Genomic DNA, 57,671 nt, shown 5'->3' with positions numbered 1-57,671 from the left:
GAATTGCCACTGGATAAGGTTGTTCTAGGCACAGACGTTTTTTCTATTTTAATTGCAACAATACAGTTTTTTATTTTTAGCATTTCTAAATAAATAACGGTTTTTCATTGGATTAAACATCCAAATAAACACTTTAACCCCTTTTCATCCAATTATTCTAACTATTTTTAGTAAAATTGCCCATGATTGTTGCAGAAGTTTTACACAGTTAAAATTAAGGTTTCAATTTTGCTGTTTAAGGGGAATCGGTAATATTAATGAAAAATAACTCATGCCTGTTTCATGCTATTCTTACTTTATTCAATAGCGAAAGCTTTTTGAAAGGAGTAGGTTTATTTGAAGAAAAGATGGTTATTACCGATTTTCGCATCGTTTATGTTCTTCACAGGTGTGGGTGTGCATGATGCAAAAGCGGCAACGATAACAGATTTAACAAGTACAGCAAAAGCATATATAGGCGTTCCTTATCAATATGGAGGAACAGATATCAAGACAGGTGTAGACTGTTCAGCATATACACAAATTGTTTTTTCTAAGTTAGGGATTTCACTACAACGTACATCTACAGCTCAATATCAGCAAGGTACTTCGATTGCTAAAAATCAGTTGAAGACTGGGGATCTTGTATTTTTTAATACTTCGGGAAGCGGTGTTTCCCATGTTGGCATATACATAGGTGACAACAATTTTATTTCAGCTACTACAAGCTCTGGGGTAAAAATCGATAAAATTAATGATCCTTATTACTGGGGATCTCGTTACGTAGGGGCAAAACGCATTGCAAACTTCACTGAACATGATTTGGGAGAAGTAAAAGGCACTGAAGTTGACTTTAGCGTATATGCATCGCGTGGTGAAGTAGCGCTTAAACTAGCAAATCAATTACATTTAGATACTAGTAATACCAAGTCAAGTTTTCCAGATGTAAGCCCATCGTCTAAATATGCAGGTGCTGCGGAAGCACTAAAAAAACTCGGCGTTTTTACGGGTGATGTAAACGGAAAATTCAATGCAGGTTCTCCGATAACACGTGGTCAATTATCGAAAGTTTTAGTGGAAGCATTCCATTTAAAACAACAAGGAACACCGTTACAATTTGTTGATGTTCCAAGTTCGCATTGGGCTTACAATTATGTAGCCATTCTTTCTTCCAATAAAATTACGATTGGTAAAGGGAATAATATGTTCGGCGTGGAAGACAATGTCACACTCGTTCAATTAGATACCTTCCTCCAACGATTAGCTCAATAACTTCAAGTAAAGGTGTTTCATCTATGGATGAGATGCCTTTTTGCGTTCTTTTATTTGCAGGCACTATCATTTCATACTCCCCCACACTTCCAAGCGCTAGTGTATAAAAAAAAGCCAGTACAATTGTACTGACTTAAAAAATTTGCTGCATTTAGATAAATGCGATGATGGCTAAGATTTTCATAAAACAATAAGGCATCACTTGACCCAAAAATGGCGGCAAGTATGCGAATAGTTGCTACCGTAAAGTATTGTTGATAGTTCGTTCTCGGGGATGCGATGGCAAAATAGCATTGTAAAGGTCTATAGATGCGGGATGCTTGTATGCTCCATCTTTCCCAATCTCCTCAACTAGCTGACCGTGCTGCATCACGAGGATTCGGTCTGACATAAAACGTGTTGCTTGTAAGTCATGAGAGATGAAAATATAAGCAAGTTGCCTGTCTTTTCGAAGTGTTTGAAGTAATTGCATAATATGCTTCTGTAAGATCATATCAAGACTACTAATGGCTTCATCTAAGACAATCAATTTTGGATTTAATGCAAGTGCTCTTGCGATGTTGACACGTTGCTGTTGCCCGCCACTAAGTTGTGAAGGATAGTTGTGAGCAATTGAACGTTCTAACTCCACGCAGTCTAGTAATTCCTTTACTTTATGTTGTCTATCTGTTTTACTGAAACGTTCGAAATTAAGGAGAGGTTCTTCTATTATCTCAAAAATCGTCTGCTCCGGATTAAATGAATGATAGCTATTTTGAAAGACTGCCTGTAAATCTCTACGAATTATTTTTTTGTGCTTACTTGTTGCTTCGTAAAGATTAATACCTTGAAATAGAACCTCACCTTTTGTTGGTCGTTCAATTCCTAAAATAATGCGGCCTAATGTACTTTTGCCTGAACCACTTTGACCGACGATTCCTAAACATTCACCCTCTTGAAGCGAAAATGTCACCTCTTGTAATATAGGGGCTTTCCGTCCTCGTTTGAACATGAATGGTTTGTGACCATACTGCATCTCTATATTGTTCACTTCTAGTAGCGTCATATTGTTCACCTCTAAAACATAATTCTCGATTGTAAAAGTTTTTTAGTATAGGGATGCTGAGGTGCATCAAAAAAATTATAGACATCCGTGTGCTCAATTATTTCTCCTTGATACATCACGGCCACATCGTCAGCTAGTTCAGCAATAACACCAATATCGTGCGTTACAAGAATAATAGCGGCTTCCGTTTCCGAGCGAATACGATCAAATAGTGTTAATACTTGTTTTTGATTGACTGTGTCAAGGGCTGTCGTTGGCTCATCTGCAATATAGACAGAAGCTTGTATCGCCAATGACAAAGCAATCATCATTCGTTGTAACATTCCGCCACTTAATTGGAAAGGATAATAGTGTAAAAGCTGTTGTGGATTAGGTAAATTGACTTTATCCATAGCATCAAGGGCAATCTGTCTCATTTCTTTTTTAGTCATGACAAAGTGAGCTTTTAATGATTCTTGAAAATGGCTTTCGATTGTTTGAATACGATCAAAAGCGATAGACGGATTTTGCATAATCATAGACAGATGCCTTCCACGATACGTTCGCAATTTATTGGCTGATACATTCAATAAATTTTCTTGTTGGTAGATAATTTGGCCTTGCGTAATTTGCGCCGAAGCCGGTAATGATTGCATGATGGCGTGGCAAAGCATTGTCTTTCCACTACCACTTTCCCCTATAATCCCTAAGACACGCCCTTTATAGGCTGTCAAATTAATAGAGCTTATTATATTTTTCTCACCGATTTTTACCGTTAAGTCTTGCACTTCTAAAACTTTCTCCATAAATCCCCCTTTATTGGTCAAGCTTCTTGAAACTACTTGCCAAATAATTCAATAATAGCACGACAAAGACGATAGCAAGTCCAGGATAAAGCATTAATTCAGAATGTTGACGGATATATTGTTTTCCTTCACTCACCATCATTCCCCATTCAGGGATGGGGGCCTGCACGCCAAGCCCAATAAAAGAAAAACCTGCGATTTCTAAAATAACCTTTCCTATATCTAATACGACAATTGTTACGATAGGTGGCAGTAAATTGGGGATATAATGGCGTTTGATTAATTTGATTCCTGAAGTACCACTGATTTTTGCTGCTTGAATAAAACCTTTTTCATTCATCCCAATAAACAAACTTCTTATCAATCTTGAATAATAAATAAATTGCGTAAAAACAAGTGCGATTAACACATTTTTTAAGCTAGGCCCTAATAAACCTAAAAGTCCAAATGCAAGGACAAGTGTAGGAAAAGCTAATAAAATATCACATATTCGAATAAATACATAATCTGTCATCCCTCTTTTTAGCGCAACAAAAGCACCTAGTAAGATTGCTAAAAGAATGGCTACTAGTTGAATAACGAGCGCAGATCCTAAAGAATAGCGAATACCTAAAAGCAATCGTGAGAAAACACATCTTCCTAAATGATCTGTACCTAATGGATAGTCCCAGGTTGGACCTAAAAATTTCTTTGATATATCGACCGCTAAAGGGTCATGGGGCATTAAAATGGGCGCAAACAGTCCCAACAAACCAATGATCAGCAGTATCGTAAGACTAAATAATCTTTTAACATTTGCACGTTCATTACGTAATAGACTCACTTCAATCTCTCCTGTCCTTCATCATCAGATGAGGATCCAATAGACGATGCAATACATCTGTGCATAAATTTGCAAGTACATAGATGACAGCAATAATCAATACATAGCATTGTACAACTGGGTAATCCCTGTTAATAATGGATTCTATTAAATACCTTCCAAGTCCAGGCCAACTAAAAACCTGCTCCACAATTACTGCACCACCTAGTAAATTACCAAGTGTCATACCTAATACAGTAGTCAACGGAATAACAGCATTTCTTAAAACATGACGGACGAGAATCACTGAGTTTTTTAATCCCCTTAGCTGTGCATATTGAACATAATGCTGTTGTAATTCTTCAATGATGGTTGTTCGGATAAATTGAACGAATAGTCCAATTGTTGGTAAAGCTAGTGCGAGTGCGGGTAAAGCTAGATGAGCTAGTGTGCCCTTTCCATTTGTCGGGAAAATCCCTAATTTCAAACTAAATACATATAGTAGTAAAAAACCTAACCAAAATGTTGGAATCGAAACACTCATGATCGTCAATAGTCTAATGATTTTATCGATGATGGAATGCTTATACAAGGCACTTATGATCCCTAATGGCATACTTATTCCTAAAATCAACACAAATGCAGCAACAGCTAATTCGATGGTTGCTGGTAATTTTGCGAATAGCTCATGTGCTACTGGTAATTTACTAACAAAAGATGTCCCAAAATTTAAATGCAAAACGCCTTTTAACCATAGCAAATATTGAATAAGAAAAGGTTTGTCTGTTCCAAGTTCTTCTCGCAATGCTTGAATGGCTTCCGCTGTTGGCGCAACCCTTGCCAATCTAAGAATGACCTCCGCAGGCTCTACTGGAACGAAACGAATAAATACAAAAGTCAGGATGGATACGCCCAATAATACAAAAGGCAATGTCAAAATTCTTTTTAAACAAAACATCCATGTTGATTCATACATGCTGTCACTTCCCAATCAATCCTATGATAAAGAGAGAGCTGTCTTTGATTGACATACTCTCTCTTTTACAGTTATTTTTCTTTTTCCATTTGTGCATAGGGAATATCATATTCAGATGCTCGTGGTGCAAAATCTTTCATATATGGCTGATAAATCACGCTATTTGTTTCGTAAGATATAGGAAAGAATAGTGCTTGGTCATGGAACATTGTTAAAATATCCGTATAAAGTTGCACGCGCTCTTTTTCATCTGTACCTACTAATAATTGATGAATTTTAGTATCGATTTCTTTGGCAGTTGGTAAGCCTAATTTCGCTTCATAGACACCATTAGCGTTTGGTGTAGCTGATTCATTAGCAAAGCTATGTGGATCTGTTGGTGGTCCATTTGTACGCCAGAAATTAATATCAACCTGATTATCCATTAATTTTTGCAGACCTACCATCACATCTGCGCCTTCTAAATTCAACTGTACCCCTATTTTTGCTAGTTCACCTTGCATTAGTTCCGCCATTGGCTTTTGAATTGCATCTGTAGCAATGTAGATTAAATCTAATGTTAGTGGCTGTCCGTTTTTAGAGCGAATTTTTTCACCCTTCTGGAGCTTCCATCCCGCTTCATCTAACAATTGTTGCGCTTTTTTTGGATTATATAAAATTGGCGCTAAATCAATATTGGCATAAGGAATAGCATCCCAAAATAGTGTATTGGCAACTTTTTCTGTACCATGTGTAATACTATCAACCATTTGTTCTTTATTGATTGCATATTGAATCGCTTGGCGAACCTTCAATTCTGCTAAAGGGCCAGACTGTGTATTGAACAGTAGCGCTTTTGTAGACAAAGGTTCAGACGTAGCGGTTTTATATTTTCCACTATCTTTTAAATACGTATAGTTATCTAAACTAATAATGCCTCGACCATATATTAAATCTAATTCTTCGTTTTCAAAGGCCAATGAAATCGATTCTGAATCAGGGATGATTTTTACTTTTATTTGTTCTACAAGAGGTTTTTCCCCCCAGTAGTTGTCGTTGCGACTGAATAGAGCGTATTCATCCTTTTTGTAATCTGTTAAAACCCATGGGCCTGTCCCAATTGGCGCTTTCATTGCATCTTGGGTCGCATCACCTTCTGGGAATCCATTATCCCCTAAAAAACGGAAAGGTCTTACAAAGGCAAGTTCGTTTAAAACAGGATAATACGGTTCATCTAATTGCAAACGAATTGTATAATCGTCTACTTTCACTACCTCTTTAATATGGTTAACCATACCCATCCACGAATGCAAATCACGATTTGCTAAAACAGCATCAAAGTTGCGTATTACATTATCTGCATTAAAAGCTGTTCCATCTGAATACTTGACATCTTTTCTCAAATGGAAAACATAAGAGGTTTTATCCTTTGAGATGTCCCAACTTTCTGCTAGTTTCGGCGTAATTGTTCCATCATCATTATAGTCAACCAATGATTCATAGACCATTGCTTGTGCTGTCATTTGATTTGGTAAATATGTATGGGGATTTAATGAACCTACATCTAATGGCCACCCAATCGTTATCATTTTTTCGTCTGTCTGTTTTTTCGATGCTGTCTCTCCCTTTTCATTGCTTGTACAGCCAGTGAGTAAACTGAACATCAAAATAAGCGTGAAAGGTAGTAAATACTTTGTCAATCTCATTTTCTGTCTCCTTCTTTGTTTGTGGTGCACTAAATGAATCTAAAGATTGAAAGAAGGCATAAAAAAACCTTATTCCAAAAGAATAAGGACAGAATAACTACTATAAGTAAGCCTCTATCCATCTCCCTATCTTTCGTAGATCATCAATGAATCTCTTTACAAGCAGGCATTCTGGCTCATGAATCATAATTTTGTTTCACCTTCCCAAGTAATTTCTCAGTGGTTATCGAAACAAAACTCCTCATTTACAGCTGCGGGACAGCATGGGATTTACACCCATTTTCCTTTTAATTGAATGAAAGCTTATTTCACTCAAACTTGTAATGGTTGCTATGAAATTAGTATTAAACATATCATGCTCTAATGTTCGCGTCAATTTTATATTCTGAATATAATAAAAACCTACTAGTAATGGCTAACACAATAAGGCCAGGTTCTTAACCTTTGCCTGTTTTACTTCATATGTCAGCTTTCTTTAATGAAAACAACGTATAGATCGTATCAATTTCATGGGATTTTTCCAAAACCCACAAGGTTTTGGTTAAAATCCGCTGCAATCCCTCTAGCCCAAGATATTGGATTTGCACGCCAATAAACTCTGTAAATCCTAAATATCCCGGATTTACATGCGCCCGGTCGAAAATTAATGAACCCGTGACCCTAGCGTCCGCCGGGGAGTTAGTATAGAAATGGTTTAGATTTTCAATGATGGCTGCATCCGAACCGTACTCAAATAGACCACCCTCCGATGAACAGAGTTGAATCCAGTCGGAACGTTCTAAACTCATCTTTAATAATGCCTCTTGTTGACTCCAGTCATAATGAATAATATTGAGGGCAATGTCCAGGTCATGAAAGCGTTCCCCGGGTTGCTTCAAAGCATCGATGCATCGCTTGGCAAAATTGGGGCCATAAGTATCGATATCTAAAATATTGATTTCAATCTTGCGTTCCTTAAGTAATTCTGGGTCCGATTCTTGAATGAGAATTAGGGTGTTGATACTGTCGGTAGCGGCCCCTCCAGCGATATTAAAGAAACAAAGGTTCCGTTCAGGGAATTGCTTAAGCTGGGCTAGCAAAATTTCCGACTGGCACCGACAAAGATCCCTTAGCCTGATCCGGAGTCCCATGAACGAAGTTTGCTTCACTGCCCACTTATCCCGGAAACCTAATTTTATCCCTCTAGTTAAATCGGGGCCAAGTTTATACAGCAAAGTACGCATGCCACTAAGATAGGAATTGTCAACATTCGACATTTTCACAAAGATGTTGCGGATAAAGCCAGGCATCTTTTTTAATGATTCAATGCTCCTGGCTGACTTAAGACAGCTCAAATGATACGCCTGTTCATCAATACTTGCGTTGAAAAGGGGATGTGTAATATCCAAAATCGGCAATTGAATTTCATTCTCGAAAACCGCATAAAGAATTCGCTTATTTTCATTTGCATTGTCCACTTTATCACCACTTAATTTATCAATTTTCTGCAAAAAACCAAGAAACAAATAACGCAATAATACTTTTTCACCTAATGAACTCTGTCTTTTTGTTTAGATATTCGTGAAATAAATATTAATATTAAAGAACGTACCCGCTTATTGCTCTAATAAATAAAATATCGGTAGTACTATCAATCCTAGTAGAAAAAGCACTGGAATCACGGAAACAATTAATGCAAAAATTCTTAACTTCCCCTTTTGGCTAAAAAATGCAGTTAGAAATGAAGCTATTATTAAAGAAATAACCACAATGTCTCCAATTTCTGAGGTTCCGTTCACTTCAATTGGTGTAATATAGGCGAAAATAATGAACAAAGTAAATAATAGCAATGAAATAATACTTAAATATTTTCTTAAGGCCATTACCTCACCTCCTGCATTTTTTTACAATTGACTATTTATATATTCTTGTTTCACTAATCTGCTCCTATAGCTAGCAACAACCTTATCGAAAACAACCTTTTAATCTTTCTTTTTATACTAAAGCACCAACTTTTATTACTTAATCCCATACAGACCAAGCAGCCTCAATATGATTACCTGATGGGTCAGTAAAAACAAAGTATTTAGCATTTTCTCCACGCCAAATAATTTCACTAACTTCTACGCCACTATTCTTTAAAGTGGTATGTGTATATTCTAGGTCTGGACAATTCAACGTAAACGTTTGATACAGACGACCATCCCGTAAAAAATTTGCTGTTGTAAGATCCTTTGTTTCTACAAGGAGTAATACAACATAGCCTTCTGGCGGTGTTAATACCGCTACAAACCCAATATCATCTTGAAACTTTGGTGTTTTAAGCTTAAATCCAAGCTTTTTTTGGTACCATTCAATTGTTTCATCGATATTATTAGTTGGTAAATAGAGATAGCCTATTTTACTGAACAACGACTTTTGCACTTGAGTACCTTCCAATTCCCTCACTCCTGATTAAAAATTTTAGGTTATTTAATAGTATTCTACAAAATCCAATATATCCCTTTTGCCATTTAGAAATGTTCGACAAATGTTTTTACTAACGACGCAAAATATTTGATTAAGGTTTGGAAATAACACACCTAAAAAGCGCTTGGGAAAATGGAAAGAATTGCCTTCCATTAACTAAAGATACATTTGAAGTCGATGAACAGCAATAATTATTAATAAAACAAGCGATTGAATTAGCAAATCCACCAGCATTAAAATGGAATAAAAATGCTCAATTAATAGATGCAATAAATATTGATTTAGAAAAGCCTAGGAAATCAATAGGAAGTAACGGCAAAAGAAAGCATTGGAATATTTTATTTGGAGTCCAGAAACGAATAAAGCTTTTTAAGTAACCATTCATGACGGAAAAATAGATTATACAAATGATGTAACGAAAAGAGTTTATACAAATAAAAGATATTAAAGATGATTCACCTGGATTGCTTCAAAAAGCTCTAAAAATCGGGGGTATTTATCTAGGTGAAAATTGGGCTAAAGGGTATAATTTTATGCTTAGAAAAGATAGACAGAGAAATGTTACTATTCTATTCGTAATAGGATGGAATAGTGACCAAACAAAAATGAAAGAAAAGGGCTTTAATGCTGCCACAGGAGAATACATTAAGCCTAATGGCTACGAGGGATTTAGTTTAATATAGAGGAGCATAAGCAATCTTTTTTAAATTGTACAAACAAAGCCAACTTCTTAACGTACAGGAAATTGGCTTTCGTTTTATCGAAACGGTAACTCACATTAATAAAATATGGATGGTTCCCAAATAATGATTGAATGGACATCTTGTGCTTCGCAATTATCAGCTAGTTGCTTGGTTAATGTTTTCACCATATTCAGTAAGTCCAGCCGGAAACTCCATTTACGAATGGTTAGTTTATACATTCACTACTTAATTTGATAAATTCATCCACATCATTCATGCATAATTCTATTCCTTTTTTCCAAAAAGCTTCCGAAGTGATATCTTCACCTAAATGTTTCATCACTAAATCCTCTGTGCACATACTTCCTGAATCACGGAGCAAATCTAAATAACAGCTTTCAAATTCTTTACCTTTTTCTTTTGCCTTAGCAAATAAGCTCAATGCAAACAAATATCCAAATGAATAAGGAAAATTATAAAAAGGAGATTGTGTCATATAATAATGTGGTGTCCATATCCATGAATGCAGTGAAGGATTATCGAGAGAACCATCATAGCCTTCATCTATTGCTTCTTGCATCATTTCGTTTAAGCGTGATGATGAAACAATGCCTTCTTTACGTTCTTCATAAAATTTCTTTTCAAATAAAAACCGAGAATGAATATTCATGAAATTCATGACACTACGCTTTAATTTCTCATCAAGCAAAAATAATTTTTCATTAGTAGATGTAGCTTTTTGCATTGCCGCATCTAATATAATCATCTCTGAAAACGTTGAAGCAGTTTCAGCAATGCACATTGGATATTGTTTATTTACGCCATTAATAGATTTCATTGCATCGTTATGGAAGGCATGTCCTAATTCATGGGCAAGTGTTAATACATTTGTAATTGTACCGCCAAATGTCATGAAAATTCTTGATTCTTTCGAAAGTGGAAAGCCTGAACAAAATGCTACAGCAGACTTATTTGCACGATCTTCAGCTTCTATCCAGCCTTCACTAAATGCCTTTTTAGAGAAATTTTCTAATTCTGTTCCGAATGCACTAAAATGCTCCAAAATAAAATTAACAGCTTCTTCGTATTCAAATTTTTGTTTTTTTGTTGTCATAGGTGCCCAAAAGTTAAATGATTGCATCTTTTTATAGCCATTTATTTTTGCTTTTTGATTTAAGTAGTCAGTGAAGGGTTTTTTAAATTTATTAACGACAGACCACATCGCATGAAGTGTCTCCTCCTTCATACGATTTTTAATTAAAGAATCTTGTATTACATTATCAAAGCCACACTTCTTGTAAACTTGTAATCGAAAGCCTGCAATATGATTTAAAATTTTCGCAAATAGTTCTGCATTGTCTTTCCACGTATCTTCTAAAGCATAATGGGATTCTTTACGAACGTCTTCATTAGGATGTGAACGTAAGTTGATAGCTTGACCGACGGATAAATTTTTTTGTTCTCCATTTATTTGAACTTTAATCGTAAAATTATTTATAAAAGAATTATAAAATTGCCCCCAAGCATGATAGCCATCTACCATGAGGTCTGAAACTAAATGTTGTTCTCTATCTGAAAGGGTTGTCTCACCATCTTTACGCCATTCATTCAGTATAAACTTAAAGTTTGCTAAAACATCAGTATTTAGTAGACCCTGCCACAAATGGTAATCAATTTTTACCAGAGTATTTTTCACTTTTTTCAATGCCGATTCAAAACGAGTATTTATTGTCGTAATGATCCCTTGCAGAATAATAGCCTCCTGATCTTTTGGACTTTGCGCAAGAAGGCAAGTTATAAAAGAATTTGCTTGAGATATATTCGTTCGAATATCTCCTATGTATTCAACTAAAACTGCAATATTAATTGATTCGTTTATTTTTTGAGGAACATTAAAGGAATTTGCTTTTTCTTCGAAATCAGAAATTTCTTGTTCTAAATAACTTATATGTTCTTGTAATTGTGATGATTTACTGCCACCTTGAAACAGACTATCTAAGTTCCATACTTGCCTATACTTTGTTTCGCCCAATCATTTCTCCCCCTTAAATTTTAACTTTTCAGCAATAATCAAACGTACATTCCCATCTTATCACATCATGGAACATTAGTGAGTATTATTCGCGCAATTGTTTAACTATTGTTAATTTACTAATACAATCAAAAATATAACTAAATTAACGTAAAGTTGCCCTTTTTGGCATAGTTAAAGTATAAAGAAGAACGGAAAATTTGAAATTAGGTATGCGCGTGTTAATACGCAAGACAGTCGTTATCGCTTCAATTTGCTGTAATTGTCGAAGTACTTTGCGTTTAATTGAAAACGTGGAAAATTTTGAAGCAAAAGATATTCATATTGTATTTCTACAAAATAAAATTGACAGAACTACAATATAAGAAGTTTTTTTAAATTTATATTCAAGGAGTAGATAAATATCGCAGTTCCTTTTAACAACTATTCATATTATAGATTGTAGAAAGGAGGTAATAACTATGTCTGAATATTGCGGTAGCGGTAGTGGTTATGGTACTGGTTCAGCATTTGCGCTAATCGTTGTACTATTCATTCTATTGATTATTGTCGGCACTAGCTTCATCGGATTCTATTAATACCCAATACCGCCATCTATCCCATGATTTTTAGGATAATATAAAGTTATCCTTTCCCTTCGAACATTTAAAAAGGGTCATTATCCTCCGGTGACCCTTTTTATATTTTTAAAAGAAAAGTATATGATTCAGTCGCATTTGGAGAATGCACAAGTGCTGAAGAAATCGCATGCTACTTCATATATGTAAATATGTCCATGACACGTAGGATACCGAATACCTTTCTTCGTACCAATCTACATACAAAAAAATAACATGAGACCCCTACCTCAAAATAGATGGACGAGCCCTATGTTATTCTCTGTAGGGAAATTTTTATTCCAATAATTACAACTATACTCTTCTGCATCTGTATCATTTAGTTAATGATCTAGTTCTAAAGGCAAAAAAGCATATTCTCCATTTCTAATCATCGCACATTTACGAACAGGAATAGGTTGTTTGAAAATTGGCCCATCTAATACTGTAGTATGGAACTCTCCACCTTCTCCGCAAGGGTCAATACCCCGAGCTTCAAGCTCCTTTATGTATTCATAGGTTAACGTCCGCCCTAAATCTTCCTCGCGCATACCTAAAGATAAATTAACAGTTACAATGATTGTAACAAATCCTAGGTTTATGAACTCTTCAACGGCTTCACGATGATCCATCTCCCATAAAGGCATGCCTAGTTTTAATCCAGCATTCTTCGTAACCTTGTCATGCCAGCAACCATGTTCAGGCATATCTAAGTCTCCTGTTACTAACACTTCAGCCCCTTGATTTTTAGCTTTTTCTAAAAGGCGCATAAATACCATTTCGTATTCTGTCCAGCTTGCTGCTGCAGTATAAACAGGTAAACCTATAGATTTCGCTTGTGCATGTATAAGTTCCGGAGGCATTCCATGTGATCTTGATCGTTCACCTTCTTCCTCCAACATGACGATTAATCCAAGTGCTTCTCCATCCTTCATTGCTTTATATAAGGCTAAGACACTATCCTTTCCTCCACTAAAAGAAGCGATGAATTTCTGCCCTCGAGTATTATTTTTCCAATCCATTAATTCTGCCATCCATATCTTTCCCCTTTAATTGCTAATGATTTTTAGAAGCTCATCTTCAGCATATCATAAAAACTCATTTGCAATTTTATGATTGCAAATGAGTCTATATGAAGTAACTTTCGTTCATCTATTTGTTTTGCTCTAGGCATTGGTAAATGGCCATCATATCTCGTTTATTCAACTCGCGAATACGGTTAAAAATTGGAATATGTGCAACAGCCTCTGTTCGTAAGCTTTCTTCCACAACGTCACTTACTTTGCCCGTTAACCATGTTTGCACGTCTACACCATCGATAATTTCCTTTCGACCTTCATTATTGATACCACTTGCAGAGCAACTAACACATGGTACGGATAATTTATAGACGCCATCATGGAGATTATCTTCTGATATGACTTTCTTCCCATTACAAAATGGACATTTATGACTTGCTTTAATTTTATTCATCTGTGTCACAATTTTTTTGTAGCCAAATGCTTCATAGACGTATGTTAGTTTTTTGTATTTTCCATTAGTGAAATACTTATCTATAATAGTTTCTCTCGTCTCGTCAATGTTGGCAAAATCACAAATTGTTATTAAATTTTTGCTGCTGATTGCATCGATATTGTCTTTAATTTTGTCCCAAAACGGTAAAACATTATTTAGAACAATTTCATAACCAGCAAAGCTTGCTAGCTCTAATTCCAGCATTTTTAACGATACTTGTGTTTCTCTAGGAAGTAAGGAGACATCTTCCGTAAGAATCATATCGCCGCCTACAATTGCTTTTAGTTTTTCAAGCTCTGGTAAGTTCCCAACAGTTTTTATGACCTGTTCAATAGGTTGATGTATTATCTCGCGAATATCAGTGTCTCCAAACGTTAGTTTTTTCTTATGGTTTAGCACCGCTCCCCGACAAATTGGACAGGCCATCATTTCTTTGGATTCTTTCATTTGTTCTTTAATGATTGATTTCGAAATAACGATATAACGCCCAAGGATAAAATTAAAACCTTCCCATTTTTTTGAGGACTTACTAGCTTTATCATAAAATGATTTTTCCCAATAACCATAGAGGAACGTATGTCTTTCTTCCTCTGTCATTTCATTGTAGCTTTTACTAATATCTTGACCCAGTTCATTCTTGATCTCATCAAAGAGGAATTGTAATTTCGGATATTGATAATATTTTAATACTTCCATCACGTCTGGATGTAATAAGCCATCCCAGAATGGCACTGTTTTATCTTGTATGACGATATCAAAATCAAATTTTTCAATTTGCAGTCGTCCAGAACAGCTAGGACAATGGTTTTCTTGACTAAAGAAATCGAAGCTTCTCGTATCTTTATTCGTCGGATGGGCAGCCACGATATGGTTAATTAATCCACCGATTTCATATAAAAAACTATACTGACTATATAAGTGTCTTTCTAGATCGATGGCGACGACTGGTGCGATTGTTGCTGATTCATACTCACCATAAATTAAACGGGCCATTGATGACAAACTTTTTAAAATACCGCCTTTATAAATGTTTTCGGCATTTTTAAAATAGCTAATATGATTGTCTTCTAAGTAATGGATGCCACTTTTTGAAGCAAGTGTTGAAGAGATATGCAATAAAGCATCACTATCTGTACGGTTAAGTTGACTAAAATAATCATCATGGCCGACAACATCAAGGTGTCGAACAGGCTCCTGCTGTCTTTTTCCAAAATCAACGATAAAATCAGAGCTCTCAATCATATAAGCATTATGTTCAATCATCATGATAGAAACAGATTCGTCTTTGAGAATGTCCCTAACACTATCAATAAATTGGTTTAAAATATTTTGTGATAAACCTTTTGAAGGCTCGTCAAAAATAAATAGCGTATGGGGGTTTCTTGCGTTCGAAAATAGCTCAGACACTAAATGAACACATTGAAATTCCCCTGTCGATAAAGATTGTGTTTTTCTTTCTAATGTTAAATAACCGAGACCCAGCTTAATTAATAAACTTAAGCGTTTATGAGCAATGTCTTCATGTGGAAGCTCCTCAATAATGTCCTCAATGGAACGTTGGAAAATATCGTCAATGTCATCACTGTATCTCGTCATTTTCTTTTTAATATCAAGGAACGTTGCAACTGTTGAACGGCTTGTAATTGATTGGTTACGGTCTTGTCCTACCATGACTAATTTATCTTTTGGATATCGTTTTAGGAAGTCCTTAGAGATACACTCATTGACGAGGGTTGATTTCCCACAGCCAGATTCACCTGTAACGGTTACGAGTCTATTTTTTGGAATCTGAATGTTAGCCATTTCAATATTACGACAGTAAAGATCATGAAATTGATAATAGTCAGTAGGCATTGCCTGATTTCGTTCCCAATAGACTGGTTCTGGACGTGGTGAAACTTCGACAATTTTACCGCCGTATTTCCCACTGCCAGGTCCAAAGAACAGCTGCTCATCCGCTGTATCTAGCACTGTATCAGAATGATCAATAAGCCAAATTTGGTTTTTATAGCCCAATTGTTTAATTTGCTGTAAAATTTTCAACAGTGTTTGATGATCAAGACCAACAGAAATTTCATCAATAATAATGACCGTATTTTCACTAGCAGCCATAAATTCTGCCAAGTAAAGTCGAGTTAATTCCCCTCCAGACAAGGTACCCATGACCCGATTTAACGTTAAATAGCCAATATTCATTTGGATAATATTTGTAAGAATACGTTGTCTTTCCTCGCTAATCGCCAATTCCGCTGATAGGGAATAAATCGCTTCTATACTTAAATTGTTTATATCGGAAATACTATGTGGTTGATTCCATAATTCAAACTTATATTGCTCAACTTCAGGATTATAGCGCTTACCCTTACACTTTTTACATTCGACATTTTTAGTCGTACCACGCCCTTTACAAGCAGGACACCAACCCAGTGCATTATTAAAGGAAAAAACCTCTGGAGAAAGATCAAACTTATCTGCCAGTTTTTCACGTATCTCTTTAAAAACACCTGTATGAGTACCAACTGTCGAACGTGGATTAGTAGAAATGGATGATTTTCCGAGAAAAAGGACTAAAGGCATTTCTTCCATCTTGATGGCACTGAAATTCGTTTCCATAATAGTAGGAAACAAATACTGATATTCTGCCTTTGGCAATAAAGAAACTAGACGCTTCTTAGATTCTTCACCAATTGTTTGGCAAAATGTAGTTTTACCAGAGCCTGATAATCCAGCAATTCCTAATGATTGATCTTCCGACAAGTTGACATCTAAGCGGTTTATATTGTTAGCAATTAATTGATTTATTTTCATCGGATATTCTCTCCATTCCATTTAGTATTGTCATGTTAGCACAACTTCAACTGCATTTGTTATGTTTATGACATCCAATCAATTATGCCTCGGCATAATTGCGTCCGGAATCGGCTTTGTGCAAGCACAAAGTACTCCTTTCCGATTCCGTGACATCCGCCGGAGGCTTTAACTTCTTTCAGCAAAGGCTGAAAGAAGTTAAAAAAATGACGCTTTCTATGTTCCGAAAGCGTCCGATTGTTGAAGAACAGTTTATTTTATTCATTTCTTATTTGATACCTGCTTTTGATTTAGAAAAGCAAGTATCATAATGGAGAAATAGTTTACAGTTCTGCTAACACTTTTTCGAGCTGATTACCATTGTTAATCCAAGCGTATTTTGCTCCTTCGATTGCTCCTTGACGAGCTTTTGTTGCTTCACTGAATCCGCTTTGATCAAGATGTAAATGTGTAGTGCCATCTGAACCTTCCGTCAACGTCCATGTCACAGTAGTTGTTTCTCCGGCACTTGCCCAAGTATAAGATAATGTATGAGGTTCTTCTACTTTGAGCACCTCACAATTGACAATTCCATCCCACCATTCATTTGGCTCAGCTCGGAATTGGAATTTATGTCCTACGACTGGTTTAAAGTCATTTTTCCAGATCCATTTTGCAAGAGTGTCTGAATCCGTTAATGCATTCCAAACTTTCTCGATTGAACTTGTAAATTGATAATCTAAAGATACATCTGCTTTCATTTTTCTTCCTCCAATAAAAGATTTAATCTAGCCATTCTTTCTTTCCAGAAAACTTCGTAATACGATAGCCAATCTTGAATTTCTTGCAATGGTTTGGCATTCAATCGATATCTCGTTTCTCTACCAACCCTTCGAGCAATTACGAGATCGGCATCTTTAAGGATCGCCAAATGCTTAGAAACTGCTGTACGCCCCATTTGAAATTGCGACGTTAATTCGTGAAGAGGTAATTCTTCCGCATCTGCCAGCAAGCGTATTAATTGACGTCTTGTTGGGTCAGCAATAGCAGCATAAACATCACGGTCTTGAGTCTTGTCGCTCAAAATCTCCTCTCCCTTTTAAATTGGACACTAAATGGTGTCTTAATTATACGACACCATTTAGTGTCCAGTCAATTTTTATTTTGGGATAGTTGCATTCGTTTTATTCCCTAATCATTAATACAAATAATTTGCTGAGCTTCTCGTCCATCGCGTACTTGTATTCAGGATGCTTTTTTAAAAAAATCTAATGTATTAAATTCAAATCTTAAAAATAAGCTTAGACATATTAGTACTTCTTATGCCCTGTTCAAACTACCTCTACTTAAAAAAGAAAGTATCCACTTTGACGTCCGCATTTATGGACATGAAAGTAGATACTTCTTTTCCTTTATTATAGCCTTTATTCCATTTGGTTTTATTTTCGCCATGTCACTTCTAGTTTGCCTGCTACATTTCCGGAAGAGTGCTACAAGAAGTATAATCAATTGTTAATTTTTCGTCTTGATATGTAAAAGCTTTTTTTATACATTCATGTTGATAAAATAAACCTTAAAGAATTTGCAAATAAAACCTACCAGTACAGAGGTTGCTGAGTATCCCAGATGATCCAGCGGTACGATTCACGTATTGAACTTGTGCTAATCTCATACGGACTTGGCTCTGTACTTGTTAAATCAAGTATATGTAGCATTCCATTGTATGTACCGACAAGCAATATTGTCTCATCAGAGTTTAATGCCATGCCACTGATTGTCCCAGATACGAAGTAACGCCAAAGTTCATTTCCCTCCAAATCAATCATTCGTAAATATCCATATGCGTCACCCAAAATGTTGCCCCCTTGCACTGCAACACCGGCATATACACGCATACTTTCATCTATTGAAAGGGGCTCTTCATTATTGTCCGGTTTAAGATCATGGAGTGAAATACCAAGTGTACATCCATTATAAAAATGACATGCATTGAACCAAACATGCTCATTATCGGCACTGAACAAGCTGTAATGCGGATAACTCGACATCGGGTCAAACGAATGCATAACATACTTTTCCATATCTAATAACATATGATCGCTATCTTGACTTCCATAAGCCAGCCATCTGCTGCTTCGCGAAACAGCTCCATGTGGCATCGCTAAACTTGCTGTGAAGTCATCCTCTTCCTCTGCCCACTCCCTTATATTTTCTACTGACGGGTGCAACAAGAGGGCATCTGTTTCCTCAATCAAATAAATGCCATCATGCGATACCACCAACAACTTCGTGCCATCAGCGAATGGAATGACATCTGCGCTTCGATAGCTTTCTGGCTGCAAGGTCTCAATATCAGGGTATTTTTCGTGCAATTGGTCGATGATTGTCGCCCATTTGTATGTAGCCAGCAAAGTGCCGTTCAACTCTCGATCGGGCTCGCGTACGATACGAACTCCTTGCTCATCCATCAAAGCAATGTTGCGCCCATCCGCAGAACAACTTGCTGCTTGTATGTGCTCGATACGGTTTGCTTCCTGTTTATCCATCACATAGACAGTGCGTGAAAAATCTTCATTTTGCGCTGCAACAAGTAATGCACCATCATGGAGAAATGCAATTGGATAAACAGCTCGCATCAGTTGGCTATGTGTTTCCTGAAATGGCCAAGAAGCAGCTGGAAACTGTTCACGGAGCGTTTTCTGTTCTTTTGTTCTATTCGCCTGTTTAATAAACTGGTAAACTTGCGAAGCTAATTGTCCGCGTGAATCTTCAATTGGCTCCTCTCCTGGTGCCTCCCAGTTAGTTTCTAATCCTCTGCGCACGTAGGCATTAATTTCACTTGCATAACGTAACCCCTCTTCTCGCCATTTCTGGGATAATTGTAAAGTATCATTTGTCATTGTATTAGTCTCCTTATTTGTTAACTGACCTTATCACTGTTTTACGGTTTCCTCAAGCATCCAAACCGAACCCAACTATCCGCACTACTGGACCCTAGTACTAAGGAGCATAAGCTTTCATTTTCTGTTCACCACTGCTCTACGTTCCTTGTTGAAATCAATAAAACGAAAATCGATTTGTAGCAAGTACTCCATGTCCCCATCTATAAAATTGATTTGTACTAAAAAAAGCTTAGTGGCTATACTTTTTCATTTTTAAGACATTCCATTGTGAATCGGAAATAGGGATTGCCTTCGAACTTGCTTTCAAAGTTGTTCAATAATTGAACGATTTTTCATAAATTGTTGTGGAAACTGTAATGTCTAGATTCAAGTTAAGTCTATTATAGAACAAACATTCTCATTCAAGCTAGTCTAAAATACAAAAAGAGATGTCTGAAAAGCTTTTTTGAGACATCTCTTTTATAACGAGGATAGTGACAATCTAATGCCGACGCTTCGCTTTCACGCAAAAAGCTTCTTCACCTGCGATACTCGTCGTAGAAACATCTAATTGTAACTAATTTTCCTGTAGCGAAAGGATGATGAAAGTTACAATGGTTCTTGGCGAATAGCAAGAAGTTGTATGACGAGCCATTCACGTGCAAATAACATTTGTCGATGATATGACCACCTTCATCAATAAAGTAAAAAAAACAGCCTATCGTTCAGACGAAATCGAAACAGTTAGAACGAAACAATAAGAGTTAGAAAAGCTGTCAGATAATGGATTAGAAATATAGACATATTTCCAATAAATTGAATACTTGTGTTTGAAAGCAAATTTGACAACTATTTAATACGCCTGAGCAAACCAAACTGTATGCTTTGCGCCATTTCCGCAACAAATACAAGTAGATTTCGTAGTTGGTGGATTAAACGGAATGTTACGAGAAGTATATTTTGTCTCTTCTTTCACTTTTTCCTCGCATGCATCATCTCCGCACCATCCAGCAAGAATCCACCCAGAAATAGCTCCATTTTCTTTGGAAGTGTTAATATGCTGCTGTAAATCCTGCAGTGTATCGATATTTGTATGAGCGTTTTCATCACGGAATTTACGTGCTTTATCGAATAAACGAGTTTGCATTGTTGTTAATTCTGCCTCAATTGCTGCAACAATGTCATTCAGGTCAATGGATTGCTTGTCATCTTCATCTCGCGCTTTTAACAATGCCTGGTTGTTCTCTAAATCACGTGGCCCTAATTCAATTCGAATTGGTACACCTTTTAATTCCCATTCATTAAATTTGTAGCCTGGTGATTGGTCCGAATCATCTAGACGTACTCGAATTCCGTTCTTTTTAAGAGCTGCAAAAATGTCATCAAGTTTATCTATAATTTGGGGGTTCTTTTTCCATGGACCTACAGGAATTAAGACAACTTGAGTTGGTGCGATTCGTGGCGGTAAAATAAGCCCCTGCTCATCACCATGAACCATAATTACTGAACCTATTAAACGTGTGGAAGTGCCCCAAGATGTTGTGTGTACGTATTCATGCTGATTAGCTTTGTTTAAATATTTAATATCAAAGGCTTCAGCGAACTTTGTCCCTAAATAGTGAGAGGTTCCAGCTTGTACGGCCTTCCCATTTTTCATCATTGCTTCAATAGAAAATGTATCGACCGCCCCTGCAAAACGTTCTGAAGGTGTTTTTTGTCCATCATAGACAGGAATGGCCAGTAAACCCTCTACTACTTCCTTATAGATCGTTAACATTTGCATTGTTTCTTGACGTGCATCTTCTTCATCAATATGGGCTGTATGCCCCTCTTGCCACAAAAATTCAGATGTCCGAATGAACGGAAGGGTTTTTTTCTCCCAACGAAAAACATTTGCCCATTGATTAATTAAGACCGGCAAATCACGGTAGCTTTTGATCCAATTCGAATAGAGATGTCCAATCATCGTTTCAGAAGTTGGACGAAGTGCTAAACGTTCTTCTAATTTTTCCCCTGCTGCTTCTGTTACCCAAGGAAGCTCAGGTGAGAAACCTTCGATATGATCTTTTTCTTTTTGGAAGAAGGATTCAGGGATTAACATCGGGAAATAAGCGTTACGATGACCTGTCTCTTTAAAACGACGGTCCATTTCTTGCTGAATATATTCCCAAATTTCATAGCCGTCTGGTTTGAATGCGATACAGCCACGTACTGGTGTATAATCCATTAAATCTGCCTTTTGGATTGTCTCAATGTACCATTTTGAAAAATCATTTTGTTGTGTTGTCATATTCTCTCCTCCATTTCTGCAACTTTTCCCACTAAAAAATAAAAAGCACAAAGCTGTCCTACAAATAAGGACGTCTTTGTGCAGACTAAACGTGGTACCACCTTGAATTTAGTTTTAAGAAAACCTTAAAACCCTCTAACGTTTTGTAACGAAAACGACTCGGTTATGTTTGCATAACATCTCCGTGGTAGGGTTCAGATAAGAAGCGGTGATATAGCTCTCAGCAATTGCTATATTCTCTGTTTCACTATTCTTACTTACTTGGCCACATCAACAATTTATATTTTATATAACTTTAGCAAAACAGTTCAATAATTTCAAATATTAAAACGATTATTTTTCGGGAAATATCAGATAATTTACTTTATTTAAAGACAAAATTACTACTAGCAAGCATAATTACATAGTATTTTGTAGCAATTGATTTCTCCGTTAATTGCGATTATAGCCGAAAGGGATGGTTTGGAACTTTCGTTTAAAGCTCCTTTCAATTTCGATTGCTTCTAACGCTGTTATATCTTTTGGTAACACTTTTAAAACTGTATATTGGAATTTTAAATTTGCTGTTTTATTTTTCGCAAGTAACTGCTTAAATGCTTCATTGCCTCCATGGATCGTTGTGGCATAATCAGACCACCGTCCAAGTAAACCATTTTTATTGTATGAGGATCCGATATAAATTTTACCGTTAGAACAATCTGTAATTGCGTAAATCGCGTTGATTGAGCTTAAGGCAATGTGCCAATCAGCATATGTTTGAGGTTCATCGATGATTTGTTTTAATTCATTAAATGTTAATAGGACGTTTTCGTATCCAGGAAAGTCAAATTGACTCGTATTCACAAGCTGTGTAATGATTTTCTCATTTGTTCCTTTTTGATACCATCTTACAGCGGCTCTACCCCATTCTATAAATAATTTACTTTCATATGCACGTAAAGGATCATTTGAAATTTTAAATAAAGGATGCATGATATCATCTTTATAAGGCTCTAGCAAAAATGGCGAACAGTTTGAGGAAACATTTGGTTGCTCTCCATGCCTTACTTCATACGATGTTAAGTATTTCGATGTCGTCCCTTCATCTGAGGAAAAGACAATGACATGATCAAAAGCATAGAAAAAATGAGGTGGCTGTTTTTGCGTATATTCACGTAAAAAACCATCTCGATACGCATTGATGAAACGCTCATAGCGTATGACGAATAAGTAGAATAAGTAGAATATCTCGATATTTCCTATATGCGGAGCTAACGTTAAAGTTTGGATCATCACCAAAACGTGTGGTTGATTTCCGTTCCGACTGGGCGCTTTCCTGGGGGCGTCCGATGAGCCGCTTCGCTGCGCTGCAGGGTCTCATCTGTGACGCTGATCCCCGAGGAGTCGCCCAGTCTCCACTACAATCAACTATTTACATAGTAGACGTTTTAACAAAAGTTATCCACAACTTTTGGTGATGAACCTAAGGTTTTGAATTTTGTCTATGCTAAAATTTCATTTTCTATAAAGGAGGTAATAACATGGTCCATTTCTATTTATCTGATTTGTAAAAACGTTGCAACTAAATTTGAATAAAACATTAAACCTTCCTTTACATAAACACTTAGAGAATCTTATCCAAACTAAAGACAAGATCCTCCATATTGATACTCCTATAACGATCTACTTTTTACTATCAATTGTGTAAAGTCCTCTACTGATAATGGCTTACTGAAATAATAGCCTTGTACGTACTCGCAGCCATGTTCACGTAGTACGTTTAATTCTGCCTCTTCCTCGACACCTTCAGCTACTACTTGAAGATTTAAGGCATGCGCTAGAGAGATCATAGCTGAAATCATGGCAATACCTGATTTTTCAGGCACAATATCACGGACGAATGCACGATCTATTTTCAAAACATCTACTGGGAACGTTTTTAAATAATTTAACGATGAATAACCAGTCCCGAAGTCATCTAATGAAATCGTAATACCAAGTGCTCTTAATTGCTTGATTGTATTAATTAAGTCCTCCGTATAATCCAGCATACTCATTTCTGTTATTTCAATTTCTAAAAACTGCGGATCAATTTTTGTTTCTGCCATAACTTCAAGTACCATGTCAACAAAGCCTGATGTACTAATATGAATTGGAGAAATATTTACGGCAACACGTAAGTTTAAATTATGTACTTCATTCCAAGTGCGTACTTGGGCAGATGCTTTTCTCAACACCCAGACCCCTATATCATTAATGAGCCCACATTGCTCAGCAAATGGAATAAAGCGATCTGGTGGCATGTAACCTAGTTCAGGGTCATGCCAGCGAAGCAATGCCTCCATGCCAATCACTGTATTCGTTTTCAAATTGATTTTTGGTTGATAATGTAATTCTAAACTATCTTTTTTTAACGCTTGATGTAATTTTGTTTCAAGTATTAACCATTTATCATTGATTTCCTCCATGTTTGGACGATACAAGCGGTATTGATTACCCCGTGAAGATTTTGCAGCATACATGGCGATATCTGCATTTTTCAATAATTCCTCAGGTGAGTTCGCATGATCTGGGAAAGTACTAATTCCAATACTAATACTTGCGTAAAATTCATATGAATTAACTACAAAACTCTCATTAAAGACGCTAATTATTTCCTCAGCCTTGTCCTCAATACAGTCAACGTCATTAAGTATAATAACAAATTCATCACTATTGTGGCGGTAAATAGAATTTGATGTATAATCAACGTTGCGTAGACGATTCGCCATTTCTACTAAGAACATATCCCCGATGATATGACCAAGTCCATCGTTAATATTTTTAAAACGATTGACATCAATGAAAAATAACGCAAACTTCTCTCCTGTACGTCGGGATTGATGAAATTCATTTTCTAAACGTTGTTCTAACTTACGACGATTTGGTAGTCCTGTTAATTCATCATGATAAGCAATATGCGTTATTTTTTTTATATCCTTTTGTGCAGTAATATCGACCCTTATAGCAATATATTGATACGGTTTACCATTGTCATCAAGAAAAGGAAATATCGTTGTCTTCACCCAGTACAGGCTGCCATCCTTCGCTCGATTACACACCTCGCCATTCCACATCTTACCCTGGCCTATAGTTTTCCACATCTCTCTAAAGAAGGATCTTGGATGGAAACCTGAATTGAGTAAACGGTGATCCTGCCCTAATAATTCTTCACGGGTGTATTTAGATATTTTGCAAAAATGATCATTAACAAACGTTATTTTCCCAGTTCGATCTGTAATTGCTACAATGATTGAACTATTCATTACTGAAAAAATATCTTGTAATTCTTTCAGACTATAGTTAACTTGATTTATACTATCAGGCGTGATATTCATCATTTTCATTCTCCGTTCATTAGAAGGGTTTGGTTCCTTTGTTTTATATTTCCAAGATATATAAGGTTATGGGATATCGCCTTTTTTATGTAATTACATTATAGTATTAGAAAAGCAGTTAATTCAACCCAAATATCAAACCATTCAAACCTACATCTGATGGTTTTCAATAAAATAGCCCCTAAAAATAAGGTCTTTTCACTTACTTAATACGATAGTTTTTGAAGACTTTAATTACCTAAGTGCTATTCATATGTTATGTTTAGCCTAGTTATCTTTATAATATATGAATCTTCTGTAATTTTACTATACTTGAATAATTTCTTCATTTATGATATGAAGCAAAAATGCCTTACTGTCACATTAAGACAGTGAGGCATTTTTATAAGCTAAGAGATTTCATATTGTATTTGACCTCCCAATGTTTTAGCTCGTTCATTGTAGGCATCTAGTTGTTCCTGTGATAAGTTTAATATATAATAGTGAAAATTTATTGGCTCTAAATCATGTTTCTCGCACACTTGTCGATAAAAATCATAGCCTTCTCGATAATCTGTCATACTAATAACTTCCTTTCGATTGTACAGTTTCGTTATAATATTCTAATTGTTCTTGTGATAATTGATCGATATATCTTGTTGTATAACAGAATTATATTTTCAGCAATATTATATAACAGGTAATTTGCAACGTCCATAAATTTTCTGATATTTCTTTCAAATATGCGAAAGCCCAGTCCATTTAAATTAGTATGGCTGGGCTTTTTATAAAATATTCACGTCGGCTTCCGTAATAACCACATCCTTTAATTACAAACCCTTCAAATTCCTAATTGTTTGGCTTGCATATTATAAGCGGAAAGTTGTTGCTGTGATAACTGTAGCAAATAGTAGCGAAATGAAATTGGCTCAAGACCATAGCGCTCACACATTTCACAATAAAATTCATAACCATCACGATATTTTGACATTACAATTCCTCCTAATCCAAACTGTTTTATAACAGTTGTTTTTATTTCTAATTAATATATAACAGATGGTTTGTTTCGTCAAGTATTTCTAAATAGTTTTATTAAAAACATAATAAAAGCCATTGTTTTGAAAAAAGATTGATCAAAACAATGGCTTTTGCTAATTTCACATATTAATGAAGGATTTTTATCTTTACCTTTAGTTGTAAATTAATTGGTGGCTCTTCCTCTTCTACAACATAAAAAAGAAGGAAAGCTCTTTGGTCCTTCCTTCTTTTTATGTCTATCTATCAATCTATCAAGCTCTTTTGTTGCCCATGAGAAATTAGACTTTCACCATATAATTTTCAATAATCTTATAATCATTCTAGGAATAAAAATTAAGATGTTCCCAATTACTTCAAATACGATTGAATTTAAAATTTCAATTATAAATTCTTTTACATAATGTTGTGCTTTTTTTATCATTCTTTGTATTCAGTCTCCAATAAGTTCGTTAATGCTCAACTTTGATGAGTGCTTTGATTTCTTTTATTTGTTCAATATGCCGTTGTTCATGAATATAAACTAGTTCTATCCATTGATCAAGGGCTAATTCGCCCAGAAATGGATGTTTAAAGATTTTTTCTGTTAATAGGGATGGATCTTCAATTGTATCAAGGAAAGTTGTAAATTTCTTTCTAGAATCGTCCAGCAACGTCATGATTTGCTGAACTGTCAAAAAGTCTTTTGTTGGTTCAAGGAAATCTGGTGCTGGAACTTTCGTTGTTCTATCTAAAATAAGGTGAACATTTTTACGTTCTGTTTGCTGACTATTCTCTTGTTTTAAACCCCATGCAATTACTTTTATAAAAGACTCCTCCGTTAAAGATAAGTGATGGCAAACTTGGGCGATACTCCAACAATTTGCATCAGGCTTAGCATTGAATTGACTATCACTTAATAATTGTATTTCCTCAACTAAGTTGTTTCTTGTTTCACATAGATGATCGTTTATTAATTGATTCATAGGTATCTCCTCCACTAACTTTTTTTACTCCCTTTTCTGTATATGTTTTATACAATGTGAAATATTCTTTTATGGCTGCTTTATGAATATTCGTTTACCAGTCTTAGCGGATTTTCGAACTACATCTAACAATCGATGCAGTTTGACAGCGTCATTAAAATCGGGAATATGCTTTCTGCTCTCCACAATATCTTTTGCCAACATCGTATAAGCTTGATGCACATAGCTGATCGCGTCATTGTTTTGTTGTGAAATTTTTACTTCTTCCATTAAAATATCTTTAGCGTTAAACAAATTATTTGGATGAATCATTTTTTCAATGATAAGGTTCCCAAATTGGACATGGCCATAGGAATTTTTCTGTGTTAAGCGAAATGCTCCCTTTTCACCCCTAATTTCTAATTGAAAAGCAGGATAAACCCCTCCTTGGATATGTACAGATGCTGAAATATCATTTACGAGCGTCCCGTGTATCAATATTTGATCAGCTGTATTTTTTTCTATTGGTTGACCTGTTTCTTGTACGAACGCTTCGGTATAGTGGACATTCATTGTAGCAGATAGTTCTTTAAAATCACCTAAAATATAACAAAGTACATCTAGTGAATGCCCACCGTTAATAGAAAGAAGGGTTGCTCCATTATCTTCGTCTAATAGATAACGACCTTTTTCAGCTGTTATGCCACCTTTTCCTTGTGTTGCAACTTGCATAGTACAGGAAATAACCTTACCAATTTCCCCCTTGTGAATGGCTTGTTTTACATAGTTAACTTCTGGAGATTGCCTACCTTGTAGTCCAATTGCATGATGAATATGTCTTTCTTCTGCCAATTGAGCCATTTTTTCTGCTTGCTGCGTATGAATAGCTAGTGGCCATTCACAATAAATATGTTTATTTTCTTCTAATACTGCTAGTACAGCATCATAATGATGAGGGACTTTGATACTTACAACTACTAAGTCAACATCTTTCGATTGTGCTAATTCCTTATAGTTTGTAAAAGCATGAGGTGCATTCAGAATTTTAGCACTTTTTTCGGCAGTAACAATATTGGAAGTTCCAATTGCTGTTATGTTGTAGAAAGGATTGTTCTTTAGAGCTGGGATATGTGTTTGACTTGCCCATTGATTATTCAAAGATCCACCGATAATCCCTACATTGATAATTTTATTTTTCATTAACTATACCTCCTATTAACTGGTAATAATATATTTGTAGCGAAATCGAGGCGACGCTACAAAGACTCCCCCTCAAAATAAAGACTAGTTAGGAATGACAAACTCCATTAATAAGTTTCTCTATATCCTTATACAAAGTATAATGACAACAAGACATCATTTTAAATGTTTATTAATGATGGTCCTATCACTTTTTTTGATGGATGTGAATAGAAATGGATATTGAAAACATGAAAGCATTTGTGTCAGTTGCAGAATTGAAAAGTATATCAGCTGCTGCCGCTAAATTGAATCACCTACAATCAAATATGACGGCAAAAATTAAAAAAATAGAAAATCATTATAATCAACAATTATTTGTTAGAAATTCTAAAGGTGTAACACTAACAAAAGATGGAGAAAAATTATATCATCAATTTAAGAAAATATTGTTTTTTTGGGAAGAAACAGAAAATATGATGAAAAAACATGAGGAAAAACTACGAGTAGGTACGATGATTTCAATGGGAGGAACTCAAGTATCACAAGCTTTAAATAAGCTTTATCAAACATACCCTAATTTATCGGTAACCTTAAAAACAGGTTCAACAGCATATATAGAAAATCAAATTCTGCAAGGGAAAATTGATCTAGCCTATACAATTGGTACATTAAAAAATAAGCATATAAAGTATAAAAAAGTTGCTATTGAAGAAATGGTTATCATAGGTCAAGGTATTGATCAAAGTACAAACTTCGAGGATTATATATGTGAAAAAAACTTACTTGTGCTATCTGATAACTGTTTGTATCTTTCAATATTGCGAGACATTTGTAAGAATTTAGCTATTACGCAGGGAGAAATAATTGAAGTGGGAGACCCAGAAACTTTGTTACAATTTGCCATGATGGGCATGGGAATTACTCTAGTTTCTAAACGTATAGCAAGTCGATACAACATTGAACAATACTTAGAAGTACCATCAACCTTTAGATTCGTTGATTTATATTTAATTACTCGTTTACATCACGAATTTACGCCAATTGAAAGACAGTTTATTGAGCTAACAAACGCTATTAATGGCATGGAAGCTAACAACAGATAATAAAACTAAAAGCCGACTCCTACAAGTAAGGATAATCGGCTTTTTTAGTTGCCTATGTTATTCAATGTAATGTTCTCTAGTTCGAACAATATTGAAAGGATTATTTTCGAGTACGTGTTGTAGCTCTTCATCTTCAATATGCGTATAGATTTGTGTCGTTGCAACACTTGAATGGCCAAGTATATGCTGGAGACTTCGAATATCTGCCCCTGATTTATACATCATTGTCGCGGATGTATGACGTAACTTATGTGGTGTCAGGCGTTCTTTTTGAAGTCCCGATTGCTGATTAATTTGTTTAACGATTTTTGCAACAGTTTGCCGGGTGAAGCGTGTTCCCTTTTGTGAGACGAAAAGAGGCTCTTCTTCCCCTCCTTTATATGCCGTCCTTCCGCTATTTTCATAGTCTGCAAGTGCCTGGATACAGCTATCATTCAAATATACTGTCCGCTCCTTATTCCCTTTACCAACAACCGTTAAATAGCGACCTTGTATAGATGACCTATTTAGCTGACAAAGCTCTGTCACACGAATCCCTAAATTTAAGAAAAACATCATCATACAATAATTCCTCGGTGAAGCACGATTTGGCTGGATGCCATCGATAAATTGCGTAGCTTCCTCCATGTTCATATAGATAGGCTTTTTCCGTCCTATTTTTGGCGTTTCTAATTCATCTGCCGGATTTTCCTCTAGAAGACGTCGTTTCCCTTTTAGATATTTAAAAAATGATTTTAACGTTGCTACTTTACGCGCTCTCGCAGATGCTGAATTCCCTCGCTGCACCTCGCAATATTCCATAAATAAATAAAGGTCCTCTAGTGTCATTTCACGAATTTCTTCTATTGAAATACTAGAAATATCGATTTTCGTTAAATCTGATAGTTCATGATCATGCTGAACTGCTATGTAGAATCGGAAGAATAAAATCAAATCGTATTCATATTCTTTTCTTGTGCGATGAGACTTCCCTTTAATCGTCGTTAAATAAACAAGGAAATCTCTCATTATTTTAGGAAGCTTCGTCTTTTCCATAAAATCACCTCTATTTTCTCTATTTTACCACGAAAAAACGTTCCCAAATATAAATTTGGGAACTTTATAATGAAAAAAATGTGTTTTCTTACAACCCAGAACGAATGTTCTCTTTATGGACGATAAAAAAGATGATTCTCTTTAGTAAGAAAATCACCTTTTTAAAAGTTTTTATGAAAGTTTCATTTTTTAGGTATAAAGAGCAAAAAAAATGAATATTTAAATCTAGTGAGTTAAATGCTCTGAGACGATTCGAAAAATGAAAAGATGGGTAACTGTACGTGTCGATTCCTCTCACAATACGCATGGGATTATTTGGATTTTTGTCGATTTTGGTATGAAAACCGTTACTTTACAAAAATACTATACGTCCCATCTACTTGTTTGGTTAGAGACCAGTTTGTTGATAGCATATGTTGAAGTTTAGCGATAACATCCTCATCACAAGTTAAATGCTGGATTCCCGTTTCTAATAATTGATAATCCTTGCCTTCTTCTAATTGGAAACGAATATACAATAAGCGCTTAATGCCTGGCAAAGTTACATATTTGATACTGTAGTTCCCGTGCAGAGCATCTATGAAAATTTGCTCCCCTTCTTGGTAAAGTGCCATTGTTTCGGTAAATTCATAGTTTGGTACTTGTTCCTGCCAAACGGATACATCCCCTGTTTGCAATGTGCGTAAAATCTCCTCATCAGTAAACTCTAATTTTGAAAGCTTGTCTAGCTCATACGCTTGCATTAAATTAATGCTTGTCATTTTATTAGCTCCTTTTATATGTATTTATCTTCATAGATGAATGCGGATGTGGTGCCTTTTCAATTGGTACCTATTTACTACAATGTCGCCAAGGCGATATTGATTCTTACTAAGTGTAACACGTTTTCTCTACTACTTAAATTCGGAGGGCGATCCATATGATGAAGTTCTATGAATCTGGTATTTTTTTTGATGAGATGTTCGAAGGTAATCAACCGAAGCCTCATTATCGGTCTTTCCACCATAAACTCCATGCTTTCACTAAGGAACAATTAGATGAAAAATATCAGCAAGCACAATCAACATTCCTTAAACAAGGCATTACATTTACCATTTATGGTGCACAAGGTGGAACAGAGCGCACAATGCCCTTTGATTTTATACCTATTATTATTCCATATGAACAGTGGGAAGTAATAGAAGCTGGTATGAAGCAGCGTGTGAAAGCCTTAAATTGTTTTTTACATGATGTTTACCATGAACAATGCATTTTTGAGGATGGGCTTATTCCGAAACAACTCATTGAAAACAATCGGTATTATTATAAAGAAATGCTAGGTGTAAAAGTACCTATTGATAATCATATTTTTTTAGCAGGCATAGACTTGATTCGTGATGAACATGGCGTTTACTACGTGTTAGAAGATAATTTACGCAATCCTTCAGGGATATCCTACGTTTTTCAAAATCGATCTGTGATGAAGGAAGTGTACCCTGAATTTTTTTCTAAACATACGATCCAGTCACTCGACAAACAAATGGCTTTTATGAAGAAGGCACTTCTTGCCCATCGTCCACCTTCAATGAACCCAGATAGAGAACCTAAAGCTGTCCTCTTAACAGCAGGTATGTATAATTCGGCCTATTACGATCATGTTTTTTTAGCACAGCAGCTCAATATTCAGCTTGTTGAAGGACGAGATTTAGTTGTCAGAGATAATAAGGTGTATAAGAAGACAATCTATGGTCTAGAGCAAATTGATATTATTTATCGGCGCATTGATGATGATTTCTTAGATCCTGTTGTTTTTCGTGAGGATTCTTTACTTGGAGTTCCTCATATTATGGCTGCTTATAAGGCTGGGAATATTGCTATTTTAAATGCTGTTGGGAATGGTGTTGCTGATGATAAAGCGATGTATGCCTATGTACCGAATATGATTCGCTACTATTTGAAAGAGGAACCTATTTTACGTAATGTGGATACTTATCATCTAGCTGATGATAGACAGCGAGGTTGGGTTCTTGAGCATATGAGAGAGCTTGTCATAAAAAACGTTAGTGCATCTGGGGGCTATGATATGCTAATTGGTCCGCATGCAAGTGATGAAGAAATCGCTATTTTTAAAGAAAAAATATTGGAAAACCCGGTTCAATACATTGCACAACCAACAATTAGCCTGTCTAGAGCACCAGCTTTTCAGGATGGTAGATTTTATCCTTGTCATGTCGATTTGCGTGTTTATGTCATGAAGGGCAAGGATACTTATGTGCTACCTGGAGGTTTATCGCGTGTCGCATTAAAAGAAGGATCTTTAGTCGTGAACTCTTCCCAGGGCGGAGGAGCAAAAGATACATGGATATTAAAGGAGGAATTGCAATATGCTAAGTCGAGTAGCCGATGCACTATACTGGATGGCACGATATAGTGAACGATCACAAACGAATGCACATATATTACAAGTACAGCTGTTGAATATGTTGGAGCAATCTGGCAAAGAAAATGAATACATCGATCATTGGGAAGCGGTATTAAATATTTGTGCCTCGAAGGAAGAATACTTGTCCTTTTATGAGTCGATTCGAGTCAATCCACTTATCGAATATCTACTCTTTTCTAATAATAACTGCAACGCCCTCCACGCTACTTTACGTGCAGCTCGAGAAAACGCCCGTATAACCCGCGATAGTATACCCATTGAGCTTTGGGAATTGCAAAATGCCTTTTATTTATCGTTACAGCAAGACATGTTAGAACGTGAAAGACCAATTCCACTAATTGTTCTAAACTCTTTTTTACAAAATGTTCGAAAGACTTCTTTGACGGTAACGGGGCTTATCGAAGGCTCGATGGATCGAGATTTACCGTTTTATTTCATGCAAGTTGGGAAATGGTTAGAACGTGTAGAAAAGACGATTCGTATGGCTTTAATTATACTGGAGCAACATAAGGAAATAGCCATCTCTTTAAAAGAAGCGGATGGATCGTTTTTACTCGATTTATCGGAGGCAACGGAGTCTTATTTACGCAAGCATCGCCAAACCAATTTACTCTATGTTATGCAATATTTATTACAGGATAAGCATTTCCCACGTTCAGTGATGTTTTGCTTAAAAAAATTAGAAGAAGCTTTTATCTGTTTAGACAGCGACCCTCTTTCAGCAAGATTTTTAGCGCTTCATACCCCATTAAAGAGTTTATTATTTGCGGTGATGAATGTAGATTTATGGAATATTACATTAGAGGAAACTATTTTGTTAATGGAGGAAAGATTGTGTCAATGTATTGATTTTGGCAATACATTTTCAACAATTTATCATTTATATGAACCCAGCGTACAACCTTGAAAGGAATCAACAACAGCTCCCTTTCAACAAGCAAGTCAGTAATCCAAAGGAAGCAGACACAATGAAATTTGAAATTCAACATACAAATATTTTTCAATATGAGTCTGAAGTCGATCAAAGCTTAAATACAATCCGCTTAAAACCAAGGGGCGATGAGCGTCAGCGCTTACTATCCTATCGAATTGCCATCACTCCTTCATCTTTAACGCGTGAGCATACAGATATATGGGGCAATACGGTTGGCACATTTTATATACCTGAGCAGCATCAAGAGCTAGAAATTCAAACGACCTCTATTGTTAGCATTCAACGTGCACCATTTATTCATCGCATTCAATATTCACCAGAAATGCAGACAATTTTTCACTCGAAACTGTTTTATGAGCATTATTTGCCCTATTTAAAGTTTACACATTTTACGTTTATGACAGAAAATCAGTTAGAGGAAGTTTATCATGCAATTGGTCATGCTGAAAATCCTGTATTATTTTCATTAAATTTAATGCAATATTTATACTCGACTTTTGAATACGTTCCAGGTGCAACCGATGTTACGACAACTGCAAGCGAAGCCTTTTCCCTTAAGCGAGGTGTTTGCCAGGATTTCACACATGTCATGCTTGCCGTGCTAAGAGCTAAAGGAATTCCAGCACGCTATGTTAGCGGTTATTTATATGTGGACGAAAACTCCGCCTTGATCGGTGATATTGCAACCCACGCTTGGGTGGAAGTCATGATACCAGGAATCGGCTGGATTGGTCTCGATCCAACTAATAATGTAGAAGTGTTAGAAAATCACATTATTTTATGCATTGGCCGTGATTATTCCGATATAAGTCCTGTTGAAGGCGTTTATTCAGGTGGAAAGCATAATTTAACAGTTAAAGTGAGCGTCAAAGCATTGAATCATTTATAATAAAACGATATAAATTAAACCCCTGATTTTTCTACGCCAAACAGAAGAATCAGGGGTTTTAGTAAGATGATTTTAATCTTGAATTTTGCAGTATATCAAAAGAATTTATCTAGGTATCATTTTTGATCACGATACAATACCCATTTCTTTTCCTATTTTCCTCATTTTAATGAGGACTGTATCGAGCTGCTCCATTGTATGTGAAGCCATCACTGTAATCCGCAACCGGCTCGACCCTTTTGGCACAGTTGGTGGTCGAATCGCTGGAATAAAAACACCTTCATCCATTAGTTTCTCAGAAAATTGCATAGCTTCATGGGCATCACCGATAAGAAGAGATATAATTGGCGTTTCCCCTCCTTTAACTACAAAACCCGATTCCACCAATTTTTGACGTAAATACTTAGCATTATTCAGCAATTGCTCCCTTCGTTCGGGCTCATGCTGAATAATGGAAATTCCTTCTCTTGCTGCTTCAATCGCACTTGGAGATAAAGCTGTTTGGAAAATAAAAGATCTAGCGCTATTCAGTAAATAGTTCTTCGCAATGGACGACGTCGCTACAAAGCCACCCTCTGCACCAATCGCTTTACTCAACGTGCCAACTGTCAAATCAATGTCATCTTTCAATCCAAAATAATCGGCAGTACCACGGCCATCATTTCCTAAAACACCTGTCGCATGCGCATCATCAATCATTATGTAAGCATTGTATTTCTTTGCTAGTGCAACTATTTCGGGAAGTGGAGCGATATCACCATCCATACTAAAGACGCCATCTGTCACAATAAACTTCTTTCCATCTCCATGTGATTTCCTTAATTTATGCTCTAAATCTACCATATCCGCATGTTCATAAACAATTGTCTTTGCTGTACTAAGTCGACAACCATCTATTATACTGGCATGATTCCAAGCATCAGAAAAAATCATATCCCCTGCCTTCATCACACTCGAAATCACACCAATATTCGCTAAATAACCACTGCTGAATACAATGGCGGCTTCAGTCTTTTTCAAATCCGCAATTTCACATTCAAGCTGTTCATGAATGACGAAATTTCCAGTTGTTAATCGCGAACCACCTGCCCCTGTACCGTATTTACTAATACCTTCAAATGCTTTCTTTCTCAATCGAAAATCTGTTGCAAGACCTAAATAGTTATTAGATGAAAAAAGCAAAAATCTCTTACCATTCATGATGATCTCGCTCTCATTGCCATTTGAAAACGAACGTAACTTTCTTGTCAATCCTTGCTCTTCTATTAATTGTAGTTCCTGCTGTAACCGCTGATCCATTTTTTAATCCCTCCTAATGAGAACCGGTACGCTTTCTAAATAGTCTATAAAAGATGCTAGTTCAACCTCATCTGACACAAAATAAATGCGCCCTCCGCTCTCGCAGCCTTCCCTTTTTAACGGTGTAATTCTGACATAACCAATGGCACGATTACTTACATATCCAGTGACGTAATCTGGATCATCAGACCAACATAATTCTGCGATTGTAAACGGAGAATTTGCCACTTTCGTCGCCAGAGCCAACGCTTCACGGACACGCTCATTCAGCTCCCAATTACCGTCTTGCCAATCGATTCGTGATACTCGAACACCCTTCTCCCCCCGATCGTCAAGCCGTAAGCCGGTTTTACTATTTAAAATAATTGCGCCACGGAGGTTTTGATGACTATTAAGTTGGTGAAAAGCAACAGTCAATGCATGCTCCGAAACACCTAAGGAGGTTAGTATCTTTCTTGCCTCACTATGGGCCTTTTCAATTGAACCGGCCTCAACAGTTGTAATTTCTAAAGGCGGCAAATACTGTATGTGATCATGTGCAATTTTTTCAACGGTAATTTGTATAAAGTCAGCATCTCCACGCGAATGATTACTTGCTTTGTTCAATAACTGCTTTACAATTGGCTCTATCTGAGATTTACTACCTATCCGTTCACCACCAGATATATGCTTTTCCCCTAGTTCAGAGCTTCTCTCTGCCGCACGCATTCGAATGCTATAACACGTTTTTAACATGATCATTACCTGCTACTTTCCTATTTATTGTCTGTAATATTTTCGTTATAGGATAAACACTAACAGCTGTGATTACCATACCTGGAATAGCCAAAACTACTAACGGTAACAATGGAGTTCCTAACGTAAAAGCCAAACCAAATCTAGCAATCGTTGTGCCAATTGGGCCTGCCAAAACAAGTACCGGAATTGAAGTCCCAAATAATACAATAAGTAGGCCAACAGTCAATCGAAAAATAAAGGAGATCTCCACATTTAAGATCGAGTGTATACCTAGTAAAAATAAGATTAAACTTGCAATGATCCCCGCTAGAAAATATCGCTTAAATCCAAATACCGCTGCAATCGCAACGGCAATAGGTGCTGATAATTGAAAGTCAGACCCAGGAAAACCTGTTGGAATTTTAAACATGCCTGTAACGATAATAAGACAAGCTAGCAATGAAATCTGCGCAAGATCATATGTAGAAAACTTTCGAATCATTTTATTCCTCCATCTTACTTTTTAAATAATTGATGTCATTGCCTCCTATTCTCTCTATTTGAGTTAACCCTTATTAATAATAAGTTAACACAAATAGAGATAGGAAAGTAGATAAAATGGTAGGAATTTTTATTATTTGTGAAAATCGGTTTGGTTATTGATCAATGAAGTTCGTGTTCCTCAGACTAGATACTTTTTTCACATTCCGCATGTAAATGTCAAAATAATCTTGTACATTTTTGCTCGTCTAAACATGTACACTTTCGCTGATTAACTACGTTTCTTTACAAGTGTGTGAATAATTACAACTTGACACGGAGCCTCTACGCGCATGATTCGCTAGGCTAGAACCCAGCTACATCAATGGCTAGCCGATGCTATTATGCTCGCCACTCCTGTAAAGTCTACTGCTACCTTCACGATTCAACTATTTACTCTATCGCTTATATACATGTTGGGCGTACAAAAAAAGTATAGGCCAAATTAACCTATACTCTCACACCTTCCCAAGTTATAATCTTTTCCCTTTCGATTTGAAGGTTTTTACAACACGCATTTGATGGTAGTCAAATAAATAATGATAACACCATACAATTTATTGTAATGACGCACTATTTATACACCTCTTTTATTCCCCCAAACGAGGGCATGCAACTGTGGTAGTACTTTGACATCTCTGAATTCCTCATCGTTAATCACTCTATCAATCAGCGCATGATAGTTATCCAACAAATGGAGTATCAATTGAGAATTGTCAGTTGTTGTGAGATCATCATTACCGACTTGGAGATAAAAAGGAATCATTGGATATCGTTGGTGAATTTGTTTAGCATATTCGTAATCCTCTTGATTAAAAACGACTACTTTTAGAGATATATGGTGATTACTGTTGCGATTTTTAAGCTTTTCGAACATATTAGAGAGCACCGAATAGTCTGTGGTCATTCCAGAACTAGGTGGCTTAGGTGAGATTGTCAGTTCATCAATCTCATACATCCATTTTTGCCACCTACTTCCCTGTGTTTCCACCCCGATCTTTATGTCGTTTTCTTTTAAAATCGCAATGAGTTCTTCCAAATTTTGATGGAGTGCAGGATTGCCGCCTGATATCGTGACAAATGAAAAACCACTGCCTCCAAGGCGTTTCAACTCAGACCAAATCTCTTGTGCTGTCATTTGGACGATAAGATGTTTTGCGCTACCATCCCATGTAAACGATGAATCACACCAAGAACAGGAATAATCACAGCCTGCAGTTCTCACAAACATAGTCTTTTGGCCAACGACCATTCCCTCGCCTTGAATCGTCGGTCCAAAAATCTCGATAACAGGTACCTTACTCAACTTCCATCCACTCCCGTCTAGCTTCTGCATAGCTTGTCGGAGTTTCATATAGTCTGATAAACTCTACACGCGCACCGTTATATCTTTGTTCATCATGCAAGGCCTCAGTCAATTTTTCGTAAATCCAAACAACAATGTTCTCTGCCGTCGTATTCATGGGTGGAAGCGTTTCATTTAAATAACGGTGATCTAAATGAATTTCTATTTTTTGTTTCCATATTGCTTTTATATCGCCAAAATCAATCACCAAACCGCGTTCATCTGTGTATCCACTCAGTCCTAATACTACGCGATACGTATGACCGTGCAGGTTTTTACATTTCCCCTCATAATTGTGTAAATGATGAGCCGCATCGAAAGTAAATTCTTTGCTTATGAGTACACGCTTTGTATGATAGTTTAATTGATTTCTGTGAATATCTTCATCTATTTTTTGGAGTTTATCGACGATTATAAATTCTGACATGCCTTAAGACTCCTTCCTGAAGCTCAAATACTCATCAAGCCCTTTATTTCGCAGTTTACATGCCGGGCATTCACCACAGCCATCTGCTATTACACCATTATAGCAAGTCAGCGTTCTTTCTCGTATAAATTCAAGTGCCCCAAACTGATTAGCTAGCTCCCATGTTTGTGCCTTATTCAGCCACATCAACGGTGTATCAATCACAAAGGAATCATCCATCGATAAATTTAATGTTACATTCAAGGATTTAATAAAAACATCTCGGCAATCCGGATATCCGCTAAAATCCGTTTCACAAACGCCAGTGACAATATGCTTAGCTCCTACTTGACTCGCTAAAACGCCCGCAAATGAAAGAAAGAGAAGATTTCGACCAGGTACAAAGGTCGATGGAAGCTCACCATTTTCTCCGTCTACTACCTTTATGTCTTGTCGTGTCAACGCATTCGGAGCAAGCTGATTCAGGAGTGACATATCTAGAATGTGATGCTTAACTCCGAGCTCCCGTGCTATCTCCTTCGCACATTCAATTTCAAGACGATGCCTTTGACCATAATCAAAAGTAACAGCCTCAACTTCTTCAAAATGTTCTTTTGCCCAGAACAAACAAGTTGTACTGTCCTGACCTCCACTAAATACAACAATTGCTTTTTCTTGTTTCATCTAGAAAAACTCCCTTATATCGATTTTTTTAACGAATATTGTGTACCTTAGTACCAAAAAGTTCAATTCAATCCCAGCTTCGGCAAGACATAAAAAAACCTCCTTGTAAAATGTTTCCCAACACTTTTCAAGAGAGGCATTACCAATCATTCTATTAAAACATAAGTAAAAACATAAAAAAAAGCCACGTCCGATATGGACATGGCATATTGTCATGTTTCCATAGTTTTTTATAGAGGGTATTTGCTATGAACCTCTCCCGATCTAGTCCGGGCATTCTTTTCAATATAATACAAAAAATAGTATGAAACGTCAATTGTATTTTTCTTCTCTGGAAAAACCACTGTTATATAGTACACTAAACACTTTGCTGAGATTTAATTCATTCACAAAATAGTCATATTACCTCAATAAATCATAATTCCATTGTCTAGAACAGATTTATTTTGCACCTGATTTCCTAAAATATATAGCTTTTTTAAATTAGGCAAATTCACTAATGGCTCTACATTCGAAATAGCGTTATTTTCCAAGTGAAGCACCTCAATTTGGTGCCACTTTTCCATAAAACCCAATGATTGCAGTGAACTATCTTGGATAGTGAATGAATGCAGAGCTGTAAGACCAACAAAGTAAGGCATTACCTGATCAACTTCATGTACCCAATCACCATTATCTATTCGGAAGGATACATTATTCAAAGTTAAATGTTCCAGTTTGTTGTTGCTAAATGAATTTTGACTATTAAATTGGAACTTACACTCATTACAATTTAACGTTTTTACATGCTGTAAATTGAATAACTCACTCGTCTCTTCATAAAAAGTGGTCTCTTTTAAATTTATTGTTTGCAGATTCGGTAGACGATTTAAAGAACGGATACCTATAAAATTGCCAGACTCCATTGCTGTAAGTTGTTCTAGCTGTGGGTATTTCAATAATTCAGCTCCATTCAAATACGACTGTCCCCCACTTATATCAACAGTTAAATCTTTTAAAGCAGGTGCCTCTAACTTGGATAAGAAAGTATTTTTTAATTCCGCTTTTGTTAAATGGGGTGCTACAATCGGTGCTATTTGGCCACTATAACCAGTTATCGATAAATCGGTCAGTGAAGTCAGGCTACTCACGATATCAAGCAATTCTAATTTATAAAGAGAAGCTAAACGCAACTTTGTCAATGAAGACTTATTTCTAAGACGTTCTACATTCGTAATATCTATATTTTCAAGATCAAGCGTTTGTAAATTAGGCATGTTTTGTATAAAATCAAGCGTTTTTAAGTTTTTTACCGCTGTAAGTTTCAAATTTTGTAATTGATTCAGTGAATAGAATGAGCTAAAATCTGTTGCTTCACTATAATCTATTGCTAACGACTCTAAATCAGTTAATAAAGACAACCACTTCAAATCGTTGGCAAATTTTATAGACAATGATTTTAACGGCAGTTTATTCAGCAGTGGGAAATCTGTAACCTCCTCGGTGTGATACGAAATTTCAAGTGATTGAAGATTAGGAAATTGTAATAGTAAAGCAAGTTCATCATTACTTCGAATTTGAATAGAGAGCTCTACAACATTGGACTTATCGCTAAAATAGTCAGCAATTTTACTAAATGATTCATTAAAGCGGCCTGTATAACTTTTTAAACCTTCCAGATGTCGGAAGCTTACATTTTCACTTTGTGATATTTCATAATCCCCCATCAGATTCAATACCGTCAAACCTGTAAAGGCTTCAAAATCTTTTTGTTCAATTTTTTGTGTATTTAATAGCTTATCCATAATAATATAGGTAGAAATTTTGGCTTGCTTATTTGTAAACGGATCGTCAAGACTGTAATCAAAATGCCATTGATCTTCAGAATAGTATGCCTTCAAATAACGGACACTTGCGATTTCTTCTTTAGACGGCATTGCTTCACCTTTATCAAAAATATCTTTTAAAAAGAATAAAAGAACTTCGCTTTCTGGCATTTTCCGAATAGGTATTTCCTTATGTTTACCAAATTCTGTTTGATTGCCACTCAAAAGAAAATAGCCAAGAAATACACAAAGGAAGACAATCGGTATTATTAAAAGCGCTTTTAAATTCGTTTTTGGACGTGTATCTTTATGCGCAGAAGTTGTACCATAATAATTATTAATCGTCTGATCAACATAATAAACTTTATTTTCTTTCAACATTATTTCAGTTTCACAAAAAGGACATTTGAATGATTGTCCCTCTCTATATTCAATTTTCCCATTACAATTCGGACAATTTAATTTAATGAATTCCACTGGCAATCTCCTCTCCAGCTCTACTTTTAATTAAGCTTAGTTGTCCGAAAAATAATTGTCAATATTTCTATTAAATACTAATTATCTGGATCATCACCAAAACATGTGGTTGATTTCCGTTCCGACTGGGCGCTTTGTAGCTGTCGCTTCGCTTTCGCTACAGATAAACATTTGTTGCTGTCGCTTCGCTTTCGCACAGAAAACATTTGTTGCTGACGCTTCGCTTTCGCACAGAAAACATTTGTTGCTGTCGCTTCGCTTTCGCACAGAAAACATCCGCTGCGCTGCAGGGTCAGATCACTGATCCCCGAGGAGTCGCCCAATCGGAACGAAGGTCAACTATTTACATAGTAGACGTTTTACAAATGTCTTCCACAACTTTTGGTGATGAACCTATTATCTTCCACCTTAAGACTTACAAAAAAGTCGCCCATATGTTTTCTAGTACAAACTTAAAATAACAATATAAAATTGTTTAACAATTTTCATACGAATTGGTATCCAAATCGCATTATAAAGCTAACATTATAGAAAGTTCTATAACGATGCGAATACATAATCTTCTTTTCGCTCGAATTAGTTAACGTGATAATTTAAATGGAAGGAACTATTCAACTTACCGGGCAGGTTAGCGGAAGAAGGAATTTATCTATTTGAGTAGAATATACTAACTATTAAAGCTAACAAAAAATGTTAATGTGAAAGAACCTTAATGTAGCCATAATTCATTAATATTTAATAGCTCCTTCTATAACTTTCACATTTACGTACTCTATTGATAAAAAGAGAGGTAAAAGATGAATTATAAGACGAAAAGAATTTTATTTTTTTCAGCAGGTACATTAACCTTATCCACATTATACTTATTAACATCAGGGCATTTTAAATTCTTTATACCCTTCTTGTTTATTACTGTTACAACTTTAGTATTATTTTTACTAAATGAAATTAAAAAAACTTAACTCAAAGGAAAAACAAATATGAAAGAAGTGGTAAACCTAGAGTATTGTTTTCTATTATGGTTCGAAAAAAGAACTTAATATGAGTAAATTGGAGGGTAATTTATATTGATGATAGAATGGCCTCGAAGGAAAATTATTCTGATAAAATTAGCAAGGAATTTTACTTTGAGAGAAACTTATTTACCAAATTAGCAGTTCAAACACGATTGGTTCTCTTTTTTTACATATTACAGCGATTGAGTTTGTTCATCAGATATTCTCATTTAAAATCAAACTTTATTAGAAAATGAGTACTTAGAGTTGGACAAAAAAGGTACTGCATTTGCAGTACCTTTTAATATGCTAATTAATTGTCTTTTTACCGTGCGATTTTGCTTTTTGTACTCAAAACAGAACCCATAAGGCGACTTTTTTGTTTATTCACTTTTTTAACTTCTGGTTTATAATCCTCTGACGTAAGAGTAAGCTTTTACGTTTAAAGGTTTATTCATCGCGATCAAGTGCTTCTTTCACAAATGTAGGAAGTGCGAATGCACCAACGTGTAAATCTGTATTGTAATATTTCGTTTTTAGAGCAAATTTGTCCCAAGCATCTACTTGAATATCTTTAATTGGATGTAATGCTTTTGAAGCAAATCCGAATAGCCAGTGTCCTGATGGATACGTTGGCATATGGAATTGATATACGCTTGCGATTGGGAAAATACCTTTAATTTTTTTATGTGCTTTACGCATGTTTTCTGCATACTCCGTGAAGTATGGTGATTCGTGTTGATTAATTAAAATTCCTTTTTCATTTAATACACGGTAGCATTCTTTATAAAAAGCTGTTGTAAATAAACCTTCGCCGACAGAAATTGGATCAGTAGAATCTACTAATATTAAATCGAATGATTGATCCGCTGCGTTTTGAACGTAAGCTAAGCCATCATCGAAAATCAATTCCATACGAGGATCCTCTTCGACACCAGAAGCTGTAATTGGAAGGTATTTTTGGCTTAAACGGAATACTAACTCATCGATTTCAACCATAACTACTTTTTCTACTGATTCGTATCGTAGTACTTCACGAGCAGTACCACCATCACCACCACCAATAATTAATACCTTTTTTATATCTGGGTTAGTCGCGAATGCTGGGTGTGTAATCATATCGTGATAAACGAACTCATCTTTTTCATTAACCATCATCAAACCGTCTAACGTGAAGAAAGTACCAAACTCTTCACTTTTATAAAAATCGATTTTTTGGAACGGAGATTGTTCACTATGAATCTCTTCGTTGTATCCGATTGAAAATTTACAGTTATCGCTCCATTGTTCTGTATACCATTTCATTAAATCACGTCCTCTAATACTTCTTGTTTCACTAAAATTGTATCAATTTCTTGTTCTGCAAATTGGCGAATTTTATCTGCCATTCCACGTGGAACTTCAAATGATTCTGTCTTTTTCGCTTGCAGTTTTTGTTCTAAATATTCTGCTGCTTTCCAGGGGCTTACTGAATCGCCACAAGTATAAACATCTACAGAGGCAAATCCGTATTCTGGCCAAGTATGAATCGTTAAATGGGATTCAGCAATAATTACTGCACCCGAAACACCATATGGGTTGAAATGATGGAAGCAAGATTCTACAATTGTTGCCCCAGAATAGTCAGCAGCTTCATTCATAAACTGTTCGATTAATGCATTTTGCTCAATAATTTCACTTGGGCAACCATAAAATTCAATTAATACGTGTCTTCCTAATGTTGATAATTCAATGCTCATTTATTTGTCTCCCTTACGACTGTAATATAATTTTCTTCTTTCGTTTCGAACAGAACATTCCCAAAATTAAGAAAATAGAAGTTATATAATTCTACTACTTCCTCTGAAATAACTTCACCAGGGATAATTAGTGGTATTCCCGGTGGATAAATCATTAATGAATCGGCACTAATTCTACCTACCGCATCATAAATTAACGTTGTTTCTGTTTCAGCATTACACGCCTGTTGCGGTGTCATGGCTAATTTATTAATGTGATTCGCTGTCACATAAGCTGACTGAATCGCATCTTTTTTTGCGTGATGAAGTTCAATATCTTTCAATGCATGTACTAATTTACCGATTGTTTCATTCGTATCAATATGACTAATGACTGCCATTATGACATATCCTTCAGCAAGTTCTAATTGAATGCCATATTGTTGTTTTAATATTGTGTAAACTTCGAAACCAGTTAAACCGAGATCGTTCACACGAATAACAAGTTTCGTCCAATCATAGGATTGATTAAAATTTTGTTGTACATAGTCAGCTTTTAGCACTTCATAGCGTGAATTATGTTCAATTTCTTCAATTGCCGCATCAACAATTGACTTTAATCGGCTATAACGTTGTTGACCATACAAAGCCAATTCCCTTCGTGCTACATCTAAAGAGCTCATTAATAAATAATTGGCACTCGTCGTTTGCAGCATATTTAATACTTTTTGCAAATGCTTCGAATCGATTCGTTGTTCTTGTAGTAATAGAAGCGAACTTTGTGTTAATGAACCCCCAGTTTTATGCATACTGACCGTTACTGCATCGGCACCAGCACTAATCGCATCGTTAGCATCAGGTAAAAATGTTAAATGCGCTCCGTGTGCACTATCAACTATAACTGTTACATTTTGTTCATGTGCCAGCTTGCAAATTTCTTGCAGTTGATTCATCGAACCAAAATATGTTGGATACGTTACAAGTAAAGCTTTCGCTTGTGGATTTTCTGCAAGTGCCGCTTTTACATTTTTAACTGAAATTCCGTGTGCAATACCAAAATGTTGATCAACTTCAGGTTGAATAAACACTGGTTTTGCTCCGCTTAATATAATGCCGTTCATCACTGATTTATGGCAGTTACGAGGTACGATCAATGTATCCCCCTGTTTACATGTCGCTAAAATCATCGCGAGAATACCTACAGTAGTGCCATTTACTAAAAAGTAAGCGTAGTCTACATTAAATGCTTGTGCAGCTAATTGTTGAGATTCTTTAATAACCGATTCCGGATGACTTAATAAATCAAGTTCCTTCATCGAGTTTACGTCCATTCTTAATGTCATTTCTCCAAGCGTCCATTTTAATGGGTTATCATGTAGCCCCATTTTATGACCAGGTACATCAAACGGCGTAACATCTTGTTTAGTATAATTGACTAAAGCTTCAAATAATGGCATGCGGTCCTGAGTGGCTAAAAATTCCGCTGTAGCCACTCGATCTTGCACGCATTGCATTATTGCCCCATAGCAACTGTTAAAAGTTGCTCTATTTCAGAAACTTTGTCTGTTTTTTCCCAAGTTACGTTGACATCACTACGTCCAAAGTGACCATAAGCTGCAACTTGTTGATATTGTGGTTTACGTAGATTTAGCATGTTAATAATGCCAGTTGGCGTTAAATCGAATAATTGACGAATCGCTTTTAAAATTTCTTCTTTCGCTACTTTTTCTGTACCAAATGTTTCTAAAGCGATACTAATTGGTTCACTTACACCAATTGCATATGATAATTGGATTTCACATTTATCTGCCAAGCCTGCTGCAACAATATTTTTTGCAACGTATCGCGCTGCGTAAGCCGCTGAACGGTCAACTTTTGTACAGTCTTTACCAGAGAATGCGCCACCACCATGACGAGCTGCGCCGCCATAAGTATCAACAATAATCTTACGTCCTGTTAAACCTGCATCTCCGTGTGGTCCGCCTACTACGAAACGACCAGTTGGATTAATTAAAATTCGGAAGTCCTCATTCATACCAAATTGCTTCGCAACAGCTTTAATTACATTTTCTGTAACGTAATCAATGAATGCTACTCGGTCAAAATCATCATCATGTTGGATTGACATTAAAACAGTATCAATTTTAGGTTGCATACTATCCGTATAATCAATGGTTACTTGTGATTTCATATCTGGTCGAGCCCATTTGAATTGACCATTTTTACGTAACTCAGTAGCACGTTTTACAAGCATATGTGCCATTTCAATTGCTAGTGGCATATAGTTTTCCGTTTCATTTGTCGCAAAACCGAACATAATACCTTGGTCACCTGCACCAACTTCTTTTGTATCGCTTGAAGAATCAACACCCATTGCGATATCAGGAGATTGCGTATGTACTAAAACTTGTACATTGCAGTTATGACCATCAATGCCGAACTTATCATCTGTGTAACCAATGCCGATTAGGGTATTACGGGCAATTTTTTCGATATCTAGTTCTGCTTTTGTAGTGATCTCTCCACCAACAATTACTGTGTTTGTAGTTGTGAATACTTCACATGCCACACGTGATAGCGGATCTTGCGATAATGCTGCGTCTAATACTGCATCTGAGATTTGGTCTGCAATTTTATCTGGATGTCCTTCCGATACAGACTCCGATGTGAATAATACTTTTTCTGACAATTTTAACTGCTCCTAACAATTATAGATTTTTAGGGCATAAAAAAAAGCTCACCCAATTTTAAGGAAAGCTTCGAATACTATCAGCTGCTGTTCCTCTTATTGTTCACAAAAGTTTAATTTTGTGCTCAGGTTCGGCCCACTGGATTTAATTCATAATGAACTAAATTGTTTGGCCACCGTATCTTCGACCCCTCGTCTCAACGGTTATTAATAAGAGCTATATTATTATGCTGAGACTCATATTAAGTCATAAACATTTGAGTGTCAATTTATTTTTTTATAATTAATCTCTATGAAAATTATTGATTTACCCTTTTGAACTAAAAATTACTAAGTGTAACGTTTTGCAACGTATTAATAATTATTATAAAAAATGAATAATAATGCATGCGGAGGTTTTTTATATTAATAATAGAATGAACTCCTATTAAATTTGCTAATAGATGCGTCAAAATAACATATTGTAAACATAAAAAATTTCAGATCATCGAGGGATATATAGGAATTTTTCAGGACTTTTATTGATAGATATCATTTAAATTTCTATAATTCAGAATATTATTTTTGGTCAGTTATAAGAAGTCCCTGACGAATCTTTCTTTCCAATATGGTGTGTTGATCGACTACATTTTAACTATAATTGTTCCACTAAAAATATTTTTTCTCTTTACAACCACTATGGCCATAATAGCTATGGATTGAGAAATTCATTTGTCTTAGCGAAGGCTGATTTAATACTCTTCCCTCCTACTATTAATTATTTGATGCAAATAATTATCTATTAAGTATTTTACTGGCTTGTTGATAATCCTTTTTATAAATATCATTGACAGAAAATTCAGACTAGATATATAATTTTTGGTATTACCACTGTATTTAATTTGTATTACCACAAAGCAAAGGAGGCGAGGATTTGAAAGAAAAGGAACGCTCCTCAGATAAAATTGAAACTGAATTAATTAGATCGATATTGGCTGGCGTTTATTCTGTAGGAAGTACTTTACCGCCGGAAAGAGAGCTTGCCAAAAAATTAGGTGTTGGTCGACCAACTATTCGGGAGGCTCTTCAACGTTTAGGAAGGGGTGGATGGATAACAGGGAAAAAAGGAATGCCTGCGGTTGTAAATGATTATTGGCGCAATGGGAATCTAACGACACTTGTTAATATTATTGAGAATCATCATACCATTACAGATGAATTTATCATGTACTTATTAGAATTAAGAAGTTCTTTGGCTCCGACTTATATTCGTGATGCTGTCACATTTAATCAGCCTAAAGTAGTTGCTCTCCTTGCCAATCTAGAGCAGCTTAAAGATAGTGCTGAAAGCTATGCAGCATTTGATTGGGATTTGCAAAAGAGTTGTGCTGGCCTTGCAATCAATCCCATCTTTCTACTCATTTTAAATAGCTTCGATTCCATTTATATGGATATGGCAAAAAGATATTTTTCTGTAAAAGAACATCGTGTGTTGTCCTTCGACTATTACCACGACTTATTAAACGCTGCATTAAAGGGGGATGCAATGGAAGCAGAAAGGCTGTCTACGTCAACCATGGCGAAAAGCTTAGCACTTTGGAAAGATAGATAAAAATAACGAATACTGGAGGCGTGATAAATGAAATTGAAATATTTTAAAGAATATTTTTCCTATCCTGATATATTAATCATGACCTGTCTATTCCTTATTAGTTTTGGATTGATGATTCTACATTTAACGTCTATCGGAATTTTAGGTGCTTTTATTCTAGGAATGATTATGTATTCCTTAGCTGAGTATGTTACACATAGGTTTCTTTTTCATCTGAAACCACCAAAAAGTGCATTTTTGTTAAAAATGCTTAAACGTTTACATTACGACCACCATTCAAAGCCGAATGAATTACATTTATTATTTTTACCTTTATGGTATAGTGTGCCGAACATTGCAATTGCAGCAGCCATTTTTTATATTTTTTCATCTAGCTTTGTAATGACAAACGCATTTATTGCAGGCATCATGCTCTTTTTATTATTTTATGAATGGAAGCATTATATCGCTCACCGCCCCCTTCGACCAATATCTCCATGGGGACGTTGGATGAAAAAAGTTCATTTATGGCATCATTTTAAAAATGAAAATTACTGGTATGGTGTTACGAACCCAGCCTATGATTTTCTCATGGGCACCTATAAAAAACAAAAGGATGTTGAGCAAAGTAAAACTGCTAAAAATTTAGAGAAACGCGGCGACAACTAGAAAATAGAATGAAAAAATATGCCTTGTAGGAGGCGCTGTAGGAGCGATTGAGGAAGTATAACAAAAGGACCTGTGATTTTACTCACAAGTCCTTAGATGAGAATAGTCCTCTACTTAATCACCTCGGTCTGCTTTAATAAACTAACCTTATTCAGCGTTCTCATTACAATTGAATCTTAAAGTTTTTTTGTATAATAGTATCGCTTACCCGTTAGCGGATAATCATTGAGTACAAATTCTTCTTTATAGCCTAGCTTCACGTAAAAATCAGGTGCTTGAAAACTAAAAGTATTGAGGAAGGCATATTTGCATCCTCTATTAATAGCAATCTTCTCAGCTTTACGCATCAATTCCGTACCAATATGCTGTCCACGGAGTTTTTCACTTACCCATAAATACTCTACTTCTAACCAATTTCCATGTGTATCACCAATCAACCCCGCAACTCTATTTCCTTCTTCATCGTCTACAAAAAGACCAATATCTTTTACTAACTTATCTTCAATGTTATTAAGATTGTATTTTAATAACTCTTGAAAAATATGTTCTTTTTCTTCTTCAGTGACTTTTTCAGATTCAATGTATTTCATTTATTCTCCCCCTTTATACGATTTTAATTAATAAGTTTCCTAATACCTTTATTCATCACTTTTGCCCTTTTTTAATTAACTGTTTAAAGAAGAACACCTTCTTTAAAATATTTCCGCCATTTTGCACCTGATACAGCTTTTAATGCCAATAATCCTAATAAGAAGAAGAAAAATGAACCAATTAACCCCACAGGACGGATCGAAGTTAATTCAGCAGCTAAACCTAGTAAAACCGTGAAAGCAACAATGAAACCTGCTTCAATGACACTAAAGATGCTTCCGAATCTTCCCATCATCGTCACGGGGACATGATTTTGGTAGAAAGTTAAATACCCTGTATTTGCAAACGTTACAGCAAAACCGATTAAAAATACACCAGGCACTGCACTAATAAAGCCACTCGAACTGTAAAGTACTATATAACCTAGTGAAGTAAAAATGGTACCAATACCTATTAAATGATTAACTGCAAGTTGTTTTGAAAATACAGAATTAATAATTGAGCCTATTATTATTCCAGCTCCAAAGACACTTAATAAAAACCCATAATTGGTGTCTGATATTGAAAGAATGCCTTTAGCAAATGCTGCCTCGAGAGAATCTATTGCAGTCATGAATAGAGTAGTGCAACAAAATAATACATATATTTTTGTAACATAGATATTGTCCTTACTGAAATTAAAAACAATTCGAACATCACTTTTTATCATATCCCATGTAAATCTTTGCCCCTCTATCTCTTTGAGTCTTGAATCAACATTAGGCAGCATCATTATAATAAATGCTGAAATAAATAAAGCTACTGCATTTATATGAATGGCAATATAAGGAGTACCCATCCAAAATAAAATTCCAGCAATAGCAGGACCTATTAGTGAACCACAAGAGTTGATAAAACTACGTAGTGCATTAAAGCGTTGCCGATCTTGTTCTGGTATAAGTTTAGTCATATAAACCATAGATGTAGGTTGAAAAATAGCACTTCCCATATTAATGATAAACGCTAGTACATAAACATAAATAAGTGAAGGTAAAAATGGAATTAACGCAATACATATTGCTCGGAAAGCGTCTAATCCCATCATAAGTCGCCGTGTATTTACCCGATCAATTAAACTACCTGACCAAGCATTAGAACATATAGTTGCAATTGGACTTAGTATATATAATAAAGCAATTGCAAGCGGGGAACCTGTTTCGTTCAATATTATTAAATTCAGTGAAATTAGGTAAACCCATGCACCCACATTTGAAATGCCTATTCCTCCTAATAGTATTAAAGGATATTTCCATCTGGACATAATCACCACTCCTATTTTATTTTTTTAAAAACAAAATAAAAAACTCACCCCCAAGATATTTATCTTGGGGGCGAGTCATATCGCGGTGCCACCCCAGTTTCATTTCTACATTGCTGCAGAAACCTTATCGAGTACGGCTTTGTGAATAAATCACCTGCGATACTCTATCTCTATAACGTGAGAATACGTTGCATCATCATTGTTCCAATAAACAAATCCTATACACAGCTCAAAGGCTTGGTTCAACACATTTCCTATCCCTCTTTTTCAGCTACTAGAGGTCTCTGTAGATAGTACGTATGTTTACTCTTCTTTTCACAGCTTTTTATATGCAATTTTGTAAATTTTATACTATCTCAAACTAAAATTCAATACAAAAAAGTAGGACTACTAATATTATTTCCCTTGTAAATACAGAATTATTTGCATTTAAAGGATTGATGTTAAAAAGTTATTTCCTTCAAGCATTACCACAACTATTCTTATTAGACTAATGTTTCGTTAGCACAAGAGGCGATTGCTATACTCTAATAAATGTGTATATTATCAGTTATACGACATTATTTCTCTCCCAAAATAAAATACCGCCGTCATCTGCAATTACAAAATAATTTCCACTAAATGAAAATCCATAGCAATACAAAAAACCTTTATAAATGCGAACACAATTTTTATTGTGTCCTTCGATCAAACAGTCCTCAAAGGCAGGTTGATAAATTATATCTTCACAAGGATAAAGAGGAGATACTCTTTGTAAACTATCCCCGAATTTATTACTGATAGGCAGTATACTCCCACCATATTTCCCTGCCAATTTAATCGATTTGTCTTCTAAAACGTCGAAACCTTTACAAATTAACAAAGTTTCATCTAAATCAAAGTCATCTGAATAATCTCGAGAAATTTTTTCTGCTTTTGCTAAATCTATAATCCCTCTACCATCGCTAGATACAACAAGTAATAAGTCGGATGATTCATCAAACCCAAAATATTCAAAACCACTAATACTAAAATTACCCCTAAAAGTCCACCCAACCGGGCTTTTAGCAATAGGTATTTGTTCTAAAATGCTATATGTATTTTTTCTATGTTTCTCAAATTCCCTACTTTTAAAGTAATCCATGATAACCTCCTTAAAAAATAATCAGAAAGCGTGCCCTTATTTTCCATTATTTTTTGTACACGCTTACTATCAATTCAATACAGACGAAACAAATATCCATCTTTATTCAAAACGTCCCTGTCTTTCAGTAAGCACCCATTTTCGTACATAGCCCATCTTTTCTTGAATACTTTCGATTGTATTTTCACTTTTAAAAGCCTTTTGCATGACGGTATAGCGCAAATCCGTAGCTCGCACATTTGTACCGATATCCTTCGAAATAGTTTGGAAAATTCGCTCAATTGTTTTTGTTGAGATAGCTTTTGATTGACTCGCCTCGCTTACCCAAACCCATTCTCCTAGCTTATCTTCATGTAATTCCTCAGTTGCCTCTTTATAGTGCGCCAACATGCCCATTAAAATTGGAGAAAGCTTTATTGCTCTACGCCCGTTTTGATTAGCAATGAAAACTACCGAAGATTCAAAATCAATATAAGACCATTTCATACAGACAAGCTCTGCTGGCTTACATCCTGTTTCCATGAGTAGTTGGACAATGCAGCCATTACGTCTTGCTAGCCAAGCATGCTCCTTTGTTTTAGCGTATTGAAAATAAGTTGGCCAGACATTCGCAATTTGCAGCAATTGTTTCTTCGTCAGTAATTTCAAAGCCTTTTTTTGTCGCTTTTTTGGCTGTAAAATGCCCTCATAGTCAAAGGGCTCTACCCACTCTCTTAAAAAGACAAAGTCAACAAAACCCCGTAAAGTAGCAATTTTATGATTAAACGTGTTGACATTTGCGTAGGTCTCATTCAAATAATTACTATATATATATAACAATTCTTTTAAATGCTGATCTACATACAAGTAGTTGTTCTCATGAGCAAACGCTAAAAATTGCTGTCCATCTATATTGTATTGTTTTTTCGTAGCCGCACTTTTCTTCAAAGAGTTTAAAAGTAAAAAATAGCTATTCCATGCTTCCACTAGTGTGACCATCTTGTGACCCCCTTAGTTACTGTGCGTGTTTTATTGTAGTTTACTATATTTTTGGAGCGTTAGTTATAATTCATTTATTTAAAATATAATGTCGGATAATCTGTAGTATTAATACATGATCCCGCTTCCCGTGTTCAAATGCTTCTTGCAAAATGAGGAAACAAATGATCCTATAGCAGTGTCCCACATCTTTTGTTTTCTTACAATAGTAATTTTCCGCACATTGTTGTAGGACAATTTCTTTAAAATGACCCTATTCTTGTATAACCGGGCTAATTTACATGAAAATTCGTATAATTTAGTGTTTATTGCTGTTTGTGTTATATAATAAGAGTATCAACTATACATGTAGGGGGCTTTTCAAGTATGCAAGTAAAAACAACTCGACTTGAAGCAGAAGACGCAAAAATTATTTATCAAGAAACGGCTGGGCTAGCAATAATTACGATCCATCGCCCACAGGCTAAAAACGCACTAACAGCAAATATGTGGGATCAATTGGCAAAAATCGCCTTACAAGTATTAAATAATCCGAAAAACAAAGTATTGATTTTACGCGGCTCTGGTGAAAATTTTACGGCAGGTTCTGATATTAAAGAATTCAACGCCATATCCCTTGAAAAAGCCGAAGAAGCATTTGTACATATGGAAAAAACGATATCCACAATTGAGCGTTTACCGATTCCAACGATTGGCGTCATTAATGGTCCCGCAATGGGTGCTGGTTTAGAGCTTGCGCTAGCTTGTGATATTCGCATCGGCTCTGAAAAAGCAAAGCTCGGTATCCCTGTCGGTAAATTAGGGATCACTTTAAATAACAAATTTGCACAACGTTTAGTTCAACTAGTTGGCCCTTCTACGACGAAGGATTTAGTATTTACTGGTCGTATGTTTAAAGCTGAAGAAGCCTTCAAGATTGGCATGCTTAACTATTTAGTAACTGAAAAAGATTTAAATAAATACATGATTCGCATGGGTAAACTTGTTGCAGGGATGTCACCTGAATCTTTACTGGCTGTGAAGCAATCTGTTCAAGAATGCGTGGACAGTGTACCCACATTATGGCAAGGCTCAACTCCGTTTGTCGGAAAGGATTTTGCGGAAGGCTGCCGTGCTTTTGTAGAAAAACGTCAGCCACAATTTACACGTCAATCAACATAAAAAAACAGGTACTCTGTTCGCCCATTAGCGAATGGAGGTACCTGTTTTTAGTCTTTTCGCTTTAACGCTACCGACTTAATGTGAAGATGAATGGCATCTAATTCATAACCAAAATGCTTATGAAATTCCTCTTGTATCGTTTTTTGTAATGTATGCAATCGATCTGGTAAGGAATAATGAATAGGTAGCTTTAACTGCAATGTAATCGTTGCTTGCGCTAGATCTCCTAATACGAAATGTACGTGCTCGACTTTCTGTACATTATCTTGCTTTACACAGCAATACGTTAGTAGTTGCACATAAACATGTTTACTAATATCGATATACTCTTGTTGAAAATCAGGGCGAACAATTGTCGTCTCCCCTATTTTTTCACGCTTTGACGAGAAAATCTCGATCCCTTTTTGAACGAGTCGTTTAAAAAAGTTTTGCTCAACTTGTCGATACGGTATAGGCATTACATGCTTCCCCTGCGTCTGTCGAATAAAGCGCGCTTTTGCAATTTCTTTTTGGGAACGCACATCCTCAACATAGTAATATTTATCGATAGGACCAAGCTCTAGCTGTCGAGCTATCGTTTTTGTCATTTTATCGGACGTGCCGATCAGTAAAATTGTCTGTACCTTATATGTATCGAGTGCGTTTTTAACTTCCTCGCAGTGTGTATCATCTGTAAAAATAGCTCGACGAACAGCTGTTATCGTATTTTTTTCAAATTTTGCGGAAATACCCGCTACTTTCACACCATTGATAATAAGAAGACCATCATCAATAAGTGCCTCTACCCCAATTTTATGGGCGAAAACAAGTGCGCTTGTACTTTTCCCTGTTCCACTTGGGCCACTTAAAGAATATACGTTCATGTTATACAGCTCCTTTCTATTTCATGATAGCAGAAACCTATCATTTTTTCCGTTAAAATTATTATTCCCAACATAAGTTAAATCATTTCCGCTAGCCTAGGCAAACATCTTCTTTTATTTAGAAATATATTCTTTTTTCAGAATAACTTTCCCTTTATGTGCTTTAGTATGATAAAATGTGAACTACTATTCTGTTATACAACTATAAGGAGTGTACTAGTTTGAAAATCGTACCATCTAAAAAAATGTCATTATTTAAACAAGCAATTTTCGGAGATTTAAAAAATCATGCTAAACAACAGGAAGCTAAAGGCATGAAAATCATTGATTTAAGCTTAGGTAGCCCCGACCTTCCCCCAGACGCAAAAATTCGCGAGCATTTATCGTATAGAGCCAGTTTAGCAGAATCCTATGGCTATACCTTAACAGGCACACAACGTTTTTATGATGCAGTTAGTCGTTATTATAAACGTCGTAGCAATGTAGATTTAGATCCCGCATCTGAAATCATTCAAACAATTGGCTCTCAAGAAGGATTAGTACATTTACCAATCGCCTTTTGTGATCCAGGAGATATCGTATTATCCACAAATCCAGCTTACGTTGCCTATGATGCAGGAATTCATCTAGCAGGGGCAACACCTTACTATATGCCTCAAACAGCTGACAACGATTATTTACCTGACTTAGATGCTGTTCCTGAAGATATTGCACAAAAAGCTAAGCTACTAATTCTAAATTTACCAGGTAACCCGGTACCTGCAATGCCTTCAATAGCCTATTTTGAAAAAGTCATTGCATTTGCAAAAAAATATAACATCATCGTTCTACATGATGCGGCATACTCTGAGTTCTACTTTACAGGTGATAGCCCGATTAGCTTCCTATCTACTCCTGGAGCAAAAGAAGTCGGGATGGAAATTAACTCATTATCGAAAAGCTTTAGCCTTGCTGGTACACGTATCGCTTATATCGCGGGTAACGCCGAGATGATTTCGATTTTAAAACAATTAAAATCAAATTTAGATTTCGGTATTTTCGAACCAATTCAAGATGCTGCGGTCGTAGCGCTTGATAACGCAGAGGAAATTACAGCAAACCTACGTACAATATTCTCAGAGCGCCATAAAACATTAATGAACGGCTTACGTGAATTAGGATGGGATGCAGCCCCTTCTGACGGTGGCATGTTTGTCTGGGCAAAATATCCGTACGATATTGACTGCACAGAGCTTGCATTTAAAATAATTGAACAAGCTGGTATCGTGACAGTCCCTGGTACAGTATTTGGTTCAGCTGGACAAGGTTACTTACGTTTAGCTTTAGTACAACCGAAAGAATTGTTGCAGGAAGCTGTTGATCGTTTAGCACAAGTGCAAATTACATCACAGAAATAAACATATAAACAAGATGAAAACCCTTCTAACTTTAATGGTTGGAAGGGCTTTTTCTATAGTTTACGATATAATCCTCAAGTATCGGTCTATCAGGAGGACTAATATTTTTAGGTAAATCATCTAAAGCGTAAAATTGTAGCTTTGTTGCCTCATTTGGATCATGAACAAGGAGACCACTATATTCTTTACATTCAAATGCTGTAACAACGATATAAACTTCATCACCATGCGGATATTGATAATAAAATTCTTGTCCGGAATACGTGTTGATTAATTGTAGACTTTTAGCAGTTAGTCCTGTTTCCTCGAATAATTCTCGATGGGCAACTTGCTCTAATGTTTCCCCTAGTTCCATTGAACCCCCAATTAACCCCCAACACCCGTTATCTTTCCGAAGCTGCATTAAAACCTGTTGACGATGATTAATGACTAATACGCAAGCACCACACATAATTAAGGGGCTAGTTCCAACTATTTTACGCAAATCCTTAATATAGCCCATAAAACCCTCCATTTTTTAAATTTTGTTAAACGCTCTTATTCATTAAAACTGTCTGGGACTTTTACAGATTTATAGTCTCCAGTCTACTTTTGTGTTGATTCAATCAAATTTTTAAAGCCCATTATTGAGGAACATTTATATATTCAAGTAGATCTTGAAAATTGGCTTTCTGTAATATCAAGACGT

General features: G+C 35.9%; 51 protein-coding genes, 2 riboswitches and 2 other annotated features. Of the genes, 11 read left to right on the top strand and 40 right to left on the bottom strand.

What is annotated here, in order from left to right; genetic code table 11:
- Positions 1-336 precede the first annotated feature (336 nt).
- Positions 337-1,251, top strand: a complete 915-nt coding sequence (locus tag MY533_RS10860; protein ID WP_248715942.1) for a C40 family peptidase — start codon at positions 337-339, stop codon at positions 1,249-1,251.
- A gap of 238 nt (positions 1,252-1,489) precedes the next feature.
- Here the strand turns inward: MY533_RS10860 and MY533_RS10855 are convergent, their stop codons facing one another.
- The 8 genes from MY533_RS10855 to MY533_RS10820 all read right to left on the bottom strand — a co-directional run bounded on the left by MY533_RS10855 (position 1,490) and on the right by MY533_RS10820 (position 8,962).
- Positions 1,490-2,296, bottom strand: a complete 807-nt coding sequence (locus tag MY533_RS10855) for an ABC transporter ATP-binding protein (RefSeq protein ID WP_248715941.1) — start codon at positions 2,294-2,296, stop codon at positions 1,490-1,492.
- An 11-nt stretch (positions 2,297-2,307) separates the two neighbouring features.
- Positions 2,308-3,081, bottom strand: a complete 774-nt coding sequence (locus MY533_RS10850) for an ABC transporter ATP-binding protein (protein ID WP_248715940.1) — start codon at positions 3,079-3,081, stop codon at positions 2,308-2,310.
- Between the two features lie 10 nt (positions 3,082-3,091).
- A complete protein-coding gene (locus MY533_RS10845) occupies positions 3,092-3,904 on the bottom strand; it encodes an ABC transporter permease subunit (RefSeq protein ID WP_248715939.1) in 813 nt (270 codons plus the stop codon).
- A gap of 1 nt (position 3,905) precedes the next feature.
- Positions 3,906-4,859 (bottom strand): nickel ABC transporter permease, encoded by a 954-nt coding sequence (gene nikB / locus MY533_RS10840; protein ID WP_248715938.1) that lies wholly within the window; start codon positions 4,857-4,859, stop codon positions 3,906-3,908.
- A 71-nt stretch (positions 4,860-4,930) separates the two neighbouring features.
- Entirely contained in the window at positions 4,931-6,544 is a 1,614-nt protein-coding gene (nikA, locus tag MY533_RS10835) for a nickel ABC transporter substrate-binding protein (protein ID WP_248715937.1), read from the bottom strand.
- Between the two features lie 143 nt (positions 6,545-6,687).
- A riboswitch (cobalamin riboswitch) is annotated at positions 6,688-6,881 on the bottom strand.
- 121 nt (positions 6,882-7,002) lie between these two features.
- Positions 7,003-8,049: a hypothetical protein gene (locus tag MY533_RS10830; RefSeq protein ID WP_371873345.1), complete on the bottom strand. Its 1,047-nt coding sequence runs from the start codon at positions 8,047-8,049 to the stop codon at positions 7,003-7,005.
- 90 nt (positions 8,050-8,139) lie between these two features.
- Positions 8,140-8,406 carry a histidine kinase gene (locus MY533_RS10825; protein WP_248715935.1) on the bottom strand — a complete coding sequence of 89 codons (267 nt, stop codon included), beginning with the start codon at positions 8,404-8,406 and terminating at the stop codon, positions 8,140-8,142.
- 139 nt (positions 8,407-8,545) lie between these two features.
- Positions 8,546-8,962, bottom strand: coding sequence for a VOC family protein (locus tag MY533_RS10820; protein WP_248715934.1), 417 nt, complete (start codon positions 8,960-8,962; stop codon positions 8,546-8,548).
- Between the two features lie 563 nt (positions 8,963-9,525).
- Between MY533_RS10820 and MY533_RS10815 the strand changes: the two genes are divergently transcribed.
- A complete protein-coding gene (locus MY533_RS10815; protein WP_248715933.1) occupies positions 9,526-9,675 on the top strand; it encodes a hypothetical protein in 150 nt (49 codons plus the stop codon).
- A 226-nt stretch (positions 9,676-9,901) separates the two neighbouring features.
- Here MY533_RS10815 and MY533_RS10810 read toward each other — a convergent pair whose 3' ends face one another.
- On the bottom strand, positions 9,902-11,707 hold the full coding sequence (locus tag MY533_RS10810) for a M3 family oligoendopeptidase (protein WP_248715932.1): 1,806 nt from the start codon (positions 11,705-11,707) through the stop codon (positions 9,902-9,904).
- 461 nt (positions 11,708-12,168) lie between these two features.
- Here MY533_RS10810 and MY533_RS10805 point away from each other — a divergent pair, with 461 nt between their 5' ends.
- A complete protein-coding gene (locus MY533_RS10805; protein WP_132362314.1) occupies positions 12,169-12,285 on the top strand; it encodes a YjcZ family sporulation protein in 117 nt (38 codons plus the stop codon).
- A gap of 362 nt (positions 12,286-12,647) precedes the next feature.
- Here MY533_RS10805 and MY533_RS10800 read toward each other — a convergent pair whose 3' ends face one another.
- The 12 genes from MY533_RS10800 to MY533_RS10745 form a co-directional block, all read right to left on the bottom strand.
- The gene (locus MY533_RS10800; protein ID WP_248715931.1) at positions 12,648-13,337 is read right to left on the bottom strand and encodes a Dph6-related ATP pyrophosphatase; all 690 of its coding nucleotides are present in this window, start codon (positions 13,335-13,337) and stop codon (positions 12,648-12,650) included.
- A gap of 118 nt (positions 13,338-13,455) precedes the next feature.
- Positions 13,456-16,626: an ATP-binding cassette domain-containing protein gene (locus MY533_RS10795; protein ID WP_248715930.1), complete on the bottom strand. Its 3,171-nt coding sequence runs from the start codon at positions 16,624-16,626 to the stop codon at positions 13,456-13,458.
- Between the two features lie 323 nt (positions 16,627-16,949).
- Positions 16,950-17,366, bottom strand: coding sequence for an SRPBCC family protein (locus tag MY533_RS10790; RefSeq protein WP_132362320.1), 417 nt, complete (start codon positions 17,364-17,366; stop codon positions 16,950-16,952).
- The gene (locus MY533_RS10785; RefSeq protein WP_132362322.1) at positions 17,363-17,689 is read right to left on the bottom strand and encodes an ArsR/SmtB family transcription factor; all 327 of its coding nucleotides are present in this window, start codon (positions 17,687-17,689) and stop codon (positions 17,363-17,365) included. The genes MY533_RS10790 and MY533_RS10785 overlap by 4 nt, the downstream gene beginning before the upstream one ends.
- A 511-nt stretch (positions 17,690-18,200) precedes the next feature.
- Positions 18,201-19,505 (bottom strand): PQQ-binding-like beta-propeller repeat protein, encoded by a 1,305-nt coding sequence (locus MY533_RS10780; protein ID WP_248715929.1) that lies wholly within the window; start codon positions 19,503-19,505, stop codon positions 18,201-18,203.
- An 835-nt stretch (positions 19,506-20,340) separates the two neighbouring features.
- Positions 20,341-21,777, bottom strand: coding sequence for a proline--tRNA ligase (gene proS / locus MY533_RS10775; RefSeq protein WP_248715928.1), 1,437 nt, complete (start codon positions 21,775-21,777; stop codon positions 20,341-20,343).
- Between the two features lie 63 nt (positions 21,778-21,840).
- Positions 21,841-22,060: a binding site (T-box leader), on the bottom strand.
- A 149-nt stretch (positions 22,061-22,209) separates the two neighbouring features.
- Positions 22,210-23,049 carry a GIY-YIG nuclease family protein gene (locus MY533_RS10770; protein ID WP_248719193.1) on the bottom strand — a complete coding sequence of 280 codons (840 nt, stop codon included), beginning with the start codon at positions 23,047-23,049 and terminating at the stop codon, positions 22,210-22,212.
- A gap of 380 nt (positions 23,050-23,429) precedes the next feature.
- Positions 23,430-25,136, bottom strand: coding sequence for a putative bifunctional diguanylate cyclase/phosphodiesterase (locus tag MY533_RS10765; RefSeq protein ID WP_248715927.1), 1,707 nt, complete (start codon positions 25,134-25,136; stop codon positions 23,430-23,432).
- Positions 25,137-25,522: 386 nt separating this feature from the next.
- On the bottom strand, positions 25,523-25,693 hold the full coding sequence (locus MY533_RS10760) for a transcriptional regulator (protein ID WP_132362334.1): 171 nt from the start codon (positions 25,691-25,693) through the stop codon (positions 25,523-25,525).
- 260 nt (positions 25,694-25,953) lie between these two features.
- The gene (locus tag MY533_RS10755; RefSeq protein ID WP_049665318.1) at positions 25,954-26,103 is read right to left on the bottom strand and encodes a hypothetical protein; all 150 of its coding nucleotides are present in this window, start codon (positions 26,101-26,103) and stop codon (positions 25,954-25,956) included.
- Positions 26,104-26,599: 496 nt separating this feature from the next.
- Entirely contained in the window at positions 26,600-27,112 is a 513-nt protein-coding gene (locus MY533_RS10750) for a DinB family protein (RefSeq protein ID WP_248715926.1), read from the bottom strand.
- A gap of 69 nt (positions 27,113-27,181) precedes the next feature.
- Positions 27,182-28,291 (bottom strand): Gfo/Idh/MocA family protein, encoded by a 1,110-nt coding sequence (locus MY533_RS10745; protein WP_248715925.1) that lies wholly within the window; start codon positions 28,289-28,291, stop codon positions 27,182-27,184.
- Between the two features lie 215 nt (positions 28,292-28,506).
- Between MY533_RS10745 and MY533_RS10740 the strand changes: the two genes are divergently transcribed.
- Positions 28,507-29,376, top strand: coding sequence for a LysR family transcriptional regulator (locus tag MY533_RS10740; RefSeq protein WP_248715924.1), 870 nt, complete (start codon positions 28,507-28,509; stop codon positions 29,374-29,376).
- A gap of 57 nt (positions 29,377-29,433) precedes the next feature.
- On the opposite strand, the gene MY533_RS10735 is transcribed toward MY533_RS10740, so the two are convergent.
- Together MY533_RS10735 and MY533_RS10730 are read right to left on the bottom strand one after the other, a co-directional pair.
- Positions 29,434-30,411 carry a tyrosine recombinase XerC gene (locus tag MY533_RS10735; RefSeq protein ID WP_248715923.1) on the bottom strand — a complete coding sequence of 326 codons (978 nt, stop codon included), beginning with the start codon at positions 30,409-30,411 and terminating at the stop codon, positions 29,434-29,436.
- Between the two features lie 347 nt (positions 30,412-30,758).
- Complete coding sequence (locus MY533_RS10730) at positions 30,759-31,172, bottom strand: hypothetical protein (protein WP_248715922.1); 414 nt, start codon at positions 31,170-31,172, stop codon at positions 30,759-30,761.
- A 158-nt stretch (positions 31,173-31,330) separates the two neighbouring features.
- Here MY533_RS10730 and MY533_RS10725 point away from each other — a divergent pair, with 158 nt between their 5' ends.
- The 3 genes from MY533_RS10725 (at position 31,331) to MY533_RS10715 (ending at position 34,656) form a co-directional block, all read left to right on the top strand.
- Positions 31,331-32,821, top strand: coding sequence for a circularly permuted type 2 ATP-grasp protein (locus tag MY533_RS10725; protein WP_248715921.1), 1,491 nt, complete (start codon positions 31,331-31,333; stop codon positions 32,819-32,821).
- Complete coding sequence (locus MY533_RS10720; RefSeq protein WP_248715920.1) at positions 32,775-33,740, top strand: alpha-E domain-containing protein; 966 nt, start codon at positions 32,775-32,777, stop codon at positions 33,738-33,740. The genes MY533_RS10725 and MY533_RS10720 overlap by 47 nt, the downstream gene beginning before the upstream one ends.
- Positions 33,741-33,801: 61 nt before the next feature.
- The gene (locus MY533_RS10715; protein ID WP_132362350.1) at positions 33,802-34,656 is read left to right on the top strand and encodes a transglutaminase family protein; all 855 of its coding nucleotides are present in this window, start codon (positions 33,802-33,804) and stop codon (positions 34,654-34,656) included.
- A 126-nt stretch (positions 34,657-34,782) separates the two neighbouring features.
- On the opposite strand, the gene bioF is transcribed toward MY533_RS10715, so the two are convergent.
- From bioF to metK, 11 genes are all read right to left on the bottom strand, one after another.
- Positions 34,783-35,955, bottom strand: a complete 1,173-nt coding sequence (gene bioF / locus MY533_RS10710; protein WP_248715919.1) for an 8-amino-7-oxononanoate synthase — start codon at positions 35,953-35,955, stop codon at positions 34,783-34,785.
- Between the two features lie 3 nt (positions 35,956-35,958).
- Positions 35,959-36,690, bottom strand: coding sequence for a 6-carboxyhexanoate--CoA ligase (gene bioW, locus MY533_RS10705; protein ID WP_248715918.1), 732 nt, complete (start codon positions 36,688-36,690; stop codon positions 35,959-35,961).
- Complete coding sequence (locus tag MY533_RS10700; RefSeq protein ID WP_248715917.1) at positions 36,671-37,174, bottom strand: hypothetical protein; 504 nt, start codon at positions 37,172-37,174, stop codon at positions 36,671-36,673. Before MY533_RS10700 ends, bioW begins: the two co-directional genes overlap by 20 nt.
- A gap of 615 nt (positions 37,175-37,789) precedes the next feature.
- A complete protein-coding gene (gene queE / locus MY533_RS10695; RefSeq protein WP_248719192.1) occupies positions 37,790-38,518 on the bottom strand; it encodes a 7-carboxy-7-deazaguanine synthase QueE in 729 nt (242 codons plus the stop codon).
- The gene (gene queD / locus MY533_RS10690) at positions 38,511-38,984 is read right to left on the bottom strand and encodes a 6-carboxytetrahydropterin synthase QueD (protein ID WP_248719112.1); all 474 of its coding nucleotides are present in this window, start codon (positions 38,982-38,984) and stop codon (positions 38,511-38,513) included. The genes queE and queD overlap by 8 nt, the downstream gene beginning before the upstream one ends.
- A 3-nt stretch (positions 38,985-38,987) precedes the next feature.
- On the bottom strand, positions 38,988-39,647 hold the full coding sequence (gene queC / locus MY533_RS10685; RefSeq protein ID WP_248719111.1) for a 7-cyano-7-deazaguanine synthase QueC: 660 nt from the start codon (positions 39,645-39,647) through the stop codon (positions 38,988-38,990).
- 216 nt (positions 39,648-39,863) lie between these two features.
- A riboswitch (PreQ1 riboswitch) is annotated at positions 39,864-39,910 on the bottom strand.
- A gap of 144 nt (positions 39,911-40,054) precedes the next feature.
- Positions 40,055-41,929 carry a leucine-rich repeat domain-containing protein gene (locus MY533_RS10680; RefSeq protein WP_248719110.1) on the bottom strand — a complete coding sequence of 625 codons (1,875 nt, stop codon included), beginning with the start codon at positions 41,927-41,929 and terminating at the stop codon, positions 40,055-40,057.
- A gap of 1,445 nt (positions 41,930-43,374) precedes the next feature.
- On the bottom strand, positions 43,375-44,229 hold the full coding sequence (gene speE / locus MY533_RS10675) for a polyamine aminopropyltransferase (RefSeq protein ID WP_248719109.1): 855 nt from the start codon (positions 44,227-44,229) through the stop codon (positions 43,375-43,377).
- Complete coding sequence (gene speD, locus MY533_RS10670) at positions 44,229-44,663, bottom strand: adenosylmethionine decarboxylase (RefSeq protein WP_082172725.1); 435 nt, start codon at positions 44,661-44,663, stop codon at positions 44,229-44,231. The genes speE and speD overlap by 1 nt, the downstream gene beginning before the upstream one ends.
- Positions 44,660-46,156, bottom strand: coding sequence for an aminotransferase class I/II-fold pyridoxal phosphate-dependent enzyme (locus MY533_RS10665; protein WP_248719108.1), 1,497 nt, complete (start codon positions 46,154-46,156; stop codon positions 44,660-44,662). Before MY533_RS10665 ends, speD begins: the two co-directional genes overlap by 4 nt.
- Positions 46,156-47,331 (bottom strand): methionine adenosyltransferase, encoded by a 1,176-nt coding sequence (metK, locus tag MY533_RS10660; RefSeq protein ID WP_248719107.1) that lies wholly within the window; start codon positions 47,329-47,331, stop codon positions 46,156-46,158. Before metK ends, MY533_RS10665 begins: the two co-directional genes overlap by 1 nt.
- 913 nt (positions 47,332-48,244) lie before the next feature.
- On the opposite strand from metK, the gene MY533_RS10655 reads away from it, so the two are divergent.
- Entirely contained in the window at positions 48,245-48,922 is a 678-nt protein-coding gene (locus tag MY533_RS10655; protein WP_248719106.1) for a GntR family transcriptional regulator, read from the top strand.
- A gap of 27 nt (positions 48,923-48,949) precedes the next feature.
- A complete protein-coding gene (locus tag MY533_RS10650) occupies positions 48,950-49,570 on the top strand; it encodes a sterol desaturase family protein (RefSeq protein WP_248719105.1) in 621 nt (206 codons plus the stop codon).
- 176 nt (positions 49,571-49,746) lie between these two features.
- Here the strand turns inward: MY533_RS10650 and MY533_RS10645 are convergent, their stop codons facing one another.
- The 4 genes from MY533_RS10645 to MY533_RS10630 all read right to left on the bottom strand — a co-directional run bounded on the left by MY533_RS10645 (position 49,747) and on the right by MY533_RS10630 (position 53,562).
- Positions 49,747-50,160 (bottom strand): GNAT family N-acetyltransferase, encoded by a 414-nt coding sequence (locus MY533_RS10645; protein WP_248719104.1) that lies wholly within the window; start codon positions 50,158-50,160, stop codon positions 49,747-49,749.
- Between the two features lie 83 nt (positions 50,161-50,243).
- Positions 50,244-51,461: an MFS transporter gene (locus MY533_RS10640; protein WP_248719103.1), complete on the bottom strand. Its 1,218-nt coding sequence runs from the start codon at positions 51,459-51,461 to the stop codon at positions 50,244-50,246.
- A gap of 63 nt (positions 51,462-51,524) precedes the next feature.
- Positions 51,525-51,789, bottom strand: a binding site (T-box leader).
- 222 nt (positions 51,790-52,011) lie between these two features.
- Positions 52,012-52,584: a hypothetical protein gene (locus MY533_RS10635; RefSeq protein ID WP_248719102.1), complete on the bottom strand. Its 573-nt coding sequence runs from the start codon at positions 52,582-52,584 to the stop codon at positions 52,012-52,014.
- A 102-nt stretch (positions 52,585-52,686) separates the two neighbouring features.
- Entirely contained in the window at positions 52,687-53,562 is an 876-nt protein-coding gene (locus MY533_RS10630) for a tyrosine-type recombinase/integrase (RefSeq protein WP_248719101.1), read from the bottom strand.
- Positions 53,563-53,928: 366 nt separating this feature from the next.
- Here MY533_RS10630 and MY533_RS10625 point away from each other — a divergent pair, with 366 nt between their 5' ends.
- A complete protein-coding gene (locus MY533_RS10625; protein ID WP_132362390.1) occupies positions 53,929-54,723 on the top strand; it encodes an enoyl-CoA hydratase/isomerase family protein in 795 nt (264 codons plus the stop codon).
- 47 nt (positions 54,724-54,770) lie between these two features.
- Here the strand turns inward: MY533_RS10625 and MY533_RS10620 are convergent, their stop codons facing one another.
- Positions 54,771-55,586: a hypothetical protein gene (locus tag MY533_RS10620; protein WP_248719100.1), complete on the bottom strand. Its 816-nt coding sequence runs from the start codon at positions 55,584-55,586 to the stop codon at positions 54,771-54,773.
- 221 nt (positions 55,587-55,807) lie between these two features.
- On the opposite strand from MY533_RS10620, the gene MY533_RS10615 reads away from it, so the two are divergent.
- Positions 55,808-56,983: an aminotransferase class I/II-fold pyridoxal phosphate-dependent enzyme gene (locus MY533_RS10615; protein ID WP_248719099.1), complete on the top strand. Its 1,176-nt coding sequence runs from the start codon at positions 55,808-55,810 to the stop codon at positions 56,981-56,983.
- A 31-nt stretch (positions 56,984-57,014) separates the two neighbouring features.
- Here the strand turns inward: MY533_RS10615 and MY533_RS10610 are convergent, their stop codons facing one another.
- Positions 57,015-57,485, bottom strand: coding sequence for an NUDIX hydrolase (locus MY533_RS10610; RefSeq protein WP_248719098.1), 471 nt, complete (start codon positions 57,483-57,485; stop codon positions 57,015-57,017).
- Positions 57,486-57,671: the final 186 nt, after the last annotated feature.

Origin of the sequence: Lysinibacillus sp. Ag94 (genome assembly GCF_023242215.1) — a bacterium.
Lineage (GTDB): Bacteria > Bacillota > Bacilli > Bacillales_A > Planococcaceae > Lysinibacillus.
This window is presented reverse-complemented; position numbering and strand designations above follow the sequence as displayed.

What these genes read in the sequence shown, in the direction of transcription:
- MY533_RS10855 (WP_248715941.1), bottom strand. Translation starts at nt 2,296, where the DNA reads ATGACGCTACTAGAAGTGAACAATATAGAGATGCAGTATGGTCACAAA.
- MY533_RS10850 (WP_248715940.1), bottom strand. Translation starts at nt 3,081, where the DNA reads ATGGAGAAAGTTTTAGAAGTGCAAGACTTAACGGTAAAAATCGGTGAG.
- nikB (WP_248715938.1), bottom strand. Translation starts at nt 4,859, where the DNA reads ATGTATGAATCAACATGGATGTTTTGTTTAAAAAGAATTTTGACATTG.
- nikA (WP_248715937.1), bottom strand. Translation starts at nt 6,544, where the DNA reads ATGAGATTGACAAAGTATTTACTACCTTTCACGCTTATTTTGATGTTC.
- MY533_RS10825 (WP_248715935.1), bottom strand. Translation starts at nt 8,406, where the DNA reads ATGGCCTTAAGAAAATATTTAAGTATTATTTCATTGCTATTATTTACT.
- MY533_RS10815 (WP_248715933.1), top strand. Translation starts at nt 9,526, where the DNA reads ATGCTTAGAAAAGATAGACAGAGAAATGTTACTATTCTATTCGTAATA.
- MY533_RS10805 (WP_132362314.1), top strand. Translation starts at nt 12,169, where the DNA reads ATGTCTGAATATTGCGGTAGCGGTAGTGGTTATGGTACTGGTTCAGCA.
- MY533_RS10800 (WP_248715931.1), bottom strand. Translation starts at nt 13,337, where the DNA reads ATGGCAGAATTAATGGATTGGAAAAATAATACTCGAGGGCAGAAATTC.
- MY533_RS10795 (WP_248715930.1), bottom strand. Translation starts at nt 16,626, where the DNA reads ATGAAAATAAATCAATTAATTGCTAACAATATAAACCGCTTAGATGTC.
- MY533_RS10790 (WP_132362320.1), bottom strand. Translation starts at nt 17,366, where the DNA reads ATGAAAGCAGATGTATCTTTAGATTATCAATTTACAAGTTCAATCGAG.
- MY533_RS10780 (WP_248715929.1), bottom strand. Translation starts at nt 19,505, where the DNA reads ATGACAAATGATACTTTACAATTATCCCAGAAATGGCGAGAAGAGGGG.
- proS (WP_248715928.1), bottom strand. Translation starts at nt 21,777, where the DNA reads ATGACAACACAACAAAATGATTTTTCAAAATGGTACATTGAGACAATC.
- MY533_RS10770 (WP_248719193.1), bottom strand. Translation starts at nt 23,049, where the DNA reads ATGATCCAAACTTTAACGTTAGCTCCGCATATAGGAAATATCGAGATA.
- MY533_RS10765 (WP_248715927.1), bottom strand. Translation starts at nt 25,136, where the DNA reads ATGATGAATATCACGCCTGATAGTATAAATCAAGTTAACTATAGTCTG.
- MY533_RS10760 (WP_132362334.1), bottom strand. Translation starts at nt 25,693, where the DNA reads ATGACAGATTATCGAGAAGGCTATGATTTTTATCGACAAGTGTGCGAG.
- MY533_RS10755 (WP_049665318.1), bottom strand. Translation starts at nt 26,103, where the DNA reads ATGTCAAAATATCGTGATGGTTATGAATTTTATTGTGAAATGTGTGAG.
- MY533_RS10750 (WP_248715926.1), bottom strand. Translation starts at nt 27,112, where the DNA reads ATGAATCAATTAATAAACGATCATCTATGTGAAACAAGAAACAACTTA.
- MY533_RS10745 (WP_248715925.1), bottom strand. Translation starts at nt 28,291, where the DNA reads ATGAAAAATAAAATTATCAATGTAGGGATTATCGGTGGATCTTTGAAT.
- MY533_RS10740 (WP_248715924.1), top strand. Translation starts at nt 28,507, where the DNA reads ATGGATATTGAAAACATGAAAGCATTTGTGTCAGTTGCAGAATTGAAA.
- MY533_RS10735 (WP_248715923.1), bottom strand. Translation starts at nt 30,411, where the DNA reads ATGGAAAAGACGAAGCTTCCTAAAATAATGAGAGATTTCCTTGTTTAT.
- MY533_RS10730 (WP_248715922.1), bottom strand. Translation starts at nt 31,172, where the DNA reads ATGACAAGCATTAATTTAATGCAAGCGTATGAGCTAGACAAGCTTTCA.
- MY533_RS10725 (WP_248715921.1), top strand. Translation starts at nt 31,331, where the DNA reads ATGATGAAGTTCTATGAATCTGGTATTTTTTTTGATGAGATGTTCGAA.
- MY533_RS10720 (WP_248715920.1), top strand. Translation starts at nt 32,775, where the DNA reads ATGCTAAGTCGAGTAGCCGATGCACTATACTGGATGGCACGATATAGT.
- MY533_RS10715 (WP_132362350.1), top strand. Translation starts at nt 33,802, where the DNA reads ATGAAATTTGAAATTCAACATACAAATATTTTTCAATATGAGTCTGAA.
- bioF (WP_248715919.1), bottom strand. Translation starts at nt 35,955, where the DNA reads ATGGATCAGCGGTTACAGCAGGAACTACAATTAATAGAAGAGCAAGGA.
- bioW (WP_248715918.1), bottom strand. Translation starts at nt 36,690, where the DNA reads ATGTTAAAAACGTGTTATAGCATTCGAATGCGTGCGGCAGAGAGAAGC.
- MY533_RS10700 (WP_248715917.1), bottom strand. Translation starts at nt 37,174, where the DNA reads ATGATTCGAAAGTTTTCTACATATGATCTTGCGCAGATTTCATTGCTA.
- queD (WP_248719112.1), bottom strand. Translation starts at nt 38,984, where the DNA reads ATGTCAGAATTTATAATCGTCGATAAACTCCAAAAAATAGATGAAGAT.
- queC (WP_248719111.1), bottom strand. Translation starts at nt 39,647, where the DNA reads ATGAAACAAGAAAAAGCAATTGTTGTATTTAGTGGAGGTCAGGACAGT.
- speE (WP_248719109.1), bottom strand. Translation starts at nt 44,229, where the DNA reads ATGAAATGGTATACAGAACAATGGAGCGATAACTGTAAATTTTCAATC.
- speD (WP_082172725.1), bottom strand. Translation starts at nt 44,663, where the DNA reads ATGAGCATTGAATTATCAACATTAGGAAGACACGTATTAATTGAATTT.
- MY533_RS10665 (WP_248719108.1), bottom strand. Translation starts at nt 46,156, where the DNA reads ATGCAATGCGTGCAAGATCGAGTGGCTACAGCGGAATTTTTAGCCACT.
- MY533_RS10650 (WP_248719105.1), top strand. Translation starts at nt 48,950, where the DNA reads ATGAAATTGAAATATTTTAAAGAATATTTTTCCTATCCTGATATATTA.
- MY533_RS10645 (WP_248719104.1), bottom strand. Translation starts at nt 50,160, where the DNA reads ATGAAATACATTGAATCTGAAAAAGTCACTGAAGAAGAAAAAGAACAT.
- MY533_RS10640 (WP_248719103.1), bottom strand. Translation starts at nt 51,461, where the DNA reads ATGTCCAGATGGAAATATCCTTTAATACTATTAGGAGGAATAGGCATT.
- MY533_RS10635 (WP_248719102.1), bottom strand. Translation starts at nt 52,584, where the DNA reads ATGGATTACTTTAAAAGTAGGGAATTTGAGAAACATAGAAAAAATACA.
- MY533_RS10630 (WP_248719101.1), bottom strand. Translation starts at nt 53,562, where the DNA reads ATGGTCACACTAGTGGAAGCATGGAATAGCTATTTTTTACTTTTAAAC.
- MY533_RS10625 (WP_132362390.1), top strand. Translation starts at nt 53,929, where the DNA reads ATGCAAGTAAAAACAACTCGACTTGAAGCAGAAGACGCAAAAATTATT.
- MY533_RS10620 (WP_248719100.1), bottom strand. Translation starts at nt 55,586, where the DNA reads ATGAACGTATATTCTTTAAGTGGCCCAAGTGGAACAGGGAAAAGTACA.
- MY533_RS10610 (WP_248719098.1), bottom strand. Translation starts at nt 57,485, where the DNA reads ATGGGCTATATTAAGGATTTGCGTAAAATAGTTGGAACTAGCCCCTTA.